The 57,211-nt window shown below is 69.0% G+C and carries 46 protein-coding genes, 2 tRNA genes, 1 pseudogene and 1 riboswitch (1 of these 50 only partly in view); of the genes and pseudogenes, 33 read left to right on the plus strand and 16 right to left on the minus strand.

Annotation, left to right across the window (positions count from 1 at the left end):
* Positions 1-29: 29 nt before the first annotated feature.
* Positions 30-1,511: an MBL fold metallo-hydrolase gene (locus O9Y01_RS03995; RefSeq protein WP_269630188.1), complete on the minus strand. Its 1,482-nt coding sequence runs from the start codon at positions 1,509-1,511 to the stop codon at positions 30-32.
* A 328-nt stretch (positions 1,512-1,839) separates the two neighbouring features.
* Between O9Y01_RS03995 and O9Y01_RS04000 the strand changes: the two genes are divergently transcribed.
* From O9Y01_RS04000 to O9Y01_RS04025, 6 genes are all read left to right on the plus strand, one after another.
* The gene (locus tag O9Y01_RS04000) at positions 1,840-2,850 is read left to right on the plus strand and encodes a sulfate ABC transporter substrate-binding protein (RefSeq protein WP_269630189.1); all 1,011 of its coding nucleotides are present in this window, start codon (positions 1,840-1,842) and stop codon (positions 2,848-2,850) included.
* A 23-nt stretch (positions 2,851-2,873) separates the two neighbouring features.
* On the plus strand, positions 2,874-3,680 hold the full coding sequence (locus O9Y01_RS04005) for a MotA/TolQ/ExbB proton channel family protein (protein ID WP_269630190.1): 807 nt from the start codon (positions 2,874-2,876) through the stop codon (positions 3,678-3,680).
* A 16-nt stretch (positions 3,681-3,696) separates the two neighbouring features.
* On the plus strand, positions 3,697-4,122 hold the full coding sequence (locus O9Y01_RS04010; RefSeq protein WP_269630191.1) for an ExbD/TolR family protein: 426 nt from the start codon (positions 3,697-3,699) through the stop codon (positions 4,120-4,122).
* Positions 4,123-4,167: 45 nt separating this feature from the next.
* Positions 4,168-4,605, plus strand: a complete 438-nt coding sequence (locus tag O9Y01_RS04015) for an ExbD/TolR family protein (RefSeq protein ID WP_269630192.1) — start codon at positions 4,168-4,170, stop codon at positions 4,603-4,605.
* A 12-nt stretch (positions 4,606-4,617) separates the two neighbouring features.
* Entirely contained in the window at positions 4,618-5,304 is a 687-nt protein-coding gene (locus O9Y01_RS04020; RefSeq protein ID WP_269630193.1) for an energy transducer TonB, read from the plus strand.
* Between the two features lie 262 nt (positions 5,305-5,566).
* On the plus strand, positions 5,567-6,838 hold the full coding sequence (locus O9Y01_RS04025) for a sulfatase family protein (RefSeq protein WP_442952715.1): 1,272 nt from the start codon (positions 5,567-5,569) through the stop codon (positions 6,836-6,838).
* A 160-nt stretch (positions 6,839-6,998) separates the two neighbouring features.
* On the opposite strand, the gene O9Y01_RS04030 is transcribed toward O9Y01_RS04025, so the two are convergent.
* The gene (locus O9Y01_RS04030; protein ID WP_269630195.1) at positions 6,999-9,677 is read right to left on the minus strand and encodes a TonB-dependent receptor; all 2,679 of its coding nucleotides are present in this window, start codon (positions 9,675-9,677) and stop codon (positions 6,999-7,001) included.
* A gap of 460 nt (positions 9,678-10,137) precedes the next feature.
* Between O9Y01_RS04030 and O9Y01_RS04035 the strand changes: the two genes are divergently transcribed.
* Entirely contained in the window at positions 10,138-10,671 is a 534-nt protein-coding gene (locus O9Y01_RS04035; protein ID WP_269630196.1) for a rhodanese-like domain-containing protein, read from the plus strand.
* 10 nt (positions 10,672-10,681) lie between these two features.
* Positions 10,682-11,479 carry a cytochrome b/b6 domain-containing protein gene (locus O9Y01_RS04040; RefSeq protein ID WP_269630197.1) on the plus strand — a complete coding sequence of 266 codons (798 nt, stop codon included), beginning with the start codon at positions 10,682-10,684 and terminating at the stop codon, positions 11,477-11,479.
* Positions 11,480-11,498: 19 nt separating this feature from the next.
* Here the strand turns inward: O9Y01_RS04040 and O9Y01_RS04045 are convergent, their stop codons facing one another.
* Positions 11,499-14,219 carry a TonB-dependent receptor plug domain-containing protein gene (locus O9Y01_RS04045; RefSeq protein ID WP_269630198.1) on the minus strand — a complete coding sequence of 907 codons (2,721 nt, stop codon included), beginning with the start codon at positions 14,217-14,219 and terminating at the stop codon, positions 11,499-11,501.
* Positions 14,220-14,491: 272 nt separating this feature from the next.
* Complete coding sequence (locus O9Y01_RS04050; protein ID WP_269630199.1) at positions 14,492-15,409, minus strand: helix-turn-helix domain-containing protein; 918 nt, start codon at positions 15,407-15,409, stop codon at positions 14,492-14,494.
* Positions 15,410-15,492: 83 nt separating this feature from the next.
* Between O9Y01_RS04050 and O9Y01_RS04055 the strand changes: the two genes are divergently transcribed.
* The gene (locus tag O9Y01_RS04055; RefSeq protein ID WP_269630200.1) at positions 15,493-16,782 is read left to right on the plus strand and encodes a hypothetical protein; all 1,290 of its coding nucleotides are present in this window, start codon (positions 15,493-15,495) and stop codon (positions 16,780-16,782) included.
* Positions 16,783-17,235: 453 nt separating this feature from the next.
* Entirely contained in the window at positions 17,236-18,120 is an 885-nt protein-coding gene (locus tag O9Y01_RS04060) for a hypothetical protein (RefSeq protein ID WP_269630201.1), read from the plus strand.
* A gap of 94 nt (positions 18,121-18,214) precedes the next feature.
* Here the strand turns inward: O9Y01_RS04060 and O9Y01_RS04065 are convergent, their stop codons facing one another.
* The 9 genes from O9Y01_RS04065 to hrcA all read right to left on the minus strand — a co-directional run bounded on the left by O9Y01_RS04065 (position 18,215) and on the right by hrcA (position 29,238).
* Positions 18,215-18,892: a M48 family metallopeptidase gene (locus tag O9Y01_RS04065; RefSeq protein WP_269630202.1), complete on the minus strand. Its 678-nt coding sequence runs from the start codon at positions 18,890-18,892 to the stop codon at positions 18,215-18,217.
* 42 nt (positions 18,893-18,934) lie between these two features.
* Positions 18,935-22,051, minus strand: coding sequence for a type I restriction endonuclease subunit R (locus O9Y01_RS04070; protein ID WP_269630203.1), 3,117 nt, complete (start codon positions 22,049-22,051; stop codon positions 18,935-18,937).
* Between the two features lie 41 nt (positions 22,052-22,092).
* On the minus strand, positions 22,093-22,872 hold the full coding sequence (locus O9Y01_RS04075; RefSeq protein ID WP_269630204.1) for a zeta toxin family protein: 780 nt from the start codon (positions 22,870-22,872) through the stop codon (positions 22,093-22,095).
* A 25-nt stretch (positions 22,873-22,897) separates the two neighbouring features.
* Complete coding sequence (locus O9Y01_RS04080; protein WP_269630205.1) at positions 22,898-23,173, minus strand: hypothetical protein; 276 nt, start codon at positions 23,171-23,173, stop codon at positions 22,898-22,900.
* 94 nt (positions 23,174-23,267) lie between these two features.
* Positions 23,268-24,221, minus strand: a complete 954-nt coding sequence (locus O9Y01_RS04085) for an endonuclease NucS domain-containing protein (RefSeq protein ID WP_269630206.1) — start codon at positions 24,219-24,221, stop codon at positions 23,268-23,270.
* Positions 24,218-25,504 (minus strand): restriction endonuclease subunit S, encoded by a 1,287-nt coding sequence (locus O9Y01_RS04090; RefSeq protein WP_269630207.1) that lies wholly within the window; start codon positions 25,502-25,504, stop codon positions 24,218-24,220. Before O9Y01_RS04090 ends, O9Y01_RS04085 begins: the two co-directional genes overlap by 4 nt.
* Positions 25,495-27,930: an N-6 DNA methylase gene (locus tag O9Y01_RS04095; protein WP_269630208.1), complete on the minus strand. Its 2,436-nt coding sequence runs from the start codon at positions 27,928-27,930 to the stop codon at positions 25,495-25,497. Before O9Y01_RS04095 ends, O9Y01_RS04090 begins: the two co-directional genes overlap by 10 nt.
* A gap of 125 nt (positions 27,931-28,055) precedes the next feature.
* A tRNA-Ile gene (locus O9Y01_RS04100) sits at positions 28,056-28,132 on the minus strand.
* An 89-nt stretch (positions 28,133-28,221) separates the two neighbouring features.
* Positions 28,222-29,238, minus strand: a complete 1,017-nt coding sequence (gene hrcA, locus O9Y01_RS04105; protein WP_269630209.1) for a heat-inducible transcriptional repressor HrcA — start codon at positions 29,236-29,238, stop codon at positions 28,222-28,224.
* 68 nt (positions 29,239-29,306) lie between these two features.
* Between hrcA and O9Y01_RS04110 the strand changes: the two genes are divergently transcribed.
* The 4 genes from O9Y01_RS04110 to O9Y01_RS04125 are packed head-to-tail and all read left to right on the plus strand — an operon-like array spanning position 29,307 to position 33,245.
* Positions 29,307-30,182 carry an NAD kinase gene (locus O9Y01_RS04110; RefSeq protein WP_183103798.1) on the plus strand — a complete coding sequence of 292 codons (876 nt, stop codon included), beginning with the start codon at positions 29,307-29,309 and terminating at the stop codon, positions 30,180-30,182.
* Between the two features lie 57 nt (positions 30,183-30,239).
* Positions 30,240-31,943, plus strand: a complete 1,704-nt coding sequence (gene recN, locus O9Y01_RS04115; protein ID WP_269630210.1) for a DNA repair protein RecN — start codon at positions 30,240-30,242, stop codon at positions 31,941-31,943.
* Complete coding sequence (gene rapZ / locus O9Y01_RS04120) at positions 31,940-32,857, plus strand: RNase adapter RapZ (protein WP_269630211.1); 918 nt, start codon at positions 31,940-31,942, stop codon at positions 32,855-32,857. Before recN ends, rapZ begins: the two co-directional genes overlap by 4 nt.
* A gap of 34 nt (positions 32,858-32,891) precedes the next feature.
* Positions 32,892-33,245, plus strand: coding sequence for a DUF3147 family protein (locus O9Y01_RS04125; RefSeq protein WP_269630542.1), 354 nt, complete (start codon positions 32,892-32,894; stop codon positions 33,243-33,245).
* Between the two features lie 63 nt (positions 33,246-33,308).
* On the opposite strand, the gene O9Y01_RS04130 is transcribed toward O9Y01_RS04125, so the two are convergent.
* The 3 genes from O9Y01_RS04130 to mutM all read right to left on the minus strand — a co-directional run bounded on the left by O9Y01_RS04130 (position 33,309) and on the right by mutM (position 35,607).
* Positions 33,309-33,608 carry a hypothetical protein gene (locus O9Y01_RS04130; protein ID WP_269630212.1) on the minus strand — a complete coding sequence of 100 codons (300 nt, stop codon included), beginning with the start codon at positions 33,606-33,608 and terminating at the stop codon, positions 33,309-33,311.
* A 102-nt stretch (positions 33,609-33,710) separates the two neighbouring features.
* A complete protein-coding gene (mutY, locus tag O9Y01_RS04135) occupies positions 33,711-34,781 on the minus strand; it encodes an A/G-specific adenine glycosylase (protein WP_442952705.1) in 1,071 nt (356 codons plus the stop codon).
* 7 nt (positions 34,782-34,788) lie between these two features.
* Positions 34,789-35,607, minus strand: a complete 819-nt coding sequence (mutM, locus tag O9Y01_RS04140) for a bifunctional DNA-formamidopyrimidine glycosylase/DNA-(apurinic or apyrimidinic site) lyase (RefSeq protein ID WP_269630213.1) — start codon at positions 35,605-35,607, stop codon at positions 34,789-34,791.
* Between the two features lie 160 nt (positions 35,608-35,767).
* Here mutM and O9Y01_RS04145 point away from each other — a divergent pair, with 160 nt between their 5' ends.
* From O9Y01_RS04145 to O9Y01_RS04235, 19 genes and pseudogenes are all read left to right on the plus strand, one after another.
* Positions 35,768-37,552, plus strand: a complete 1,785-nt coding sequence (locus tag O9Y01_RS04145) for a tetratricopeptide repeat protein (protein ID WP_269630215.1) — start codon at positions 35,768-35,770, stop codon at positions 37,550-37,552.
* 35 nt (positions 37,553-37,587) lie between these two features.
* The gene (locus O9Y01_RS04150; protein WP_269630216.1) at positions 37,588-38,181 is read left to right on the plus strand and encodes a lipoprotein insertase outer membrane protein LolB; all 594 of its coding nucleotides are present in this window, start codon (positions 37,588-37,590) and stop codon (positions 38,179-38,181) included.
* 70 nt (positions 38,182-38,251) lie between these two features.
* A complete protein-coding gene (ispE, locus tag O9Y01_RS04155) occupies positions 38,252-39,271 on the plus strand; it encodes a 4-(cytidine 5'-diphospho)-2-C-methyl-D-erythritol kinase (protein WP_269630217.1) in 1,020 nt (339 codons plus the stop codon).
* 38 nt (positions 39,272-39,309) lie between these two features.
* Positions 39,310-39,386, plus strand: a tRNA-Gln gene (locus O9Y01_RS04160).
* 66 nt (positions 39,387-39,452) lie between these two features.
* Entirely contained in the window at positions 39,453-40,415 is a 963-nt protein-coding gene (locus O9Y01_RS04165) for a ribose-phosphate pyrophosphokinase (protein WP_269630218.1), read from the plus strand.
* Positions 40,416-40,551: 136 nt separating this feature from the next.
* Positions 40,552-41,175, plus strand: a complete 624-nt coding sequence (locus O9Y01_RS04170; RefSeq protein WP_269630219.1) for a 50S ribosomal protein L25/general stress protein Ctc — start codon at positions 40,552-40,554, stop codon at positions 41,173-41,175.
* A 328-nt stretch (positions 41,176-41,503) separates the two neighbouring features.
* Positions 41,504-41,881, plus strand: a complete 378-nt coding sequence (locus O9Y01_RS04175; protein WP_269630220.1) for a carboxymuconolactone decarboxylase family protein — start codon at positions 41,504-41,506, stop codon at positions 41,879-41,881.
* Between the two features lie 49 nt (positions 41,882-41,930).
* Positions 41,931-42,575: pseudogene (gene pth, locus O9Y01_RS04180) on the plus strand (aminoacyl-tRNA hydrolase); the annotation flags it as partial.
* 330 nt (positions 42,576-42,905) lie between these two features.
* Complete coding sequence (locus O9Y01_RS04185) at positions 42,906-43,448, plus strand: hypothetical protein (RefSeq protein WP_269630221.1); 543 nt, start codon at positions 42,906-42,908, stop codon at positions 43,446-43,448.
* A 385-nt stretch (positions 43,449-43,833) separates the two neighbouring features.
* A riboswitch (cobalamin riboswitch) is annotated at positions 43,834-44,069 on the plus strand.
* Positions 44,070-44,145: 76 nt separating this feature from the next.
* Positions 44,146-46,089, plus strand: coding sequence for a TonB-dependent receptor domain-containing protein (locus tag O9Y01_RS04190; RefSeq protein ID WP_269630222.1), 1,944 nt, complete (start codon positions 44,146-44,148; stop codon positions 46,087-46,089).
* 161 nt (positions 46,090-46,250) lie between these two features.
* Positions 46,251-46,814: a bifunctional adenosylcobinamide kinase/adenosylcobinamide-phosphate guanylyltransferase gene (cobU, locus tag O9Y01_RS04195; RefSeq protein WP_269630223.1), complete on the plus strand. Its 564-nt coding sequence runs from the start codon at positions 46,251-46,253 to the stop codon at positions 46,812-46,814.
* A 1-nt stretch (position 46,815) separates the two neighbouring features.
* A complete protein-coding gene (locus O9Y01_RS04200; RefSeq protein ID WP_269630224.1) occupies positions 46,816-47,763 on the plus strand; it encodes an ABC transporter substrate-binding protein in 948 nt (315 codons plus the stop codon).
* A 14-nt stretch (positions 47,764-47,777) separates the two neighbouring features.
* On the plus strand, positions 47,778-48,770 hold the full coding sequence (locus O9Y01_RS04205) for a FecCD family ABC transporter permease (RefSeq protein WP_269630225.1): 993 nt from the start codon (positions 47,778-47,780) through the stop codon (positions 48,768-48,770).
* Complete coding sequence (locus O9Y01_RS04210; protein ID WP_269630226.1) at positions 48,767-49,618, plus strand: ABC transporter ATP-binding protein; 852 nt, start codon at positions 48,767-48,769, stop codon at positions 49,616-49,618. The genes O9Y01_RS04205 and O9Y01_RS04210 overlap by 4 nt, the downstream gene beginning before the upstream one ends.
* Positions 49,619-49,644: 26 nt before the next feature.
* The gene (locus O9Y01_RS04215; protein ID WP_269630227.1) at positions 49,645-50,946 is read left to right on the plus strand and encodes a cobyrinate a,c-diamide synthase; all 1,302 of its coding nucleotides are present in this window, start codon (positions 49,645-49,647) and stop codon (positions 50,944-50,946) included.
* A 17-nt stretch (positions 50,947-50,963) separates the two neighbouring features.
* Positions 50,964-51,422: a hypothetical protein gene (locus O9Y01_RS04220; RefSeq protein WP_269630228.1), complete on the plus strand. Its 459-nt coding sequence runs from the start codon at positions 50,964-50,966 to the stop codon at positions 51,420-51,422.
* Positions 51,419-51,748, plus strand: coding sequence for a DUF2149 domain-containing protein (locus tag O9Y01_RS04225; RefSeq protein ID WP_269630229.1), 330 nt, complete (start codon positions 51,419-51,421; stop codon positions 51,746-51,748). The genes O9Y01_RS04220 and O9Y01_RS04225 overlap by 4 nt, the downstream gene beginning before the upstream one ends.
* Positions 51,738-55,739 (plus strand): cobaltochelatase subunit CobN, encoded by a 4,002-nt coding sequence (gene cobN, locus O9Y01_RS04230; RefSeq protein WP_269630230.1) that lies wholly within the window; start codon positions 51,738-51,740, stop codon positions 55,737-55,739. Before O9Y01_RS04225 ends, cobN begins: the two co-directional genes overlap by 11 nt.
* Positions 55,736-57,211, plus strand: the 5' portion of a protein-coding gene (locus O9Y01_RS04235; RefSeq protein ID WP_269630231.1) for a TonB-dependent receptor. It continues 621 nt past the right edge of the window; the window shows 1,476 of its 2,097 coding nt (coding positions 1-1,476); its start codon is at positions 55,736-55,738; its stop codon lies off the right edge, out of view. The genes cobN and O9Y01_RS04235 overlap by 4 nt, the downstream gene beginning before the upstream one ends.

Raw genomic sequence — 57,211 nt, forward strand, 5'->3', positions numbered from 1 at the left:
GGCAGGCCCCTGGCAGGCGATGCGCTCCCTCAGCGCTGCGCCACCGACTTCTCCCCCGTGACCGTGCGCAGCTCCGCCACCGTGACCGTGCGCGGCCCGTGCAGCGGCGCGATCTGCTCGACCTGCAGGCCCAGGCGCTCGATGTTCTGCAGCAGGTTCACGGTGTAGGGGTTGGGCGCGCCCGTGGGCGGCGTGGCCGTGGGGCCGGGGTTGTAGGCATCGGCCTGGATGGCGATCTTCTCGGCGGGCAGGTAGATCAGCGCGAAGGCGTCGTTGTGGCCGTTGCCGGCCAGCTCGTGCAGCTCGATGCGGCGCTGGCCGTCACTGATCACGTGGCGGCCCTGGAACGTCTCGAACTGCGCCCGGCGGCCGGAGCGGGACAGGGCGTCCGGATTGAGCGTGTGTGGCTGCGCCCAGGCCTGCTCGAAGAAGGGCTTGTTGGCCGCGACCGTCACCACCGTGGCGCCGGCATCGACCAGGGTGCGCAGGCCGCCGGCGTGGTCGAAGTGGGCATGGGTGTTGATCACGTAGCGGACCGGCTTGGCGGGCAGGCGCTCGCGGATGGCGGCCAGCAGGGCCAGGGAGCGCTCCTCGCTCTGCGGCGCCTCGACCAGCACCAGGTGGTCGCGCTGCTCGACGAGCACGCTGTGGTGCGTGCCCCCCGTCAGGTAGTGCACGCCGCTGGCCAGGGCCTTCCATTCGACCTTGGGCGCGGGCGACTGCGTCTGGCGGGCCTCCGCCGGGGCCTCGATGCCACCCGCACGCCCGGGCCGCACCTGGCTCACCTGCAGATCCAGCACCGGGTGCCCGCCCTGCAGGCGCAGCACGCGTGCGGGGAAGCGCAGGCCGCCGAAGTCGCGGTACTGCTCGAAGCGCGTCTCCAGCGGGGTGTCGCCCAGCACAGGGCTGTCGACGAGGGTACGCACGCGCTCGAGATCGCCCTGCGCATTGATCCAGCCCTCGTAGGGCACGCCCGTCTTGGTCTTGAAGCTGACGCGCGTGAGGGCGCCGTCACGGCTGATGCTGGCGCCGGCTTCGCGCGCGGCGCGCACAAAGCCCTGGGGCGTGGACCACAGCTCGGCCTGGCGCTCGGCCACCGCGGCGGGCTGGGCGCTCACGGCGCCGGGCTGGCCGTTGGCCGCCACCGCGCGGTTCCAGGCCCAGGCGCCCAGCACGGCCTGGTCCACCTGCTGGTCCACGGGCGTGGGCCGGGCGCGGCCGGGCTCGACGATCTGCCGGCGGGTCTGCTGCACTTGCGCGGCCTGGGCGGGGAAGTCCAGCTCGGCGTGGTAGCGCAGCAGCTCGAAGGCCGGCCAGGCCTGGCCCGGCGCGGGCGCCTGGCCGAACTGGTACCAGCGGCCCTGGGCGTCGATGCTCAGCCGGGTCGCGGCCTCACCGCCCAGCGAGCGCTCGACGGCGGCCAGGTCCAGGGGCGGCGTGCTGGCACAGCCGGCCAGGGCCAGGGTCGCGGCCAGGGCCAGCGGAGCGAAGGGGTGAAGGGAAGCGCGCATGCAATGTCCTTGATGAAGAGCGGCGGATGGGCGCAGTGACGCAAGTTGCATACCTGCCGCTGCGGGCCGCCCCGCGCCGTACTCGTCGCCTTTGCAGCAAGGCCTGACCCCGGCCTGCGTCATTTCCAGCACCCCGGCGCCGGCCTGCTGGCTTGCGTGCAGCCCCGATGCCATCGGGCCCGCCGCTGCATATGCATCTGCAATTTGCTTTGTTCCTGCACTGCGCCCGGGCCACCAGACTGCGAGGCCTGGCAGCAACAAGCCGCAGACGAAGCGCCGACTGCCAACTCACACGATCCGCAGCCCCCGACATCACCCAGAGACCACCATGACGACCCTGCTCCAAAAGACCCTCCTCGCCGCCGCCCTGGCCGCCAGCAGCGCCGTGGCCTTCGCCAAGGACATCACCCTGCTCAACGTTTCCTACGACCCGACGCGTGAGCTCTACCAGGAGTACAACGCCGCCTTCGCCAAGTACTGGAAGGCCAGGACGGGGGACACCGTCAGCGTCAAGGCCTCGCACGGTGGCTCGGGCAAGCAGGCGCGCTCGGTGATCGATGGCCTGGAGGCCGACGTCGTGACCCTGGCCCTGGCCTATGACATCGACGCCATCGCCAACGAAGGCGGCAAGCTGGTCAATCCCGACTGGCAGGGCAAGTTCAAGCACAACAGCACGCCCTACTCCTCCACCATCATCTTCCTGGTGCGCAAGGGCAATCCCAAGGGCATCAAGAGCTTTGCCGACCTGGCCAAGCCCGGCGTGGGCGTGATCACCGCCAATCCCAAGACCTCGGGCGGCGCGCGCTGGGCCTATCTGGCCGCCTATGGCGATGCGCTGCTGCAGCCTGGCGGCAATGACGCCAAGGCCAAGGACTACATCGGCAAGGTCTTCGCCAACGTGCCGGTGCTGGACTCCGGCGCCCGCGGCGCCACGGTGACCTTTGCCGAGCGCGGCATCGGCGACGTGCTGCTGTCCTGGGAGAACGAGGCCGGCCTGGTGCTGAAGGAATTCGGCCCCGAGAAGTTCGAGGTGGTCTACCCGCCCAGCAGCATCCTGGCCGAGCCCCCGGTGGCCGTGGTCGACAAGGTCGTGGACAAGCGCGGCACCCGCGAGGTCGCCCAGGCCTACCTGGACTACCTCTACTCCGACGAGGGCCAGGACATCGCCGGCAAGAACTTCTACCGCCCCAGCAGCCCCAAGGCGGCCGCCAAGTACGCCAAGCAGTTCCCGGCCCTCAAGCTCTTCACCATCAACGACGTCTTCGGCGGCTGGACCAAGGCGCAGAAGACCCACTTCGCCGATGGTGGCGTGTTCGACCAGGTCTACACCAAGAAGTAAGCAAGACAGCAAGCGAGGCCCCCATGCGTTCCAAGCACTTCTCCCTCCGATCCAGCCGCGCCCTGCTCGTGGCCACGGGCCTGCTGGCCCTGGCCTGGGCTGCACAGGCCCAGGACCCCGCAGCGGCGGCCAGCGCCGTGAAGGCGGCCACCAGTGCCGCCACCGCTGCGGCCCCCGGCGAAGACCCCTACAGCGTCGGCGCGCTGTGGGCCCAGAGCAGCGGCGTGCAGCGCACGGTGCTGGCCCTGCTGGCCGTCATGAGCGTGGGCAGCTGGTTCATCCTGATCACCAAGACCATCGAGCAGCTGCGCATAGTCCGCCAGGGCAAGGCGGCGCAGGAGCAGTTCTGGGGCAGCAACACCGTGCGCGAAGGCGCCGAGGTGCTGGCCCAGGACAGCCCCTTCCGCTTCATCGCCGAGGCCGGGCTGGACGCCACCGCCAAGCACCAGCGCCTGGCCCGCCACATCGGCCTCAACGAGTGGGTGAGCCTGGCCATCGAGCGTGCCGTGGAGAAGGTGCAGGGCTCGCAGCAGAAGGGCCTGGCCTTTCTGGCTGCCGTCAGCTCGACCGCGCCCTTCGTGGGCCTCTTCGGCACGGTCTGGGGCATCTACCACGCGCTGACGGCCATCGGCGCCGCCGGCCAGGCCTCCATCGACAAGGTGGCCGGCCCGGTGGGCGAGGCGCTCATCATGACCGCCATCGGCCTGGCCGTGGCCGTGCCCGCCCTGCTGGGCTACAACTGGCTGGCCCGCCGCAACAAGGCCACGCTGGACAGCGTGCAGCACTTCGGCGACGAGCTGCACACGGCCCTGCTGGCCCAGTCCGCCTGAGCCCGGGAGCCCTGCCATGGCCCGCAAGAAGTCACGCCGCCTCGAAGACGACGAGATCGTCTCCGCCATCAACACCACGCCGCTCGTGGACGTGATGCTGGTGCTGCTCATCATCTTCCTGATCACCATCCCGGTCGTGAACTTCTCGGTGCCGGTGAGCCTGCCCAAGGAGCGCAACGAGGTGCGCGAGAGCCGGCCCGAGAACATCGTGATCAGCGTCGACGCCCAGGGCGAGACCTACTGGTTCGACGCCCATTTGAGCGGCAGCGAGGCCCTGGTGGAGCGGCTCAAGGCGGTGGCGCAGCAGTCGCCCCAGCCCGAGGTGCACATCCGCGGCGACCTCGATGCCAACTACGACTCCGTGGGCCGCATCGTCTACGCCTGCCAGCGCGCCGGCATCGCCAAGGTGGGCTTCATCACCGAACCGCCGTCGCGCAGCTGAAGCCGCGGCCCCAGCCATCCACTCATCCACGCACAAGGAGTTGCCATGGGCATGAACATCCCGAGCGCCAAGCGGCGCGGCGAGCCCGACATCATCATCGACATCAACACCACGCCCCTGATCGACGTGATGCTGGTGCTGCTGGTGATGCTGATCATCACCATCCCCATCCAGCTGCATGCAGTGAACCTGAACCTGCCCCTGGGCCAGCCGCCGGTGAGCCTGGTGAAGCCCGAGGTGCTGAAGATCGACGTGGACGCGCACAACGTGATCTACCTGAACGGCACGCCCGTGGCCGGCGGCAAGCCCGAGCTGCTGAGCCGCCTGCACGAGGCCGCGGCGCAGCCGGTGCAGCCCGAAGTCCATCTGCGTGCAGACCGGCAGGCCAAGTACAACACCTTCGCCGAGGTGATGGTGGCGGTGAACCAGGTCGGCCTGTCCAAGGTCGGCGTGGTGGGCAGCGAGCAGTTCATCACCCAGTGAGGAGTCCTTCCCATGAGCGCCATCCTGCCGCCCGGCGGCTTCCATCCCCTGCGTGAATCCACCCCGCGACTGCAGACGCCCGGCGGCAAGCCCGGCACCGGCCTGGCCATCGTCGTGGGCCTGCATGTGCTGCTGGGCTATGCCATTGCCAGCGGACTGGCCCGCGAGGTGATCGACGTGGTCAAGAAGCCGCTGGAGGCGGCCGTGATCGTCGAGCTGCCACCGCCGCCGCCGCCCCGGGTCGAGAAGATCAAGGAGATCGTCAAGAGCGAGGTCCCGCCGCCGCCCGCCTTTGTGCCGCCCCCCGAGGTCGCCGTGCCGCCCTCGCCCGCGCCGGTGATCACGCAGACGCAGGCGGAGCCGCCCCGGGCGCCGGTGGAGATCGCGCCGCCGGCCCCGCCCGCCCCGCCGCCGGTGGTGGCCAAGCCGGAGCCGGTCAAGCAGGACATCACCCTGGCCTGCCCCGGCTACCAGGCCACCATCGCCCAGGCGCTGGAGGATGCCTTCGACCGCGTGGGCATCACCGGGACGGTCCGCACCCTGATCAAGCTGCGCGGCAGCCAGATCGTGGAGGTGGTCCCGCAGTCCGGCCCGCAGGCCTATTTCAAGTACCTGGCGCCGGCCATCAAGCGCATCAAGTGCGCCTCGCAGGGCGCTGACGAGGTGCATGTGGTGCTGGACGTGAACTTCGCCAAGTAAGCCCCTCCTCCCGACACCCCCGCCGGACTGCGTGCCGCGGGGGTGTTTTGTTTTCCAAACCCCTCAGGCAAGACCTGACGCAAGACCTGACCCCGGAGATCCATCCATGTCTCGACACCGTCCCCCGCCCTCTCAAGGCCCCTCTCAACGCCGCCGCCTGTTGCAGGGCCTCGGCGGCCTGGCCCTGGGCTCGGCCCTGCCAAGCGCCAGCGAGGCTCAAGCTGAGGCACCGCCCAACATCGTCTTCATCCTGGCCGACGACATGGGCTACGCCGACCTGGGCGTCTACGGCCAGCGCGACTTCGCCACGCCCCACCTGGACCGCCTGGCCAGCCAGGGCATCCGCTTCACCCAGGGCTACGCCAACTCGGCCGTGTGCTCGGCCACGCGCTTCGGCCTGATCACCGGCCGCTACCAGTACCGCCTGCGCGGCGGCCTGGAGGAACCCATCGGCGGGGTCGGCGAGCAGCTGGGCCTGCCGCCCGAGCACCCCACCCTGCCCTCGCTGCTCAAGCGCCAGGGCTACCGCACGGCCCTGATCGGCAAATGGCACCTGGGCTCGCTGCCCAAGTTCGGGCCCCTGAAGAGCGGCTACGACGAGTTCTTCGGCAATGTGGGCGGCGCGGTGGACTACTTCACCCACAAGGCCGGCGTGGGCGCGGACCTGCCGCCGGGGCTCTACGAAGGTGAGACGCCGGTCGAGGCCGTGGGCTACTACACCGACCTCATCGCCGAGAAGGCGCAGGGCTTCCTGAAGCGGCAGAGCGCGCGGCAGCCCTTCTTCCTCTCCCTGCACTTCACGGCGCCGCACTGGCCCTGGGAAGGCCCGGGGGACGAGGCCGTCTCGCGCAAGCTCAAGAACCTCAGCCACACGGACGGCGGCAGCCTGCAGAAGTACGGCGAGATCGTCGGCGCACTGGACGCCGCGGTGGGCCGCGTGCTGGAGACGCTGGAGCAGCAGGGCCTGGCCCGCAACACCCTCGTCGTCTTCACCAGCGACAACGGCGGCGAGCGCTTTAGCAACACCTGGCCCTTCTCCGGCCAGAAGTCCGAGCTGCTGGAAGGCGGCATCCGCGTGCCCACCCTGCTGCGCTGGCCCGCGCGCGTGAAGCCTGGCCAGGTGAGCGAGCAGGTGCTGATCAGCATGGACTGGCTGCCTACCCTGCTGTCCGCCGCGGGCACGGCGCCCGATGCGGCCTATCCCAGCGACGGCCGCAACCTGCTGCCGCAGGTCCTGGGCCAGGCCGCCCCCGTCGAGCGCACACTGTTCTGGCGCTACAAGGCCGGCGGCCAGCGCGCGCTGCGCAGCGGGGACTGGAAGTACCTGCGCATCCGCGGCAACGAGTTCCTCTTCCGCCTGGACCAGGACGCCCGCGAGCGTGCCAACCTCGCCCAGCGCGAGCCGGCGCGCCTGGCGGCCCTGCGCCAGGCCTGGGAAGCCTGGGACGCGCAGATGCTGCCCATCACGCCCGAGGTGCGCACCTACCAGGTGACGGGCAAGGTGCAGGCGGACCGCCACGGCGTCGTCGACTGATCACGCCACGGCGGGCCCAGAAAGAACAAGGGAGCGGTCCCCACCGCTCCCTTTTTTGTTGGCCCTGCAGATCGGCCGCACCTCCTTGTCGTGTTTCAGTCCTCCGGTCCAAGCGCCGCGAAGCCCGGCCCCCAGGCCGGAGCAGCCGCGGCGCCCCTCCTCACACCTTGCCCGTGAAGACCAGGCTCACCGTGCGCGGGATGGCCGGCGCATAGCTGTTCCAGGTCTTGGACAACGGTGTCTTGTCGTTGAAGAGGTTCTTCACGACCAGGCTCACATCGAAGCTCTTGTCGCGGCGGCCCAGGCCGATGGCGTAGTCCGCCACCCAGGCCTTCGGGATCACCGAGTAGCTGGACAGCGCGTTGTCCGAGTAGAAGCTGCTCGTGAAGGCCACGTTGGCGCTGGTGTGGAACTCCTTGTCGCCCCAGACCGGGCGGCGGTAGTCCGCGCCGATGTTGAAGCTCAGCTTGGGCGCGCCGGCCAGGGGCTGGCCGCTGAGGTCGCGGTAGGGCGAGGCGCCCGCGTAGCCGTTCTCCACCGGCTGTGCGGCATTGGGGAAGCTGCGGTACTTGGCCAGGTTGTAGGCGCCGGCCACGCGGATCTGCGTGAAGGGCAGGCCCGCGTAGACCGCGTCCACCTCGATGCCGCTGACCCGCACCTTGGGCACATTGCCGGTGGCGCTGGTGTAGGCGAACTGGCCGTTGTTGTTCAGCGCCGTCGTGTACTCATCGACGATGCGCACCGACTGCTGGTAGTTCCTGATGTTGCTGACGAAGACGTCGGCATTGACGATCAGCGTGCGCTTCAGCCAGGCGGACTTCAGGCCCAGCTCGAAGCTGTCGGTCTTCTCGGGCTCGACCTTGAAGGACACGCCGTTGACCACCTGCGAGATGCCTGCCTTCTCGCCATGCTGCCAGCTGAGATAGCCCGTGGCATCGGCGTTGAACTTGTAGCTGGGGCTGATGACCAGCGCCGGCTGCGTGGCCTTGTAAGGCTCGGCCTCGACCGGGTTGAAGATCACGCCCACCTGTGAGGCGCGGATGGCCTTGGCATAGGCGACCTGCTGCTTCTGGGCGGCGCTGAGACTCGCATAGGCCGCACCCGGCGTGGCCGTGACAGCCTTGCCGAAGTAGAGCTGGGCCACGCGGTCCGCGGTGCCCAGCTGGGTCGCCGTGTTCGTGGCATCCAGCTCACCCTTGGCGCTGTTGAGGAAGCCGCCCAGCGCGATGCCGTTGACGGCCGCCGGGTTCAGGTCGGTGCCCGAGCCATTGGACTTGATCAGCGAGAAGGCCGTGTTGCGCCGGCTCTCCTGCGTGATGCGCAGGCCCGTGGTCACCGTGAGCTCAGGGCTCAGGTGCCAGTTGCCCTGGCCGAAGACGGCCGTGCTGGTGTTGCGGATGTACTGCTGGCCGGCCGGCGAGTTGAAGGCCATGTTGAGGTTGGCCAGCGAGTCCGCCAGCAGCTGGCGGCCCGAGGTGTCGGCGTCCAGGGCCTTGTACTGCGCATCGTTGGCATACCAGGCACCGGCGTCCGTGCCCCAGATCTTCTGGTACTCGGCGTCGTTCTTCACCTTGATCAGGTAGAGACCGGCCTGGTAGTCCAGCAGGCCGCCCAGCGGCGAGCTGACGCGCAGCTCCTGGCTCCACTGCTTGTAGTCGTTCCAGAAGCCGCCGGAGTTGCGGTGGATGTCGAAGGGCGTGCCCTCGTCGTTGACGGCGTTGAAGTGGTAGTCCTTGTACGCGCTGATGGAGGTGAGCTGGTGGCCGCTCTCCAGGCGGTAGTTCAGGTCCACCGTGGCGCCATGGCTGCCCGTGACCAGCGGGCGGGCGGCGTCGTTGTTGACCAGATTGCCGGTCTTGCCGCCGTAGTAGAAGTCGTCCTGCGTGAAGCCGGTGTTCTGCGTGAACCAGCGACGGCCGAGCTTGGTGCCGCTGTCGGTCTGCAGATTGGTGGCCGTGCCATTGCTGTAGGTCCGCGGCGTGGGCGTGTTGATGGTGCGGCCATTGGTGGCCTCGGCCGCGCGGGGCTGGGCGTCCAGTGCCAGGCGCGCGCTGAAGTCGCTGCTGGGCTTGAACAGGAACTGCACGCGGCCGGAGACGCGGTCGGTGTTGGTGTAGGTGTTGTCGCGGTTGAAGGCGTTGACGAGATCGCCCTTCTGGCGATTGACCGAGACCACGCCGCGCCAGGCCAGCACCTCGTCCACCACGGGCCCGCCCGCGGCCACCCAGCCGGCCACGCCGTCGCGCTGGCTGAAGCTGACGTTGTAGTCCGCGGTGGGCGTGAAGCTGGGGCGGCGCGTGGTGATGTTGATCACGCCCAGGCTGGTGTTCTTGCCCAGCAGCGTGCCCTGGGGGCCGCGGGCGACCTCGACGGTGTCCACGTCAATGAAGTCGAAGCTGGAGCTCAGTGCGTTGTAGGCGTAGTTGACGCCATCGACGATCAGCCCGACCGACGGATCCTGCGCCTCCGTCTGCCCCACCTTGCCCACGCCACGGATGGAGATGCTGCTGGTGCGCTGGTTGCCCAGGTTCCAGGCGACGTTGGCGGCGCGCTTGGTGATGCTGTTGATGTCCGTCGCATTGAGGCGCTCCAGCTCATTGCCCTGGACCACGGAGACGGACAGCGGCACGTCCTGCAGCTTCTCGATGCGGTTGCGGCTGCGCACCGTCACGCCTTCGAGCTGGCGTTGCTCGACGGCGGGGGCCTCGGCGTTGGCTGCCGTCGCCGGAGCCTGCTGGGCCAGCGCCGGCAGGGCCACGAGGCTCAACAGCAGGGCAAGGGGCGTCGGTGCGAAGGGAGCGGAGCGGGAAGCCGCGTATCGTTGTTGTCGTGCTTTCATTTCTGGATTTCCTGCGTACGGATGGACAGTGACGCCCTCTCGTCGCAAGCGCTGTACCCGGATGGAAAGCCGAGCAAGCTCATGCCCGCAGCGCAGAAGCCGGCCTCGCCAGGGCGATCGCTGCGGGGGAGCGGTGTCCGTGCCGCCCCGCAACGAGCACCGCACCGGGCGGCCCCGGCAGAGTGCGCGCTGCAAATGCAGCCGGCCGGTGCTGCATTTCAAGCACCCGGATCCACCCTGCTGGATTGGCAGCACCCTCGCCGCGGGCCAGGACGTCTCGCGTGCTTCGCGGGGTCAGGTCTTGCCAGCGATGGGAGCTCGCGCCCATCCATGCAGCGAAGGGAAGGCGGGCATCCGGCCTCACATCTGCGGGACGCATGAGCTTCCTCGCCCGGCACATGGCGCGTGGCATGGGCCCTGCTTGCGGGCCTGGCGTTCACATCACAGAAAGGTCACGACCATGCAACACGCCCCCCATCGCTCCCCCGCGCCCGCACGCCGCCGGCATGCCCCTGCAGCCGCGCTGCTGGCGGGCCTGTGGCTGGGCCTGCCCCTGGCCGGTCATGCGCAAGGCAGCGCCCCTGCGCCTGCCGCGGCGGCCTCCGCGCCCGCGTGGAAGTACCAGACCCAGCGCCTCAGCCGCGCCCAGGTGGACGCCCTGCTGGCGCGCCCCGAGCAGCTGCTGGTGCTGGACATCCGCCGCCCGGACGAGCTGATCAAGTACGGCTCCTTCCCCGCCTTCCTGAACATCCAGCACAAGGACCTGGAGAAGCAGCTGGCCTACCTGCCGCGCGACCGCGTCATCCTGACCGTCTCCAACCACGCCCAGCGCGCCGGGGCTGCCGGCGACCTGCTGACGTCCAAGGGCTTCAAGGTGGCCGGCGCCACGGGCTCCGAGGACTACGAGCAGGAAGGCGGGCAGCAGGTGCAGCACATCCAGGCGCCGCCACCGCGGGCGGCCGGGACCACGGGCGCGCAGCCGGCGCAGCCCTGAGGGAGGCGGCATGAGCACGGTACTCGGCCCCCCTGGATCCGTGGCGACGCAGGCGCCTCCCGCGCAGGCCGCCACCGCAACACCCGAGCGCCTGCCGGCCGCTCAGGCCCCGCCGACCGTCTGGGACCTGCCCCTGCGCCTCTTCCACCTGGCCCTGTTGCTGAGCGTCGGCACCGCGCTGGCCACGGCCTGGATCGGCGGCAACGCCATGGTGTGGCATGGCCGCGCCGGCGCCGTCGTGGCGGGGCTGCTGGGCTTCCGCCTGGCCTGGGGCGTCCTCGGCTCGCCGACCTCGCGCTTCCGGCAGTTCCTGCCCTCGCCGCGTTCGCTGCGGGACTATCTGCAGGGGCGCTGGCAGGGCGTGGGGCACAACCCGCTGGGCGCGATGGCCGTCTTCGCCATCCTCGCCGTGCTCGGGGGTCAGGTCTTGACTGGGCTGTTCAGCAATGACGAGATCGCGTTCACGGGGCCGTATGCGGAGGCGGTGTCGGAGGCGCTGTCACTGAAGCTCACCGCCTGGCACCACCGCCTGGCCTGGGCGGTCTACGGGCTGCTGGCGCTGCACCTGCTGGCGATCGCGGTGCACGAGGGCCTGCGCCGGCACCGGCTGATCCGGCCCATGTTCCGGCTGCGTCCGTTCCGGGGCCGCCTCGACGCGGCCTCCCCCGGCGTGGCCCGCAAGACCGGCGAGGCCACCCACCGCCTGGCCCGGGTGCTGCCTCTGGTGCTGGCCCTGGCCCTGGGCACGGCCGCCGGCCTGTACAGCTGGGAGCGCCCGCCGCCGGCCTCCACCGGCGTGGCCGAGTGAGGCGCGGCAGCGGCCTGCCTCACCAGAAGCGGTACTTCGCCGCCAGCTGGAAGAAGCGCCCCAGCTGGTTGTGATAGGCCGGGTTGAAGCCCTGGAGGTAGGCGATGCGGTCGGCGTCGAAGGGCGCGGCCCGGTCCTCCAGGTTGCGCACCGACAGGCTCAGCTCCAGGTCCTTGAAGCCGCGGTAGGACACATAGGCATCGGCGGTCGTCCAGGCGCTGATGCGGCAGTAGTCCGGGCGCGGCGTGCCCTGCGAGGCATAGCTGCAGTTCACGGTGGCGTCCGCGACCTGCGCATAGGCCCCCGTGTAGTTCCAGTTGAGGTTCAGCTGCCAGGGGCCGCGGCTCCAGCCCAGGCCGAAGCGCATGCGCTCCTTGGGCATCAGGTAGAAGCCCGCGTTGTCCCGCAGCTCGGCGCCCGGCGCCTGGGCCTGCTCGTAGCTGGACAGGCGGTTGTAGGTCCCGCTGAAGGTGATGCGACCGCTGTCGGCGGGCAGGTCCCACTGGATGCGGCCCTCCACGTCCAGGCCCCGCACGCGGGTCTCGGCAAGGTTGGTGGCCGTCAGGAAGATCTTGTCGATCTGACCCGAGGCCGCGCCGCGGACGACCTTGTCGGCGAACTCGGCCTCGTGTTCCAGCAGGTAGTCGGTGCTCATGGACGTAACCTCCCCCTTGCGCCGGATGTCGAAGGCATCGATGGCCAGGCTGCTGTTGCGCGTGGGCTGCAGCACCAGGCCCAGCGAGTGGCTCTTGGAGGTCTCCGCGCGCAGGTCACCCGAGGTGCCGTAGACACCGACGACGTAGCGGACGCAATCGGGGTTCTCGGCGTCGTAGCTGGGGCACCGCTTGGGATCACGCACCTTGATGTAGTAGGTCTGCGTGCCCATGTGCTGCTCGGGCAGCGTGGGCGCGCGGAAGCCCTCGGCGTAGGTCCCGCGCAGCAGCAGCTGGGGCAGCACCTGCCACTTCAGGCCGAGCTTGGGCGTGCTGGAGCGGCCGAAGTCGCTGTTGTCGTCCATGCGCGTGGCCAGGGACAGCTCCAGGGTCTTCAGCAACGGCGCCACGGCCTCCGCGTAGACCGCACTCACCCGGCGCGAACCGGTCGCGCCCTGCGAGTTGTAGAGGGAGATGGCCCCGGAGGACAGCAGCGCGTCCGGCACCGCGTCCACCTTCTCGCGGCGGTATTCCGCGCCAACGGACACCCCCAGCTTGCCGCCCGGCAGCGCCCACAGCTCGCGGCTGGCGCGCAGGTCCAGGGTGTCGGTGCTGCTCGTGCCCTTGTTGACCATCTGCGGATACAGGCGGGCCATCAGCGCCGGATCGTTGGCGGCCGCATTGCCCAGGATGAAGCTGTTGCGGACCTTGCCCTTGGCGTCCAGCACCTCGCTGGTCAGCACCGCGTCCTGCAGGAAGCCCACCAGGGTCGTGTTCGTGCGGGCGCGTGACAGCATCAGCGCGGCCTCGACGTCCCAGCCCGCGTACTCGCCGCGGATGCCGGCGGTGTAGCGCTGGTTGAGGGTGTCGCTGGCCATGGTCGAGGGCACGTCGTTGAACAGGTAGTGCACGCCCACGTCACCGCTGCTGAGCGGGTTCTGCGGATGGCCCGCCGGCAGGATCAGGTAGTTCACCTGGGCCCCCGGTGCATTGCCGTACTCGCCCAGCTTGTCCACCAGGTCGTAGGTGTAGTAGCCATAGGCATTGGAGCCGTAGCTGAAGCTGCGGGTGTGGTAGCGGCTGCGGGTCAGCGAGAGGTCCCCGAAGAGCTCGAAGCCCTTGGGCAGGGCCAGCACGCCGGCGCCGTAGAGGCTGTCGGAGCGCCAGCCGGCCACGAGGTTCACGGCCTCGGTGTTGTCGTTGAGGCAGCGGCCGTTGAGGCTGGGCTTGCTGCTGACGGCCGGGGTGCAAGGGGTGTCGAGCCCGGTGAGCGGCGCGATGAAGTTGGCGCTGCTGTTGTAGGGGCCCGAAGTGGGCGTCAGGCGATAGACGTTGCGGTAGTAGGGCGAGCGCGCGTCGTACAGGTCGAAGCGGGTGAAGTCGCCGTCGCGGGTGCGTTGGCGGTCCGTGGCGCGGACGGGGTCCTGCTGCCGGTGCGACAGCGTGGCGAAGACGTTGTAGCCGTCCTGGCTCAGCTGGCCCCGGCCGTAGGTGAAGGCGAAGCTCCTGCTGCCGCCGTCGCCATGGCTGGAGACGCCCGCGTCGACACTGCCCGTCAGGCCTTCGAAGTTCTTGCGCAGGATGATGTTGACCACGCCGCCGATGGCATCCGCCCCGTAGATGGCGGAGGCGCCGTCCAGCAGCACGTCGATGCGCTCGATGGCGTCGACGGGGATGGAATTGGTGTCAACGAAGGAGGCGGTGCCGAAGCCAAAGGGCGCCACGCGCCGGCCGTTGATCAGCACCAGGGTCGAGCCCACGCCCAGGCCGCGCAGGGAGATGCCGGCGGCACCGAAGGTGGTGTCAATGGGCCCGTCACTCGAGATGCCGCCCATATTGCCGGCGGCCACGTTGCGCAGCACGTCGGACACCGTCAGGGCGCCGGATTTGGCGATGTCTTCACGCGTGAGCGTCTGGATGGCCGAGGCCGTCTCCGCCTCCAGGCGTTTGATGCGGGAGCCTGTCACCTCGACGCGTTCCAGTTTCTGCGACGCCTCGGGCGGCGCCTCCTGGGCCAGCAGCGGCAAGGCGGCGGTCGCGGCGCAGGCCACGGCGGCGGCTCGGACAATCGGGCGGATAGGGGGCATGAGGATCTCTCTCGGTGTTGGCATGGGCATCGCCGGGCGGCCTTCTTGTGCCTCGGCGGCGGGGCGCAGCCGCCGGATGGGCGGCTGCGGCGGCGCCGCCCCGGTCGGGCGGCGGCCAGCGCGCATCGAGACGCGCCCGGGGTGCCGGGCCGTCGCCATCAATGGCGCTCACGGCGCGATTCTTGGAAATCGGCCGCGGCGCGGCGCCTCAATTCCTGCGCAACTTGCACCGTCCTGCTGCTTCCCAGCAGCTTTGAGGGAAAGTCCCAGGGTCAGGTCTTGCTTCGATGCAACTGCCGGTAGCGTGCCGGGGGCATGCCGTAGCGCTGGGCAAAGGCCCGGGAGAAGTGGCTGGGGCTGCTGAAGCCCAGCTCCAGGGCGATGTCCACCATGCGGTCCTCACTGCCGGTCAGCGCCTCGCAGGCGCGCTCCAGGCGCAGCTTCATCGCGTACTGGTGGGGCGGAAGGCCGGCGGCCGCATGGAAGGCCCGCGAGAAGTGCGCCTCGCTCATGCCGCAGTGCCGGGCCATTTCGGTGATGGGGATCTCGCGGGTGACGTTGTCCGCGATGAAGGCCAGCACCCGGCGCAGACGCGCGCCGTCCAGCGCGCCCTTGCCGGCCGGCGCCTGGCGCGAGCCGCCATGGCGCTCCAGCAGATAGCACAGCAGGGCCGTCGCCAGGCCGTCGCAGTACTGCGCAGCCAGCGCGCCGGCCGAGGCCTTGGCGTCCAGCATCTTCCAGGTGAGGTCCAGCACCTGGCGGTCCGCCGAGAAGGGGGTGTCACACAGGCCCATGCCTTCGGGCAGACCGGCCGCCTGGCTGAGCCGCTCGACCGTCTGGACCGGCACGAAGAGGTTGACGATGTCGCAGCCACTCAGCTGCCGCCAGCGGCCCGGCGAGCCCGGCGCGCAGATGCGGAAGCGATTGGCCCCGATCACCCCACCCCAGATGGCCTGGTCCCCCACCCAGATCTGCGACTCCAGCGGCTCCAGCATCACCGCGATCCGGTAGCTGCCCGGATGCGGGCTGACCGGCTTCACGCCCCCGTCCGCCTGCCGGCGGGACCACCGCGCCAGCGACACCCCCGTCGCCGGAAACGGCCCCTCGCAGGCATCCAGCGGCCCGGTCACGCCGCTGCGGCGGAACCAGTCCAGGAGGGCGGCGCTGCTGTCGATGGCGGGGGAACTCATGACGGGGCGGGAGCTGGGGAATGGCGAGGGATGCTAACCCAAGCCGGCAGGCGCGGATTCAGCGGGGCAGTTCGGCGGAGCGGGTGACACTGCTGGATGCGCGCCCCGGGCGGCGCTACGCTCGCACCACCATTCACTGCACAAGGGAGTCAGCGCCTATGGATGAATCGTCCCCCCAGGCGAGCCCGCCAGCCGGGCAGACGCCGGAGCTGCGGAGCCTTCGCCTGGCCCAGCAGCTGCTCGAAGCGCATGGGCAGGCGGCGGCCAAGGCCGGCACCTTTCTGGGCCTGCTCATCACCGCCCTGTACTTCATCAACGCGGGCGCCATCCCCCTGGACAGCCTGTCGAGCCTGGGGGCCCTGGCCGTCGTCGTCGCCCTGATCGCCCTGTTTTTTGCGCTGGCCTTTCTGGTGCTGTGGGTCATGCCGCTGGCCGTGGCGCTGACATTCCAGGCGGAAGACCCCCACGGCTACCTCAAGCACTGGTTCCATCGGAGTGCCGAGGGTCAGGTGTTGCCGAAGGCCCGGCAGTGGCGCAGGGTGTTCCTCTTCTCCTTCGTGATGGGAGCCGTTGCCTGGGTGTGGTTTGCCACCAGGGCCCTGCCTCGACTGTTCATCGGCGAGTGGCTGCGCTGGGGCTCGCTCTCGGTGAGCGCTGCCGCGGCAGGGATCCTGTGCTGGAAGTTCACCACCCATCCCCTGCCGCAATCGAACGCACAGCCCCCGGCGGGAAGCCGGCTTGGGGCCTTCTTCAATCGGCTGCTCTTCGTCCTCACCTACGCCGGCATGTGCGTAGGCCCACTGCTGCTGTTCCTGGCGCTGCTGACGGCGTCGGACCTTCCCCAGCACGCCCCGGCGCCCGCCTTGTGGGGCTTGCTCGCAGCCGGCTTCGTGCTCGCTTCCCTTGCCAATGGCGTGGGCCTGGGTGCGTTTCAGCAGCTCAGCCGACCCCGCGCCTTCGTCGTGCTCGCCTGGGTGGGCATCCTCACCCTGGCGGGCATCGCCGTGCCGCTGGGCTCATCGCATCAGCTGCTGAACGGGGTGATGCAGATGTCCACGATCCGGATGGCGAATGTGACCCTCGCCCTGGACGACAAGAACTGCGCCACCGCGCGGATGCTGGGCGTGCTCACCAGCCCGGCCCCCGCAGCCAGCAGCCCCGCAGACGGCCACTGCCTGCTGGAAAACGTGACCGTCATCTCACGCGTGGGCGAGCGGTGGGTGATCGCCTGCGACCGCGACGACTCCGCGACGGACCCGGCCCGCTCGCCCAAGCGCCGGAACTTCCGGATCGAGGCCAAGGGAGTGGTGGGCGAGGTGGACGCGAGTGAGGCGGTGAGGGAGCGCACGGGGAAGGTGGGGGTGTGCGGGTGAGGCGTCCGGAGCTCGGGGGCGAAGATGGAACCAGCAAGACACAGGGGGAGCCCTGAATTTCAGGGCGCCTGGCGTGACCCTGTTGCCTGGCGGGCTGCTCGACGCGAGGGTCAGGTCTTGCGTGACGGACGCGAGGGTCAGGTTTGAACTTAACGTTTAAGGCCTGACCCTGGGGATGCTTGGCCGAGTCGGCTACGCGCGAGGAGGCGCTCTGGCTCGCGCATGCAAAGTCCGTCATGACCATGACCCAGATCGGACGCGAACTAGGACTGACGACGGCGAGGGTGAGCCCGCTGATCAAAAGGCATCAGGGTGGGATGAGGCCTTGAAATCTAAGGCCTGACCCTGGTGCCTGGTGCCTCAGCGGGCGTGGTGAGGCGCTCTGTCGTTCAGACATCCCGACATCCCGGCGAGAGGCTATAAAGCAGCGTCTTGTGGCACCGGGAGAGCGGGATGGAGTCTGTGAATCGCCGAGAGGGCCTGGCCTTGCGCCTGGGCGGCCGACTGCGCCGGGGCCTGACGGCCGGCTCCCTGCTGGTGGCGAGTGCGGCGCCCGTCCTGGCACAGGTCGCTCCTGCAGCGCCCTCCTCCGCCCCCGCGGCTGTGGCAGCGGCTGACGAGTCCCCGCCGCCCCCGTATCTCCAGCTCGCCCGCGACTTCGTGGCCCACACCAGGCCGGAGAACAACGCGTACTCCAACCGCAATCCCTACACCCGCATGCCGGGCGATTTCTTGAGCCGCGAGTATGTGGTGGCCTCGGACTGCAGCCGCTTCGTGGAGGACATGTTCCGGCGCAGCAAGTCCGGCGTGGTCGAGCAGCTGCGCACCCGGCACGCGAAGATCGGGCACAGCGTCCGCGACTGGCATCCCAGCATCGCTCACGAGGAGGCTTTCGTCCGCATCCGCAAGGTCGGCGACATCAAGCCCGGTGACGTCGCCGCCTGGCTCTACCTGAACATGGCCGAGCACACCCAGCCCGGCCACATCCTCTTCATCGACTCAACGCCCGTGAAGCTGGCCCGCCCGCGCAAGCCCGTCGTCGAGGGGCTGGACCAGTACGAGCTGGCCATCATCGACACCTCCCAGGAAGCCAAGAGTCGTGACGACACCCGCTACGTCAGCGACGCCTCCCTGCGCGACGCCAACGAGGCCAAGGGCAAGGAACGCGGCAGCATGGCCAGCCCGAACCAGAAGGGCGTGGGGCGCGGGCATATCCGGTTCTATGCCGATGGCTCGGGGGAAATCAGGGGCGTGGCCTTCAGCTTCGAGCGGGCGAAGTTTCATGGGTTGGGGGAGTGGGATGTGATGGTGGGGAGGCCGAGGGTGGGGGGTGAGTGACTGGGGAATCGGGGGATTCGCGGCCGGAAGGGCTGCAAATTTCGTATGCGGGTCAGCAGCATTGATGCAGGCGTTGAGCACCGCCGCCAGTCAATCAATAGTCCCAGGTCTCGTGCCGCACCGGCAGCCGATTGAGCTGCCTTTTCAAGTGCCGCCAATTCGGCAAATACAGGTCCATCAAAGCCACGAAGCGCTCGTTATGCGTCGGCTCCAACAAGTGCACCAGTTCATGCACCAGGATGTACTCCAAGCACTCGGGAGGCTTCTTGGCCAGGTCGGTATTGAGCCTGACGTAAGCTGAGCCCGGCGTGCAACTGCCCCACTTGGTTTTCATCCGCTGCACGAAGACCCGATTGGCCCTCACCTGCAGCAGCGGTTCCCACTTGGCCAGCAGCGCAGGCAGCGCGTCCCTGACTTGCTGCCGATACCAGCCGTTAATCACTTCTTCACAACGCTGCGGGTCAGCGCCTGGCCTCACCTGCAGCATTAGCTTCCGAGGCGTCAGGCCAACGGCCGGCGCGGCGTCAGCGTAGGTGATCTCCAGCAAATGGCGCTTGCCCCAGAGGTAGTGACTCTCCTTGCCCAAGAATTCACGAGGGGTCTCCCGCTCCTGAGTCTGGAACTTGCGCTGTTGAGACCGGATCCAGCCGAGCTTCGAGACCAGGAATAGGCGGATCGTATCTAGCGGCATGCCCTGCGGTGCAGCGACGCGCACTTTCCCTGCAGGCGGCAACACGCTCAGGTGTACATGCTTGACGGGCTTGCGCGTCACCTCAGCCTGCAGCCCACCTAGGTCGAGACAGTCCCGCACGGCTCAGTACTCACTCTGGGCAAAGACGATGGGGAACAAGCGGTTCACTTCTTTGACGTCCTGAAGCACTTCGAGCATTGCTTGCTTGATCATTTGTTCCTTGGCCACTACGCCACGCCATCCGTCCGGCCGCGTTGTCTTTATGGCCGCATCCAACTTCAATGCCACATTCAGCGCAGCTGTCGTGCCTGCATAGGAGGCCTTGGGTTCTTGTGTAACGCCCGCTAAGACATGGTCCCTGAGGTTGTTGTAGAGGGCCAGTTGTCCGGCCGTCGCCAACTGAGGCGGCGTGTCAGCGGTTCTGCCGGCGCTGACCTTCCTAGCCACATCAGCGATGCGAGCCAGGTAGTCCTCGTACTCAATCGCCCTTTGCTTGCGCAGGCGGATGACCTCGTCCAGCAATGCCGACATCTTGGCGAAGTAGGCGGGGTCGGTCAGTTCCCCTTTCATAATCTTGCTGCGCACATTGTTTTCGATGGTCTCGGCGATGGCCTCCTGGTTCCCCTTCATGTCGGCCAAGCCTTTGGCGATTGCTTCGGCAATGCCGGTCTTGACAATCAGGTCCAGCAGACCGATGCCGTCAAAGGGTGAGATCTTGCGCGGCGACTGAGCCTCGATGTAGGAATCGATGAGATGGCGCATGTCCGCCTCGTAGGGCTTCAGATCCAAGGTTTCGCCTGCCGCCTTGCGGATGATCTCGCGGAGGCTGAGGTAGTGCTTCTGTTGCGCTTTCAGGTGTTCGATCTGCGCCTGCGTATAGCCGGCTGTTTCCAGTTCGTCCGCGATGTTGGCGTAAGCACGCACCAAGGCGACGACCCCCTTGTAGAGCGCAACCCGGAATGGCTCGCGCAGCTTCAGATCGCTGGCGATCTCGGTGTTGCCGCAGAAGTACTGGATGTGCTGGAGATCCCCTTTAGGCGGAGCAACAGGCTCGCACAGCATGGCCAGGGCTTCCAATGCGTCATCAAGGCGCTCACGTCCGGTGGCGATGCGGTTCTTCATCACGACATCCGGCGCAGCGCCTTCGGCGCTGCGGTCAAGCTCGGCCGTGTAGACAGCGATGGCCTTCTCCACGTTCTTGAACAAATCCTTGTAGTCGACGATGTAGCCGAAATCCTTGTCCTCGCCATCCAGCCGATTCGTGCGGCAGATGGCCTGGAAAAGCCCATGGTCCTGCATCTTCTTGTCCAGATACAGGTAGGTGCAGGACGGCGCGTCAAAGCCCGTCAACAGCTTGTCGACCACGATCAGCAGCCTCATCCGTGCAGGTGTCTTGATGAAACGTTCCTTGACGTCTTGCTCGTAAGTCTCCGCCTTGCTCATCCCGGGTCGGGCCACCACGTCTTTCAGCAACTCGGTGTAGGTCTCGTATATGAACTGCTTGTCGGTGTCGGTGTTAGCGCCCGTTTCCTCTTTGCTGATGTCCGCGGCGTTGGGGTTGTACGAGGTGACCACGGCGCACCGGCCGGCGAAGCCGGTGTCGCGACCGTTGAACAGCTCGAAATAGCGGCAGGCCTCATAGATGCTCGAGGCAACCAGGATTGCATTGCCGCGCTCATTCATCAGGCGCGTCTTGGTGGCGAAGTCCATCATGATGTCCGCCACGATGCGGCCCATGCGCGCCTTGGAGCTGAGCACGCGCTGCAGGGTGCCCCAGTAGGCCTTCAATTCGTTGCGCTGCCACTCATTGAGCGCGCGCGTCTTGGCTTCGAACCAGCGGTCCACGGGCTCCGTGCCCACCAACTTCTGGTCCACGTCCCGGGCCTCGTAGACCAGATCAAGGACGACCTTGTCCTCGACCGCTTCCGAAAACTTGTAGGTATGGATGTAGCTGCCAAACACCTCCAGGCTGGTAGCCACATCGGACGTGAGCAGCGGCGTGCCGGTGAAACCGATGAACACCGCGCTGGGCATCATGGCCTTCATCAGGCGATGCAGCTTACCGCCATGCGTGCGGTGGCATTCATCCACGAAGACGTAGATCTCACCCTGCGTCGCACTGGGCTGTGCGGCCAGGTCGCGCAAGAAGGCCTCGAAATCATCCACGTCGCGCCGGCCAAACTTGTGGACCAACGAGCACAGCAGGCGCGGGTTGGGCTGGGCCAGCTGCGCCATCAGGTCCCGGCCGCTCTGGCTGCGATGGATGGTCTGCCCGGCTTCCTTAAACACCCGTTCGATCTGCCGGTCCAACTCATCACGATCGGTGATGATGGCGACACGGGCCGCTGGCTTGTTCTCCAGGATCCAGCGGGCTAGCAGCACCATCAGGATGCTCTTGCCTGCGCCCTGGGTGTGCCAGATGATGCCGCCACGCCTCTCGTTGACATGCTTCTGCGCTTCCTTGATGCCGAAGTACTGGTGCACGCGCGGCAGCTTCTTGATGCCACCATCAAACAAGACAAAGTCACGGATCAGCTCCAGCAGCCGCACCTTGCTGCACAGCTTGCTGATGTACTTGTCGAGCTTGTAGCCCGTGTTGTCGGCTTCATCTTCCTTCCAGGTCAGGAAGTACTTTTCCTGCGTTTCGATGGTGCCGTAGCGCAGACCTTCGGAATCGTTGCCTGCCATCACCAGCTGCACCGAACTGAAGAACCAGTCGTTGAATTCGGGCCGCTGGTTGGACAGGCACTGGCGAATGCCCTCCCCCAGGCCCACCCGGCTGTTCTTCAGCTCCAGCACCCCCACGGCGATGCCGTTGAGATACAGCACGAGGTCCGGCCGCCGCTCATGGCCACCCTTGAGCGTCACCTCCTCGGCGATCGCGAAATCGTTCTGGGTGGGAGCCCCCCAGTTCACGAGATGCACCGTCTCGTTCACCTGATCGGCGGCCACCTTTACCGAGATGCCGTAGCGCAAGAGCTGGTACACCGCCTTGTTGGCGGCATAGAGCGAGCGCCCATGCAGCGAGGCTTCCGATCGCAGCTTGTGCAGTGCGGCACTGATGTGGGCCGAGCTGTACCCACTGCGGGCCAGAAAGGCCGTCAGCAGCCCTTCTTCAATGCAATGGTTGCCCGCCCGACTGGACCAGTCGCCGAGGAACTCGTAGCCCAGTTGCTGAACAAACAGCTGAATCACGCGCTCCTGGGTGGCGCGCTCCGGTTTGGTAATGCTCGCGGTCATGCAGCCCTCCCTGGGCCTCTTTCGAATGTTGATAAAGGGTTCTAGGCGGCCCCCGGGGGCGCATGGAAGGACTGCCACAGCGTGGTCCCAGTGAACCAGGCCGGCAGCTCCGGGGCGTGAACATGCAACTCCTCGCCATCCACGACCTCTGCCAGCAACTCATGGGCCTCACCCGAGTTGTCGAACACATAGGCGCGATCGGCCGCCGAGCAGGCCTCGTCCAGCAGTCCGATGGAGCGTTCATAGCGCTTGCGTACCCGATCCTCGGGCACGTCATGCCCGCCTTGCGCCACCCGCTGGGCCACGCGCGCCAGGTTGATGGCTGGATCGTCGGTGGCCACGAAGTAAAGGTAGGTCCGGTAGCCGCGCTGCTGGGCCTCGCGCATGAAGGCGATCTTGTCAGGCGAGGACATCACCGTTTCAAAGGTAAAGGTGCTGCCCTGATCCAGCAGCTCGCGCCGGATGGCGTCGGCCAGCACCGCGGCCACATAGGAATTGACCTGTGCCGGAGGAAGCTGCAGCTGGTGTTGCTCGCTCACGAGCAAGTCGTTCGCCACGGCGGCAAGGCCGTGCTGAAGCAAGAGCGGGGAGCCCGCCAGATGGGCGCGCATGTCGTTCTGCAGGGCCTCGCGCCCTGGCTGCAGCCCAAAGTCGTTCAGATCCAGCGTGCCGGTGCTCTTCAGCTGCCGCTCGATGTCATCCGCGTTGACGTAAGCGCCGATCCACTCCGGTCGAAGCAGGGCGAGGATGGTGCTCTTGCCCGAGCCATTGGGGCCGGCAAACACCCGCATCCGGGCCTGGGCGGCTTTGGCCGAGTTCAAGGACGAGGCTGGCGTCAAGGCGCGCTCAGCGCACGGTGCCCGTCTTGCGTGCCGGGCTTTTGGTCCGCTTGAGGACCGTCCCCGTTGGCGTCGGCGTCGTAGCCGGCAGCCGCTTGATCACCACCACCTGGCCGCTGGCCTGACGCTCCACCAGCATCCCGCCGGCGGTCTTCATCACCACCCGCCCCGTCTCCGCCAGCGCGCGCTGATGCGCGGCCCGGCCGGCTTGGGCGGCCAGTTCGGGAATGCGTGCTTCGGCATTCAGCATGGAAGCTTCGCTGAGCGGCGCGGGACGGCGCATGAGGGGCTCCTTGCAGGCGGTGAGCTGCTATTGTGCAACGGAAGCCCCTGCGTCGCACCCGCGGCCCTTGCACCCAGCTGCGCCAGCGCAGACTTCAGGCAGTTCTCTGCAACTTGAAGCTCAGTTGATAGCGGTAAAAGCTGATGGCAGGCACAGCGGCCAGGGCCCAACGCAGCTTCTGGTCGTCGTCCAGCGCAATGATCGCGCCTTCCACGGCCTGATGCGGCTCGGCGATCTGCTCCTTCACATAGCCCATGTAGCGCAAGATCTGCCCCACCACAACATCCGAGGCACGCCCGCGCTTGAGCTCCACCACCAGCAGGCGCTTGCCGTCACGGCTGACCGCCAGGATGTCGATGGGGCCGGCGTCGGTGTGGTACTGCTGGCCCACCAGCTCACCGTCTTCCTCGTAGATCTTGAACTGCTGCGCGAGTTCGGTCTGCGCCCAGTTCTGCACCAGGAAGTCCTCCAGGTGCTTCTCCATCGCGAAGGCCACCGGGTCTTCCACCACCGGATCGGTGGCCACGATGCCGGGCGACGCCTGGCCGGGCAGCGCGGCTAGGAACTGGTCGATCTCCTGGTGGTAGTCGCTGATCGTGCTCACCGTGCCGATGGAGCCCGTGGAGTTGCGCAGCGCCTCGCTCATGGCCGTGCGGGCGATGGTGACGGGCAGCCAGTTCACCGAGCGGCGATGCGGGAGCACCTGGCCCGGGGCGTAGCGGTACTCGCCCTCCACCAGGCCGACGTGGTAGACGCCCGTGCCATCCGGGCAGAGCACCACGTCACCTGGGCGTATGCCTTTGCTGACCGTCCACAGCGCACCGCAGGCCAGGCCGGCGGAGATCTTGCTCTTGTGAGGAAAGCGGGCCATCAGCACCGGGATGAACTTGGCGTTGAACTGCCGCATGGCGTCGGGCAGTTGGCCGCTGAGGTCCTGGTCGATGTCGAAGTCCGCGCCGATGAAGCCACCGGCCCGGCATTCGGCGGCGTGGGCGCTTTGGCGGCCCAGCATCACGCGGTAGTAGTTCCTGGCAGGCTTGTGGTTCATGCGGTGGGGGGCACGAGGCGGATGCGGCCGGTCAGCAGGGACTGGGCCATGGCTTGTTTGAGGGAGCGGGCTTTGGTGAGGCGGGCTTCGACAGCGGCGACTTCAGTGTCCATGTCGGAGAGAGCTTGAGAGATGGCCTGCTGTTCCTGCATCGAGGGTTTTGGAACGGTGATTGATCGGATCAATGTCAAATTGAGACCTCCTCGACCGCCATCTCCCGCAGACAGCTCACGCAGCTCTTCATATCGCCAGTCAAGGTTGTGATAAAGAAATTCTGTGTCGTAGCTCTCGCAAGGAAAGATCGCAGCAATCGACTGATTCGTGCACAGCGGGATCAAGTTCATGGCAGCGGTGCCGCGTGTTTTCCCTTGACCAGCGAGGCCGATCAACACGCATCTTTCAGGAACCCACTTGGTGCTGGAGTTATTCAGGCCTTCAACTGTGATCCGCCCGTCCACCTCATGAACCCGTTTCAAGTGGAGATCGCCTGAACTCATCCAAGGGATCGACCCGCCCCAAAACCGATCTTCCCGAGTGCTTGGCGTCCCGCCTGCAGTGCAATCAGTAAAGTCGCCGATCCGGCATTCCTCCCAGGCATCAGTGAACCCCGGCAACCGCCGCTTGCCGGTGAGCAGTTCCTGCATGGCGCCTTGCTTGATCTGGCGCTTTTTGGTCAGCAGTTGCTCCAGTGAGTCGATCAGGGCGTCGGCGTCGTTGAGTACCTCTGCGATCGAACGCTCTTCCTCGATGGTTGGTGGGAAGGGTATGGCGACTCGGGAAAGCACGCCTTGGTTCATCGACGCCATGGTCGTGCCAGTGGAGTTAGAAGCCAACCATTGGCGCACCCTGAAGCTCTGAAATTGAGCTGCGACGTACTCCGGGCAGTGTTCCCCTGACGGGCGAACGGCGATTCCATCCGAGCCAAGAAACCAGCCAGCCTGGGGCTGCCGAACAAGAGCCGAACGGTCGACGGCTCCCTTCCGGCCAAAGACAACATCGCCTGCTTTCAGAAGGTACTGCGGCAACCTTCTTTGCACGCTTTCAGGAACGAGCGGCGTGTGCTCAGTCAGGCGAAAGTAGCCCTCGCGAATCTCGCCAACCGAAATGACAGGCACGCCATCAACTTCTGAGTATTCGCTTGCCTTCAGCAGCGTACCGAAGGGGCCCGTTTTCACGGTGCAAAACTGCCCAATGGCTTGCTCTGTCCAGTCAGTAGGCAAGGCACCGACCGCTGCAGCAGCTCGTCCTGAGGCAGGGGCTACATTTGATGAGGTTAGTTCCATGCAAACCCCATCCTCGCCAAATGCCCCGCCACTCGCGCCTCCAAGTCATCCAGCTTCTGCGTCAGCTCCGGCATCGTGCGCCCATAGCGCTCGGCCAGTTCCTTCACCCGCCCCGTCAGCGCCTGACTCACGCGGTCCAGTTCCCCATGCACGGCCGCCTCCAGTGCCGCCAGCCATTTGTGGTCCACCACCAGCGCCTTCACTTCATCGGGCGTTAGCGAGGGATAGCGTGCCAGCGCCTTGGCATCCAGCTCCGCCTCCAGGGTCTTGATACGCTTCTTCAGCTCGCTGACCTGCATGGAGAGCTTCCGCCACTGCTTCAAGATGGCCAGCTCCTCTCCATCTTCTTCCAGCAGTAAATGGGTGAGCTCCCAGATCCGCGACTTCACTTCCTTGTCGTTGATCTTGTCAAAGCCGCCGAACACGGCGTCGTCGCCGCTGTGCTCTTCTTCCAGCTCGGTCTGCGCGGCCTGCGTGCTCTCCAGCTCGGCAGCCAGCCGGTCCAACTCGGCCTGCTCGGCGGCGAAGTAGTGCTTCACCAGCAGGGCCTTGGGCACCAGGTCGCAGGCCCAGCCCTTGTCCACGGTCTTGCCGGGTGAGCCGTCCTTGTTCTTCCGGGTCTCCAGCACGCGGTAGGGCTCGGCCTTCCAGCCGTCTTCGGCGATCAGGTAGGCGTCGTCCTGCATGGTTTCGGCCCAGTAGTCCATCAGGTGCTGGTAGACGGCATAGGGGTCGATCAGGGCCTGCGCCGTGGGCTGATGCTCGTAATGGGCCAGCAAGCCCTCGGCCCCCTTGATCAGGTCCTTGGGATGGAAGGCGCCCTTCTCCAAGGACTTGAGGCTGCTCACCGCCGCCTCGCGCCAGGCCTCGAAGTGGCGGTTCATGGCCTTTGTGAAGGCCTGAAACTCAGGGTGTGCGTGGATGACGCCCTTGATGGCTGGGGGTGTGACTGTCAAGTCCACATAGCCCGGCCGGCGCGGCTTGAACAAGGCCTCGCGCAACTGCGGGCACACGGCCCAGTAACGACTGAGCGCCTGCACATCGGCTTCGGGGATGCCGCCGTTCAGGTGGGCATCGATGTCCTGCGGGTCTTCGGGCGTGCTGCTGTCGATGTAGCGCGGCAGGTTGAGGTTGAAGTCGTTCTTCTCGATCTCGTCCAGGCCCACCAGGCGGGCGTAGCGCGGGTCGCTGCCGTCCAGCTGATTGAAGGTGTCGACGATGCGGTGGATGTCGCGCTCGCGCAGGCGGTTCTTGGGGCCGTCCTTCATGAAGCCCTGCGAGGCGTCGATCATGAAGATGCCCTTGCGCGCCACCGCGCCCGCCTTGTCGATGACGACGATGCAAGCCGGGATGCCGGTGCCATAGAACAGATTGGCCGGCAGGCCGATGATGGCCTGGATGAGGCCGCGCCGCACCAGGCTCTTGCGGATCTCGGCCTCGGCATTGCCGCGGAACAGCACGCCGTGCGGCAGGATGCAGGCGGCCCGGCCGGTGCTCTTGAGCGAGCGAATGATGTGCAGCAGGTAGGCATAGTCGCCCTGCTTGGCCGGTGGCACGCCGAAGCCCTCGAAACGACCGTAGACATCGGCCTCGGGGATCAGGCCGGTGCTCCAGCGCTTGTCCGAGAAGGGCGGATTGGCCACCACATAGTCGAAGGTCTTGAGCTGGCGCCCCACCAGGAACTTCGGGTCGACCAGGGTGTTGCCTTGCTCGATCTCTGCCACCGGGTTGTGGTGCAGGATCATGTTCATGCGGGCCAGGCCGCTGGTGACCTCGTCCTTTTCCTGGCCGTAGACGCTCACCTTGGTGCGCGCCGCCTCGGCCACCTTCAACAGCAGCGAGCCCGAGCCGCAAGTGGGGTCGTACACGGTGGTTTCAGGGCTGGTCTCGGCCTTTGCGATACCTAGCACCTGGGCTATCACGCGGCTCACCTCCGCCGGCGTGTAGAACTGCCCCTTGCTCTTGCCACTCTCGGTGGCGAAGTGGCGCATCAGGTACTCGTAGGCGTCGCCCAGGATGTCATCGCCATCGGCACGGTGGCGGCTGAAGTCCAGGTCCTTCGATTCAAAGATGCCGATCAGGTTGCTCAGCTTCTGAACCTTCTCGTTGCCTTGGCCCAGCAGCGCATCGTCGTTGAAGTCGGCCTTGATGCGCAGGTGGTTGGCGTCTTCCAGCGGGCGGATGATCTTCTTGTTGATCTGATCACCGATGTCGCTCCTGCCTTTGAGCGCCACCATGTCGGCGAAGCTGGCGCCGGGCGGGACTTGGATGGGTGTGAAGTGTTCGCCCGCGTATTTGTCGCTGATGTACTTGATGAACAGAAGGACCAGCACGTAGTCCTTGTACTGGCTGGCGTCCATGCCGCCGCGCAGTTCATCACAGGAGGCCCAGAGCTTGGCGTAGAGGTCGGACTTCTTGATGGGCATGGTTTGTCGGGTTCAATACTGCTGAGTGCGCCCGGCGCGTCACCCGCCTTGTGCCTGCTCAGCATGCCGACCGCCCGGTGCGTGAATCGCCGGCAGCGATTGACCACGCCCCATTTGGCAAGTACTGGTAGGCCGTACAGGACTTGAACCTGTGACCAAAGGATTATGAGTCCTCTGCTCTAACCAACTGAGCTAACGGCCCCCGTATTTCCAGCGCCGGGGAGGCGCCGCAAGACAACCCGGCGGGGAGCCGGGAGCGCGGATTGTACGGGGTGGATTTCGAACGCCCGGCTACTTCTGCGACAGGGCGTTGGACACCATGCGCGAGGTGATGTCCACGATCTGGATCATGCGGTCGTAGGCCATGCGGGTGGGGCCGATCACGCCGAGGGTGCCGACGACCTGGCCGTCCACCTCGTAAGGGGCGGAGACGATGGAGAGCTCCTCGTAAGGCACGACCTGGCTCTCGCCGCCGATGAAGATGCGCACGCCCTCGGCGCGGCTGGAACCATCCAGCAGGCGCATCAGCTGGGTCTTCTGCTCGAAGAGGTCGAAGAGGCGGCGCAGGCTGTTCATGTCCTGGCTGAAATCCTGCACGGTCAGCAGGTTGCGCTCGCCGCTGATGATGACCTGCTCCTCCTGGGCGCTGGCCTCGGTGCCGACCTGCACGGCCGCGTTCATCAGGAGGGCGATCTCGCCGCGCAAGGCGTCGACCTCGGTCTTGAGCTTCTCGCGCACCGCCTCCAGGCTGAGGCCGGCGTACTGGGCGTTGAGGCGGTTGCTGGCCTCGGCCAGCTCACCCTGGTTGTGGTCCTGGGCGGTGAAGATCACGCGGTTCTGCACGTCGCCGTCCGGGGAAACCATGATGACCAGCACGCGGCGCTCGCCCAGGCGCAGGAACTCGATGTGGTGGAAGACGCTGGGCTTGCGCGGCGCGGTCACCACGCCCACGAAGCTGGACAGATTGGACAGCAGCTGCGCCGCGCTGGTGATCACGCGCTGGGGCTGGTCGGGTTGCAGGTGGGCGTCCAGGGCGATGGGCTCGGCGCCCAGCAGGCCGGGGTTGGCCGTGAGCATGGTGTCCACGAACAGGCGGTAGCCGCGCGGCGTGGGAATGCGCCCGGCGCTGGTGTGGGGGCTGGCGATGAGGCCCAGCTCTTCCAGGTCCGCCATCACATTGCGGATGGTGGCCGGAGACAGCTCCAGCCCCGAAGCCTTGGACAGGGTGCGGGAGCCCACGGGCTGGCCGTCCGCGATATAGCGTTCGACCAGGGTTTTCAGCAGGGATTTGGATCGCTCGTCGAGCATGGTTTTCATTGTACGGACATGGGCGAACCCGTCATTCGGCCCGGGAGCCCTGTGGTGTAATTCTGCGCATGGCCAAACGATTCCAACATGTGGCGATTGTGGGCAAGCACCAGGCGCGCGGCATCCGGCCGGTCCTGGAGGAGATTGCCCAATTTGTGGCCAGTCAAGGCCTGGAGGTTTCCCTGGAGCGCGACACGGCGCTCAACACGGGGATCACCGCCTATGACGCGCTGGACAACGACGAACTCGGCCAGCGCTGCGACCTGGCCATCGTGGTCGGGGGCGATGGCACCATGCTGGGCTTCGCCCGCGAGATGGCCCGCCACGGCACGCCGCTGGTGGGCATCAACCAGGGCCGCCTGGGCTTCATCACCGACATCTCCATCGAGCACTTCCGCGAGGCGCTCTCCCCCATCCTGGCTGGCGACTACGACGCCGAACAGCGCGCCATGCTGGAAGGCGAGGTCTGGCGGGACAACGCCATCATCTTCGAAGGCGTGGCCCTCAACGACGTGGTGGTGAGCCGCGGCGCCACGGCCTCCATGGTCGAGCTGCGGGTGGACGTGGGCGACGAGTTCGTGGCCAATATGCGGGCGGACGGCGTCATCGTGGCCTCGCCCACGGGCTCCACGGCCTACTCGCTCTCTGCCGGCGGCCCCATCCTGCACCCCAGCATCGCCGGCTGGGTGCTGGTGCCCATCGCCTCGCACACGCTCTCCAACCGGCCCATCGTGCTGCCGGACCTGGGCGAGGTGAGCCTGGAGATCGTGGCCGGCCGCGACGCCAGCGTGAACTTCGACATGCAAAGCCTCGCCAGCCTGCTGCACGGCGACCGCATCACGGTGCGGCGCTCGGCGCACAAGGTGTCCTTCCTCCATCCCAAGGGCTGGAGCTACTACGCCACGCTGCGCCGCAAGCTGCGCTGGTACGAGGGCGTGAGCTGAACGCCCTCCCCCTCATTGACTGACACCCCGACTGACACCACCGACTGAGCCCGCCCGATGCTGCGCCGCCTGAGCCTTCGAGATTTCGTGATCGTGCCCGCGCTGGAGCTGGACTTCGGCACCGGCTTCGCCGCCCTGACCGGGGAGACCGGCGCCGGCAAGTCCATCCTGATTGATGCGCTGCAGCTGGCCCTGGGCCAGCGCGGTGATGCCGGCGTGGTGCGCGAAGGCGCCGCACGCGCCGAGATCAGCGCCGAGTTCGACCGCCCCGCCACGCTGCTGGCCTGGCTGGAGGAGGGCGGCTTCGAGCCGGAGTCCGACACCCTGCTGCTGCGCCGCGTGATCGACGCCCAAGGCAAGAGCCGCGCCTGGATCAACGGCAGCAGCGCCACCGTGGCGCAGCTGCGCGAGCTGGCCGACCACCTGCTGGACATCCACGGCCAGCACGCCTGGCAAGGCCTGACCCGTGCGGCGTCCGTGCGCGAGCTGCTGGACGGCTACGCCCAGGCCGACACCCGCGCCGTGGCACAGGCCTACGCCGCCTGGCGCCAGGCCCACGAGGCCCTGGAGACTGCCCGCAGCCAGCAGGCCCAGCTTTCCAGCGAGCACGAGCGCCTGAGCTGGCAGCTGGGCGAGATCGAGCGCCTGGCGCCCGGCGAGGACGAATGGGACGGCCTCAACGGCGAGCACCAGCGACTGTCGCATTCACAGTCGCTGATGGACGCCGCCCGCCAGGCCCTGGAGGCCCTGGGCGAGGCGGAGATCAATGCAGAGTCCCTCACGCAGCAGGCCCTGGACGGCCTGCAGGACGTGCTGAGCTATGACGCCAGCCTGGCCCCGGCCGTCGAAGCCCTGCAGGGCGCACAGGCCCAGCTGCAGGACGCCGTCCATACCCTCAGCACCTATCTGCACGGCGCCGAGCTGGAGCCCGAACGCCTGCAGCAGCTGGACGAGCGCCTCTCGGCCTGGGTGCAGCTGGCGCGCCGCTACCGCCGCCAGCCCGCCGAGCTGCCCGCCCTGCAGCGGGAATGGAAGGACGAGCTGGCCCGCCTGGACGCCGCGACCGACCTCGATGCCCTGGAGCGCCAGCTGGCCGCCGCCCGCAAGGCCTACGACGCCCAGGCCGCCGCGCTGAGCAAGACACGCAAGGCCGCTGCGCCCAAGCTGGCCGCGGCCGTCACCCAGGCCATGCAGCAGCTGGGCATGGCCGGCGGCGCCTTCGAGATCGCCCTGCTGCCGCAGGCCGATCCGCAGAGCTTCGGCCTGGAGTCCGCCGAGTTCCTCGTGGCGGGCCATGCCGGCAGCACGCCACGCCCGCTGGCCAAGGTGGCCTCCGGCGGCGAGCTCTCGCGCATCGCCCTGGCCATTGCCGTGACCACCTGCCAGCACAGCGGCGGCGCGGGCACGCTGATCTTTGACGAGATCGATGCCGGCGTGGGCGGCGCCGTGGCCGAGACCGTGGGCCGCCTGATGAAGCAGCTGGGGCGCGACCGCCAGGTGCTGGCGGTCACCCACCTGCCCCAGGTGGCCGCCTGCGCGGACCAGCATTTCGTGGTGTCCAAGGCCCTGAAGGACGGCGCCACCTGCTCGGACGTCCGCCCCGTGGCCGGCGAGCAGCGCGTGGCCGAGATCGCCCGCATGCTGGGCGGCGAGCGTCTCTCGTCCACCAGCCTGGCCCATGCGCAGGAGATGCTGGAGCTCTCCGCCCAGGCCGCCCGGCCCGGCCCCGCCACCGCCAGCCCCCGAAAGACCAAGCCATGAAGAAAGCCAAGCCCGAGGCCCGCGAGCAGAGCGATGTGGTGCTGGTCACCGGCGTGTCCGGCGGCGGCAAGTCCATCGCCATGCATGCGCTGGAGGACGCCGGTTTCTTCTGCGTGGACAACCTCCCGCCCGAGCTGCTGCTGGACTTCCTGAAGCTGGAGCAGCAGCGCGGCAAGCGCCGTGTGGCCATCGCCGTGGACGTGCGCAGCGCGGGCTCCCTGCCCCATCTGCTGCCGCTGATCAAGCAGCTGCGCAGCGAGGGCGTGGCCCTGCGCTCCATCTTCCTGGACGCCAACACCGAGACACTGATGCGGCGCTTCTCCGAGACGCGCCGCCCGCACCCGCTGCGCCAGCACCCGGCCGTGCCCGGTCCGGCCGGCGAGAGCGGGGAGGACGAGCACCGCGCCCTGCTGGACGCCATCCATCTGGAGCGCGAGCTGCTGGCGGCGCTGCGGGTCGAGTCCACCGTGATCGACACCAGCCAGCTGCGCCCCGCCCAGCTGCGCGCCTGGGTGCGGGACCTTGTCGTGGTCTCGGGCGATTCGCTGACCCTGGTCTTCGAGTCCTTCGCCTTCAAGCACGGCGTGCCCAGCGACGCCGACTTCGTCTTCGATGTCCGGGTCCTGCCCAACCCCTACTACGACCGCGAGCTGCGCCCGCTCAGCGGCCGCGACGAGCCCGTGGCCCGCTTCCTCGAAGCACAGCCCGAGGTCCGGCTGATGCTCAGCCAGATCAGCGCCTTCATCGCCCAGTGGCTGCCCAACTTCTCGGCGGACCAGCGCAGCTACCTCACCGTGGCCATCGGCTGCACGGGCGGGCAGCACCGCTCGGTCTACCTCGTCGAGACCCTGTGCAAGCAGTTCGCCTACCACGGCCAGGTGCTCAAGCGGCACCGCGAGCTGGACGCCAAGTGAGCCCGCGCGAAGGGACGCCAGCGCCATGGGCAGCCTGAGCTGGCTGATCACCAAGTACCTGATCACCGCGGGTCTGGTGGTGGGCATCTCCGAGCTGGCCAAGCGCAGCGACCGCCTGGGCGGCCTGGTGGCGGCCCTGCCCCTGGTGACGCTGCTGACCCTGGTCTGGCTCTATGTGGAGCGCCAGCCGGCCGAGCGCATCGCCAACCACGCCTGGTACACCTTCTGGTACGTGCTGCCCACCTTGCCCATGTTCCTGGCCTTCCCCTGGATGCTCTCGCGCTGGGGCTTCTGGGGCGCACTGGCCGGCTCTGCCGTGCTCACCGTGCTGTGCTTCGTGCTGACGGCCTGGGCGGTGCGCCCGCTGGGCATTCTTCTGCTGGACTGAGCCCCCGGGCCGGCGCCAGGCCGCAACTCACCTGGCGCGTGGCGGCTGGCCGGCGTCAGGCCCTCAGGGCGATTCCGGCGCTTCGCCCGCGGCGCTGCTGAGCAGCACCATCGCCACCACCGACACCCCCGGAAGCAGCACCATCGCCACGGTCCAGGGCCAGACCGAACGGCCGGCGCGGTGAAGGCCCACGCCCACGTAGGCGATATGGGCGATGTAGCCCACGCCCATGCCCATGCCGCCGAAGATGGCGCGCACCGCGCTGCCCGAATCCTCGGCGGACAGCACCAGCCACAGGCACACCGCAAAGACCAGCGCGGCCAGCAGGGCGGACTCAAGGGCGTTCTTGACCTGGGCGTTCATGGTGGGGGGCGTTTCCTGCGAATCGGGCGGGGCGCAAGCATACGCGCATTCGCCGGGCGCAATCAAAGGTTTGGGCGCGCCGGGCCCTAGGGAAAGGCCTGATCAGCCCAGCAGCTTCTTCAGCGGCGCGGGCAGGGCATAGCGCGGCAGCTCCTCGCGCGCCACCCAGGCGCCCTCGCCCGGCCGGGCCGCCTGCTGCAGGGGCAGGCGGCGCGGGTGCAGCACCCAGTCGAAATGCGTCAGCGCGTGCTCGATGCGGGGCAGCGGCTCCGGCGCCTGTGCCGACAGCAGCCGGGCCTGGCTCAGCAGCTGAGCCTCGTCCTCGAACAGGGGCAGGGTCCACAGCCCGGCCCAGACGCCGCGCGCCGGGCGCTGCTCCAGCCAGATCCGGCCCTCGTGCTCCAGCCACAGCCACCAGTGCTCGCGGCGGCTGCGCTTGAGCTTGCGGGTCCGCACCGGGAACTGCTCGGCCGTGCCGCGCCGCCGGGCCTCGCACAGGTCCTGCACGGGGCACAGCAGGCACTGCGGCGAGCGCGTGCTGCACAGGCTGGCGCCCAGGTCCATCAACCCCTGGGTGTAGGCCGCCATGTCAGCTTCCGCGGCGGGCAGCAGGGTCTCGGCATGACGCCAGAGCCGCTTTTCCTGGGCGCTGGAGGCCAGGTCGCCGTCGAAGGCCAGCAGGCGGCCCAGCACCCGCTTCACATTGCCGTCGAGGATGGCCGCGCGCTCGTCAAAGCAGAAGGAGGCGATGGCCGCCGCCGTGGAGCGGCCGATGCCGGGCAGCCCGGCCAGCTGCGCCGCCGATGGCGGGAAGGCGCCGCCGTGCTGGTCTCGCACGGCCTGGGCGCAGCGGTGCAGATTGCGCGCACGGCTGTAGTAGCCCAGGCCCTGCCACATCGCCAGCACCTCGTCGAGATGCGCGTCAGCCAGCTCGCGCACGGTCGGGAAGCGCTCCAGGAAGCGCTGGTAGTAGCCCAGCACCGTCGTCACCTGGGTCTGCTGCAGCATGATCTCTGAGAGCCACACGCGGTAAGGGTCGCGGGTCTGCTGCCAGGGCAGGGCATGGCGGCCGTGCTGGCGCTGCCAGGCCACGAGGCGCGGGGCGAAGTCGGGCGCCAGGGCGGTGGCGGTGGCGGCTGAGGTGTCGGCTGAGGAGTCGGGGGTGGGCGTCAAGATCGGCTCAGGAACGGGTCTGGCAACGGGGGCAGAAGAAGGTCGAGCGCTGGCCCTGGACCAGGCGGCGGATGGCCGTGCCACAGTGCCGGCAGTCCTGGCCTTCGCGGCCGTAGACCTGCGCCTGCATCTGGAAGCTGCCGGCCACGCCGTGGGCGTCCTTGAAGTCGCGCAGCGTAGTGCCGCCCGCCTCCAGGGCCTGGGCCAGCACCTGGCGAATGCTGGCGGCCAGGCGCTCCGCACGGGGCCGGCTGACGCGGCCGGCCGGGCTCGCCGGGTGGATGCCGGCCAGGAACAAGGCCTCGCAGGCGTAGATGTTGCCGGCGCCGACGACGATGTCCCCGGCCAGCAGCGCCTGCTTGATCGCCACCCGCCGGCCCCGCAGGCGCTCGTGCAGGTAGGTGCCGGTGAAGCGCGCATCGAAGGGCTCCAGGCCGAGGCCTGCCAGCAGCGTGGACACGGGCGGCGCGTCCAGCCCCGTGGACCAGACCACCGCACCGAAGCGGCGCGGGTCATGCAGGCGCAGCAGGCCGCGGTCGGTCTGCAGCTCGAAATGGTCATGCGGCCCGGCGGGCCCGAGGTCGCGACCGAAGGCCAGCGAGCCGGACATGCCCAGGTGCAGCAGCAGGCCCTCCTCGCCCACGGGCAGCCAGAGGTACTTGCCGCGGCGCTGGGCCAGGCCGGCGCGCTGCCCGACCAGGTGATCCACGGCGCAGCCCAGAGGCCAGCGCAGGGGCTTGCCCAGGCGCAGGGCCAGCACCGTCGCCCCGTGGATGGCGTCGGCAAAACTGCGGCGTGTGACTTCGACTTCGGGCAGCTCGGGCATGGCCGGCATGATACGCAGCCGCCTCGACGCCTGCCGGCGCAGGCACCGGACGGGGCCGGGCGGCAGGGCCGCTCAGGGTGCCCTAAGGGATGGGCCCCCCGCCATGCCTAGAATGGGCCGGCAGCCCTTCCCGGAGCGGCCTGCGTCCTCTGGAGATTTCATGCCTCGTTCCCTGTTCCCGCTGCTTCGCCCCTCTCGGCTGGCCCTGGCTTGTGCCTTGAGCCTGGGCGCCCTCGCCCTGTCGACGCATGCCGACGAAGCCGCGGCCACGGACCCCGCAGCCCCTGCCCTGCCGGTCCAGAACTCCACCATGGACGCCCCCATGTTCTACCAGCTGCTGGTGGGCGAGATGGAGCTGCGCTCGGGCGAGGTCGGCGTGGCCTACCAGGTGCTGCTGGATGCGGCCCGGCGCTCACAGGACGAGACCCTCTACAAGCGCGTCGTGCAGATCGCCGTGCAGGGACGCGCCGGCGAGCAGGCGCTGGTCGCCGCCAAGGCCTGGCGGGACGGCGTGCCTGGCTCTCTCGAAGCCCACCAGACCACGCTGCAGCTGCTGGCTCTGCTGAACAAGCCCCAGGAGCTGGCCGGCCCCGTGCAGAGCCTGCTGAAGCTGGGCAGCGAGTCGCAGTCGCAGCATCTGCTGCGCACGCTGCCGGGGCTCTTTGCCCGCGCGCCCGAGCCGCAGCGCGTGCTGGACGCCCTGCAGCCGACGCTGCAGACCGCCGCCCGCAACCCGGCCCTGCGCCAGGGCGCGCAGCTCTGCGAGGCCCGCCTGCAGCTGGCCGCCGGCCATGCGGCACCGGCCTGGACGCTCACCGAGCAGGTGCTGCAGCAGGAGCCGGCCCAGGAAGAGGCCCTGAGCCTGGCCCTGGACCTGATGGACCGTCAGCCCGCGGCCGAAGCGCCGGTGCGGGCCGCCCTGACTGCCCGGCCTGATCACCACGGCCTGCGCCAGGCCTACGCCCGCGCCCTGGCGCGCTCGCAGCGCCTGGTCGAGGCCGCGGCCGAGTTCCGCCGCCTGACCGTCGATCAGCCGGATCAGCCCACGCCCTGGTATGCCCTGGGGTCGCTGGAGCTGGAGCTGCGCCACCCCGAACGCGCCGAACCCGCGCTGCTGACCTTCCTGAAGCGCCTGGAAGAGTCCGCCAGCAGCGGCGAGCTCACCGAGTCCGGCCGCGAGGCCCGCCAGCAGGCCTGGCTGCTGCTGTCGCGCGTGGCGGAGCAGCGCAAGGACTGGAAGGCCGCGCAGGCCTGGCTGGACCGCATCGAGGTGGCCACGCCGCGTGCCGACCTCAGCTACCGCAAGGCCCTGCTGCTGGCCCGGCAGGGTCGCCTGGACCAGGCCCGCCAGCTGATCCACGAGCTGCCCGGCGAGACCGACGAGCAGCTGCGCACCCGCTTCATGGCCGAGTCCCAGCTGCTGCGCGACCTGCAGCAGTGGCCCGCCGCCTACGAGCTGCTGGGCCAGGCCACCGCCCGCCTGCCGGCCGACGCCGACCTGCTGTACGAGCAGGCCATGATGGCCGAGAAGCTCAACCGGCTGGACGAGATGGAGCAGCAGCTGCGCAAGGCCATCGAGATCAGCCCCAAGCATTTCCATGCCTACAACGCGCTGGGCTATTCCCTGGCCGATCGCAAGCTGCGCCTGGACGAAGCCCGTGAACTCATCGTCAAGGCCCTTAGCCTGGCCCCCAAGGAGCCGGCCATCGTCGACAGCATGGGCTGGGTGGAATACCGCCTGGGCCGCCTGCAGGAGGCCGCGCGCTGGCTGGCCGAGGCCTATGCCAGCCGCCCCGACGGCGACATCGCCGCCCACCTGGGCGAGGTCCTGTGGCAGGCCGGCCAGAAGGACAAGGCACGGCAGGTGTGGGCCGAGGGCCTCAAGCGTGAGCCGGGCAATGAGGCCATACAGGAGGCCCGCCAGCGGCTGCAGGCGGCACCCTGATGCGTGGTCGCCTGCGTGATCAGTCGCATGCCCTGATGCGTGCCTTGATGCGTGCCCTGCCCCCGGCGGCCTTCGCCGCCGTGCTGGTGTCGGCGCTGGGCGCCTGTGCTCACGGTCCGCGCCGCGCGGACATTGCACCGGCCCAGGCAAGACCTGACCCTGGCGCCGTACCGGCGCGCAGCTTCAGCGGCAAGCTCAGCGTGCAGGTGCCGGCGCAGCCGGGCCAGCGCGTCGCCCAGGGCGGCAGCGGCAGCTTCGAGCTGCTGGGCGATGCCGGCGAGGGGCAGCTGGAGTTGTCGACCCCCACCGGCTCGCTGCTGGCCCGCGTGCGCTGGAGCCCCACCAGCGTCAGCCTGGAGCAGCCCAGGGAGCAGCGCAGCTTTGACAGCCTGGATGCGCTGACCCTGGAGCTGCTGGGCGAAGCGGTGCCCGTGGCCGCCCTCTTCGACTGGCTGCGCGGCCGCCCCTGGGCCGGCGCCGCCACGGCGACGCTGCCGGCGCCTGCGCAGGGCTTCGAGCAACTGGGCTGGCGGGTAGAGACCGACCGCCTGGCCGAGGGCCTGCTCGTCGCCCAGCAGCAGGGCGGACGCGCCGCCACGTTGCGGGTGAGACTGGCTCGCGAAGACTGATCGCTGATCGGCGAGCCGGCATACTGCTCGCCTGGCGGCCTCCTTGTCCGCCCCTTCTGCTCCCGACCCCATGCAAGCGCTCTACGACGTCCCGGCCCCGGCCAAGCTCAACCTCTTCCTCCATGTGGTGGGCAAGCGGCCGGATGGCTATCACCTGCTGGAATCGGTCTTCGCCCTGGTGGACTGGGCCGACACCCTGCATTTCGAGCGGCGCGGCGATGGCCTGCTGCAACGCCACGACCGCGGTGACGCCCTGCCCGCAGACGATCTGTGCCTGCGCGCCGCCCGCCTGCTGCAGGCCGAGAGCGGCTGCACGCTGGGCGCGGACATCCACATCGAGAAGCGCCTGCCCAGCGGCGCCGGCATGGGCGGCGGCTCCTCAGATGCCGCATCCACCCTGCTGGCGCTGAACCGGCTGTGGGGCCTGCACTGGCCGCTGTCGCGCCTGCTGCCCCTGGGACTGAAGCTGGGCGCCGACGTGCCCTTCTTCCTGGGCGGACGCAACGCCTTCGTGCAGGGCATCGGTGAAGACCTGACCCCCATCGAACTGCCGGAGCAGACCTTCGCCATCGTCAAGCCCGACGTCAGCATCCCGACCAAGGATATTTTTTCGAGCCCCCTCTTGCAGCGCTCCGAAAGTCTGGCTATAGTTGCGGTCTTTCCTGAGCACGGCAGCAAAATTAGCACCGAGCCAAGTGAGAGCAGCAGAACAGATGTTGCCGACACTTCGCAAAATGCAAAAAATTCTGCTTCGCGAGTGGAACTGAACGCTGAAAGTTGTGCTAGAATCGCAGGCTTTCTGGAAATCGAAAAAAATTCCTCGCAGGAAACAAATTCCTCGCGGAATGATTTGCAGAAACCCGCTGAGCAGTACAGCAGTCAAGTGACGCAGGCCCTCGCTCTGCTCGAATCGAGATTCGGCAACAGCCGGATGACAGGTTCAGGCAGCGCAGTGTTCGCTACTGTTCAAGGGAAAGATGGCATGTCGAACCAGCCCATGGCGACATTACCGGAGCTGCCTCCGGGATGGGTTGGCAAGGTGTGCCGCAGTCTGGTCCAGCACCCGCTTCGCGGATGGGCTGAAGACTGAAGAGTACAAGGGTGCTGCAGCTCTGCAGTGTCCTGTGTAGGGGAGTCGCCAAGTTGGTTAAGGCATCGGATTTTGATTCCGACATGCGAGGGTTCGAGTCCTTCCTCCCCTGCCAAATTTCATTGCTTACCTCCCGGACCCGCTGGGTAGGCCACGGGGCCATTGACTCAAAGGATGGCCTGTGCTGCTGAATACCGTCCTCTTCACCGGCAACGCAAACCCGGTGCTCTCCCAAGAAATCGCCACCCATCTGGGTCTGGAACTCGGCAAGGCTTCGGTCGGCCGTTTCTCTGATGGCGAAGTCGCGGTCGAGATCCAGCAAAACGTCCGCGCCCGCGACGTCTTCGTGGTCCAGCCCACCTGCGCCCCCACGAACGACAACCTGATGGAACTGCTGGTGATGGTCGACGCGCTCAAGCGCGCCAGCGCCCGCCGCATCACCGCCGTCATTCCCTACTTCGGCTATGCCCGCCAGGACCGCCGTCCGCGTTCCACCCGCGTGCCCATCTCGGCCAAGGTCGTGGCCAATCTGCTGGAGACCGTGGGCGTCGAGCGCGTGCTGACCATGGACCTGCACGCCGACCAGATCCAGGGCTTCTTCGACATCCCCGTCGACAACATCTACGCCAGCCCCGTGCTGCTGTCGGACCTCAAGGCCCGCAACTACAGCAACCTGGTGGTGGTGAGCCCGGACGTCGGCGGCGTGGTCCGCGCCCGCGCCCTGGCCAAGCAGCTGGGCTGCGACCTGGCCATCATCGACAAGCGCCGCCCCGCCGCCAACGTCTCCGAGGTGATGCACGTCATCGGTGACATCGACGGCCGCAACTGCGTGATCATGGACGACATGATCGACACCGCAGGCACCCTGGTGAAGGCCGCCGAGGTGCTGAAGGACCGTGGCGCCAAGCGCGTGTTCGCCTACTGCACCCACCCCATCCTGTCCGGCCCGGCCATCGATCGCATCACGACCTCGGCCCTGGACGAAGTGATCATCACCAACACCATCCCGCTGTCGGAAGCCGCCAAGGCCTGCGGCAAGATCCGCCAGCTGTCGGTCGCCTTCCTGTTCGCCGAGACCATCCGTCGCATCTCCGACGGCGAATCGGTGACCTCGCTGTTCTCCGAGCAGAACAACAATTTCTGATCTGAAGCCGGGCGCTCCTCGCAAGGGAGCGCCCGCTTGTTTGTGACCGGCCCGTCGGGCCGGTTTTTGTCAGCGACCTTCGGGTCGCATCCACGGGTGCCTGGTCGCGGGCATCCATCCATTCTTGGAGAAACCTATGAAATTCGTCGCTTTTGAGCGCAAGCTGCAGGGGACCGGAGCGAGCCGCCGCCTGCGTATCGCTGGCAAGGTGCCTGGCATCGTCTACGGCGCTGGCGAACCCGCCACCATCGAGCTGGACCACAACGCCCTGTATCACGCCCTGAAGAAGGAAGCGTTCCACAGCTCCATCCTCGAGATGGAACTGAACGGCACCGTGACCAAGGTCCTGCTGCGTGACTTCCAGATGCACCCCTACAAGCCGCAAGTCCAGCACATCGACTTCCAGCGCGTGGATGCCACCACCAAGATCTCCAAGAAGGTGCCCCTGCACTTCGTGGGCGAAGCCGAGTCCCCGGCCGTCAAGACCGACAAGTGCACGGTCAACCACGTGATCACCCAGCTGGAGATCAACTGCCTGGCCGAACAGCTGCCCGAGTTCATCGAAGTGGACCTGAGCAAGCTGACCCTGGGCCACTCGGTGCACGTGAACGACCTGGTCGTGGCTTCCCACGTCAAGATCGTGACCCACGGCAAGCCGAACCCCGTGGTCGCCACCGCCGTGCCCCCGGTCGTGGAAGAGATCGTCGTGGCTGCCGCTCCGGCCGCCGACGACAAGAAGGGCAAGAAGGGCAAGAAGTAATTCTTCGCCGCCTTGCGCAAGAAGCCCCGCCCTGGCGGGGCTTTTTTTCGTCTGTACGGCCCGGCTGCGCTGGGTGGTGTGCCGCCCATCGCACGGCCGCCCTGACATCCTGAATCCTTGGTGGCCCCGGCAGGCCTCTGGCGTCTGAGCGCCGGCATGTCGCCGGCGTCCAAGCCAAGGAGCTTTCCATGTTCTTCCTTCCGGCGCTGGGCCCCCAGCATGCCCGTGTCAATGACCCGTTCGGTACACGGGGTCAGGTCTTGTCCTGCAGTGGCGGCATCGCCGAACATCGGCGTCAGCACACGCATTCGCAACAGGGAGACCTCCGATGAGCTCGAGCTACCAGACCCCCGAAGACCTGCTGCTGGCCCGCCAGCTCGCCGAGAAGGTGCCCCTGGAGTCGCAGGCCTGGCTGGCCTTCGACCATGCCGTCTTCCGCGAGGGCGGCCGCATCGGCGCGAAGGAGCGCGAATGGATCGCCCTGGGCGTGGCCCTCGCCACGCAGTGCGCCTACTGCATCGACGTGCACGTGCGCGGCGCGCGGCGCCAGGGCAGCACGGCCGAGGAGCTGGCCGAGGTGGCCGCCGTGGCCGCGGCCGTCAAGGGAGGGGCCACCCTCGCACACGGCCTCATGGCGCTGCGCCTGCACGAGTCCCTCGGCGCGCCTGCCGCTGCCGCTGCCGCAGGCGCGGCACCGCAGGCCTGAGCAGCTCTGCGGATGCGGGGCGGACATCGGGGCTGGGATAATCAGCCCCATGATTCGACTCTTTGTCGGCCTGGGCAACCCAGGCCCTGAATACGAGGACACCCGCCACAACGCCGGCTTCTGGTGGATAGACCAGCTGGCCCGGCGCCTGGGTGGCAGCCTGCAGCTCGACAAGAGCTACTACGGCATGGTGGCCCGCATCAACAACGCCCCCGGTGCCAGCGGCCCCATCTGGCTGCTGCAGCCGCTCACCTACATGAACCTCTCGGGCAAGTCGGTGGCGGCGCTGGCGCGCTTCTTCAAGATCACGCCCGAGGAGATCCTGGCCATCCACGACGAGCTGGACCTTCCCCCCGGCGAGATGAAGATGAAGCAGGGCGGCGGCACCGGCGGCCACAACGGCCTCAAGGACATGCAGGCCCAGCTGGGCTCGGGCAATTTCTGGCGCCTGCGCCTGGGCATCGGCCATCCAGGCCACAAGGGCGAGGTGGCCGCCTATGTGCTGCGCAAGCCGCCGGTCGATGAGCGCATCGGCGTCGAGCAATGCATTGCCAAGAGCCTGGACGCCGTGGAGCTCATGCTCAAGGGCGACATGGCCAAGGCCCTGGCCCAGATCCATGCCAAGCCGCCCCGGCCCAAGCCACCGCGCCCCGCCCCCGCCGAGGGCGCTCCCGCTGGGGCCGGCGCACCGACGGTGCCGGGCGGCCCGGTGCCAAGGGCCGCGGCGTCATCGGCAGCCGTGGCAGGCCCGCAGTCAAGCCCGCAGCCAGGCCCACAGCCGAGTTCCCCCACCGCTTCGGCGGCACCTTCGCTGGCCACAGCACTGCCAGCTTCGCCCGCAACGTCTTCCCAGGCCGCGCCGGCTGGCACGCAGGCGCCAGCCGCAGGAGCCGCCCCCCGCACCGCCCCGTCACCGGCCAAGGCGGCGGGGGCGTTGTCCTCCGCCTTGTCCTCCGCCCTGGCTTCGGCCCTGGGCAGGAACAAGACCTGACCCCGCTGGCCGGGGCCGCGCACCATGCCGACGATGCCGCCCCGCGCGATCCAGGCCCTGCTGCTCGGCGCACTGGCTTTGGCCCCCCTCGCAGCGCTGAGCCAGGCTGGCCCCGGGCAGCTCACCCTCTACCGGTGCGGCACGCAGGGGCGCGAGCTGCGCAACACGCCCTGCCCTCAGGAGCCCGGCGCCAGCCAGGTGCTGCACTACGACCCTGACGATGCGCAGGCCGCGGCGGCCGCGCAGGAGCGGATCCGCCGGGAAGGCCTGCTGATCGAGCGGCAGGCCCGCGAACGCGAAGCACGCGACCGTGCCGAGCGCCGCGCCGTGGAGCGGGCAGACCCAGGAGTGTCGATGGGGCCCAAGGCCCAGCCCCTGAGCGCAGCCACAGCGGCTCCGGCACCGCCAGCCCCGCAGCGCCGGGCCGGGGCCCGCCACGGCAGGCCGCCAGGCAAGACGGCCAACAAGGCGCCCAACCAGACGCAGCACAAGCCGCAGCACAAGCCGGAGCCGCCGCCACCACCGCAAAAGGGCGTCGAGCCGGCACCGCAAGGCCCTGCCGCGCAAACGCCCTAGCGTCCTGCGCGGCCCGAGGCCACTGCGGCGGGCGGGCGGGCGGGCGGGCGGGCGGGCAGGCAGGCAGGCAGGCGGGCAGGCGGGCAGGCGGGCAGGCGGGCAGGCAGACCGGCGGGCGTGCGGGCCCATGCCTAGGCCCATCGCCCGGGCGCTGCCCACGCGCATGCCCACGGCATGCGCCATGCACCCCCTTCACCGCGCTTCGTCACCCCTGCCCGGGTCACATGCCGGCCCCTGCGCCTCTACCGTCGCCGGCGCTCCCGAGTGCTCCCGGGGCCGCCCGCCGCGAAGGTCCCACCCAAGGCTTGACGGCGCCCGGCCCGTGGCGCCGGGGCGGCTTGAGCCCGGTCAAGCCACGCTGTCAGCGATCACTCGGCCAGCCTGGACTAGAATGCGCGCTGTTGGTGCTCGCCCCGACCCATCGGTCAGGGCAGTTAAACGGGAATCAGAAAGGAACGCCTCCACGAGGCCGCCCCAACCTGAGCTGTCCCCGCAACGGTAAGCGGACAAGGCTGCAAGGCCTTCAGTCGCTGCACATGAATCCACTGGTGCCCCGGCACTGGGAAGGATGCAGCGACGCGATCCGCCAGCCCGGATACCGGCCAACGGGTGAGGTGACTGCGCAAGCAGCGCCTCGTTTTCACAGGAGCCTGCGGGGAAGCTGGCACCTGGACCGCCTCGTAGTCCCGTTTTTCTCATGTCCGCTTCCTTCTTGCGTGCTGCACGCCAGCCTTCGCCTGCGCGCCTGCCTGCCTCCGTCCGTCCCTCCTCCACCTTGAGCATGATCGCGCTGGGCTTGCTGGCCCTGTCGGCACAAGCCCAGGCACAGGAAACGCCCAACAAGCTGGGCCAGGTCCAGGTCACCGCCACCCGCTCCAAGCTGGACTTGAGCCAGGTGCTGGCCGACGTCACCGTGCTGACCCGCGCCGACATCGAGCGCCAGGGCTTCGGCAATCTGGTGGACCTGCTGGGTCGCCAGTCTTGCGTCGAGCTCGTGCGCAACGGCAACCCCGGTACCAACACCAGCCTCTTCCTGCGCGGCGCCAACACCCAGCACACCCTGCTGCTGGTGGACGGCGTGCGCATGGACACGCAGTCCGGCTCCGGCGGCGCTGCCTGGGAAGCCATTCCCCTGGCCCAGATCGAGCGCGTGGAGATCGTCCGCGGCGCGGCCAGCAGCGTCTATGGCTCCGATGCCGTGGCGGGCGTGATCCAGGTCTTCACCCGCAAGGGCAAGCGCACGCCCACCGTCGAGATCGGCGCCGGCGTGGGCAGCCTGGGACTGGTCAAGGGCGACCTCAGCGTCAGCGGTGCCGCGGGCGCCCTGGACTACGCCCTGAGCCTGGCCCAGGAAGTGGCCGACGGCTTCAACATCCGCAAGGTCACCAACGATCCCGCCTACAGCCCCGACATCGACGGCTGGCGCACCCACAGCGTCAACGCCCGCCTGGGCTACCAGCTGGACGCCGGCCAGCGCCTGGAGCTGGTCAACACCTACAGCAGCCTGGACAGCGACTACGACGCCTCGGCCAAGCCCAAGGTCGGCGTGCGCGACCGCAATCTGCATGACACCCATGCCAGCCGCGCCCTGTGGAGCGCCCAGTGGAATGCGGACTGGCAGACCGAAGCCAGCATCGGCGACTCGCGCGAACGCTACGAGACGCTCAGCAACAACGCCTCCACCTACCTGACCGAGACCCAGGTCCGCCAGTACACCCTGGGCGGCACCGTCAAGCTCCCCGTGGGCCAGCTCAATGCCGTGCTGGAACGCCGCGAGGACAAGCTGATCAACTCCGGCCTGCTGCCCGCCACCGGCGGCCAGGTCAAGCGCCACCAGAATGCCGTGGCGGCCAGCTACCTCTACAGCAACAGCAGCATCGACGCTCAGCTGCACCTGCGCCATGACCAGGACAGCGCCTTCGGCGGCATCAACACCGGCACCGTGGCCGCGGGCTGGCGCTTCCTGCCGGGCCTGCGCGCCTGGGCCAGCGCCGGCACCGCCTTCCGCGCCCCCACGCTCTACCAGAGCTTCAGCGAGTACGGCCCCAAGCCCGGCGTGGCCGCCCTCAACCCCGAGCGCGGCCGCAACACCGAGCTGGGCCTCAACTGGAGCCAGGGCGACAGCGAGCTGGGCCTGACGGTCTACAACAACCGCATCCGCGAACTGATCTCCTGGGACAGCAGCTTCGCGGCGAACTGCGTCTCCACCTACGGCGGCTGCTACGGCAACCTGGCCAAGGTGCGCCTGCAGGGCGTGAGCCTGCAGGGCGAGACGATGGTCGCCGGCCTGCGCTTGCAGGGCTCCGTGGACTTCCAGAACCCGCGTGACCTGACCACCGACAAGCTGCTGGGCCGCCGCGCCAAGAAGCACGCCAGCCTGCGCCTGGAGAAGACGCTCAACCAGTGGTCCGGCGGCCTGCAGATCCAGGCCCACGGCAGCCGCTTCGACGACAACGCCAACACCAAGCCCCTGGGCGGCTACAGCCTGGTCAATCTGGACCTGAGCTATCGCGTGAACTCGCAAGTGCGCCTGCAGGCCAACATCGACAACGCCTTCAACAAGGACTACGAGACGGCCAAGGGCTATGCGCAGGCTCCGCGAACCTTCTTCATCGGCGTGCGCTTCACCCCCACGCTGTAAGGACTCTCCCTGGGCGCTTCGTGCGCCCACGAGGAGCCCGAGCCCGGCCGGAGGGCGCCCAGCGGGCCTCTTCCGCCTGGCGAAGAGCCGGGCCTCAGGGCCCACCGCGGGCGTCGCTCGGTGAACGGTGAAGGCAGATTGATGCGGAAAGGTCCACGAGCATGAGCACGCAGTCACACACACTCATCGTTGGCGGGCAGCGCAGCGGCAAGTCGCGGCAGGCCGAGCGCCTGGCGCTGGACTGGGCCCGCGAGCCGGGTCACAGCGTCTGCGTGATCGCCACGGCCGAGGCCCATGACGAGGAGATGCGCCAGCGCATCGCCCGCCACCAGGCCGAGCGTCCGGCGGGCTTTGCGACGGTGGAAGCCCCCCTGCATCTGGCCGAGGCCCTGCGCTCGGCGGCGGCACCGGGGCGGCTGCTGATCGTGGACTGCCTGACCCTGTGGCTCACCAACTGGCTGATGCCCATGGACGGCCAGCCCCGGCGCGAGGCCTGGCAGGCCGCCTGCGATGCGCTGCTGGCCACGCTGCCCACGCTGGCCTCGCCCGTGGTCTTCGTCTCCAACGAGGTGGGCTGGGGCGTGATGCCCCTGGGCCGCGAGGTGCGCGAGTACGCCGACGAGCTGGGCCGCCTGAACCAGGCCGTGGCACGCCGCTGCAAGCAGCTGACGATGATGGTGGCGGGCCAGCCCTGGACGCGCCCCGTCGAGAACCTGGAGTCCTGAGATGAGCAAGCCCATGGGCAAGACCCGACCCTTTGCTGCCGCGCTGCTGTGCCTGGCCGCGGCCCTGAACGGGCACGCCGCCGGCGCAGCGCCAGTGCAGATCAAGGATGACCGCGGCGTGGGCGTCACGCTGGCGGACGTGCCGCGGCGCATCGTCAGCCTGCTGCCTTCGCTGACCGAGTCCGTCTGCACGCTGGGCGAATGCGCGCGTCTGGTGGGGGTGGACCGCTACTCCAACCACCCCGCCTCCATCCAGTCCCTGCCCAAGCTGGGCGGCATAGATGACACCAGCATCGAGAGCATCGTCACCCTCAAGCCCGATGTGGTGCTGGTGGCCATCTCCTCGCGGCTGACCGACCGGCTGGAGGCGCTGGGCCTCAAGGTCATCGCGCTGGAGCCCAAGACCCATGCCGATGTGCAGCGCGTGCTGGGCAAGGTGGCCCTGCTGCTGGGCAAGCCGCAGGCCGGTGCCCAGGTCTGGCAGCGCATCGACGAAGGCATCAAGGAAGCCGCCGCCAGCCTGCCGTCGGCGGCCCGGCAGCTGAACGTCTATTACGAGGTGGACAGCGCGCCCTACGGCGCCGGCACCAGCTCCTTCATCGGCGAGACGCTCACCCGCCTGGGCGCCCGCAACATCATCCCCGCCGAGCTGGGCCCCTTCCCCAAGCTCAACCCGGAGTACGTGGTGCGCGCCAACCCGCAGGTGATCATGGTGGGCCAGCGCAGTGCGCCGGGGCTGCCACAGCGCCCCGGCTGGAACAGCATCCTGGCGGTGAAGAACCAGCGCATCTGCGTCTGGACGCCGGACGAGTCCGATGTGCTGGTGCGCCCCGGCCCCCGCATGGCCGAGGCCGCCGCGCTGATGGCCCGCTGCCTGCGCCAGGCCGCCGCCGGCCCGGTGCCGCTGCCCACCACGCCCTTCAACGCCCCGCCCGGCGGCATGCGCTGAGAGGGCTCCGCACCATGAAACCCTGGACCCTGCTGCTGCTGCTGGCAATGATCGCCACGGGCCTGTGCCTGGCCGGCGTGGCCGTGGGCAGCACCGGCTTCACCTTCGACATCCTCGCCAGCCAGGACGCCATGCAGGAGCAGATCCTGTGGCAGATCCGCTTCCCGCGCTCCATCGGCTCCCTGCTGGCCGGCGCGCTGCTGGGCCTGGGCGGCGCCATCGCGCAGGGCCTGTTCCGCAATCCGCTGGCCGACCCCTACCTGCTGGGCGCCTCGGCCGGCGCCTCGCTGGGCGTGGCCGCGCTGCTGGTGGCCATCGGCGTGAGCCCGGCGGCCGTGGCGCTGATGCTGCGCATCGGCCTCACCGGCACCGCCTTCATCGGCGCCCTGGCCGGCGTGAGCCTGACCCTGCTGCTGGCGCGCGGCGTCGAGCAGTCCATCCGCCTGCTGCTGGCCGGCGTGATCGTGGGCGTGGTGCTGTTCGCCCTCACCTCCCTGCTGACCCTGATGACGCCGGACATCATGCGCCCCATGCAGGCCTTCATGCTGGGCACCAGCGGCTTCCTGAGCTGGGCCTCGGTGTGGGTGCTGGCCCCGGCCCTGCTGCTGTGCCTGATGGGCGCCGTAGGGGCCAGCCGCGCACTGGACGCGCTGACCCTGGGCGAAGCCACCGCCCGCTCGCTGGGCGTGCGCCTGTCCCTGGTGCGCCTCTTCCTGATCGCGCTGCTGGCCCTGGCCACCGGCGCGGCCGTGGCCCAGGCCGGGCTGATCGCCTTCGTGGGCCTGGTGGCGCCGCACCTGGTGCGCAGCCGCGTGCTGTGCACCCATGGCTGGCTGCTGCTGCTCTCGGCCCTGGCCGGCGGCTGCCTGCTGCTGTCCGCCGACATCGTCGCCCGCTGGGTCATCGCCCCGCAGGAGCTGCCGGTGGGCGTCGTCACCTCCCTGCTGGGCGGAGCCTACCTGCTGGTGCTGATGCACCGCGGGCCCTTGTCGGAGAAAAGATCATGAGCCGAGGCCTTCACCTGCCCATGGCCTTCGAGGTCGACCTGGCGGGCCTGCAACTGCAGGGCCTGCCCGTGCTCAAGACCCTCTACACCGCGCTGCCGCGCCAGCGCTGGACGGCCATCGTGGGGCCCAACGGTGCCGGCAAGTCCACCCTGCTGCGCGCCATGGCGGCCCTGCTGCCCGCCCAGGGCCGCATCGACTTCCTGGATCGGCCCCTGGGTGACTGGGGACCCAAGGCCCGCGCCCGCAGCCTCTCCTGGCTGGGCCAGAACGAAAGCGGGGGCGATGATCTCAGCGCCTACGAGGTCGTGATGCTGGGCCGCCTGCCCCATCAGGCCTGGCTCTCCCCGCCCAGTGCCGAGGACCACGAGGCCGTGGCCCAGGCCATGCGCCAGACCCAGTGCTGGGACTGGCGCGAGCGCCGCCTGCAGCGCCTCTCCGGTGGCGAGCGCCAGCGCGTGCTGCTGGCCCGCGCCCTGGCCGTGCAGGCCGAGGTGCTGCTGATGGACGAGCCCCTGGCCCACCTGGACCCGCCCCACCAGGCCGACTGGCTGGACTGCGTGCGCCACCTCACCGCCCAGGGCCGCACCGTGATCAGCGTGCTGCACGAGCTCAACATCGCCCTGCAGGCCGACGAGCTGGTGGTGATGGCCGCCGGCCAGGTCCACCACCAGGGCGCCCCGGCCGATCCGGCCACGCACCGCGCCCTGCAGGCCGTCTTCGACGACCGTCTGCAGATCCTGCAGGTGCAGGGCCAGTGGCTGGCCCTGCCCTTCAGCCCCACGCCTGCCGCCCCGCCGCCGGCCGCGGGCGATCTCGCGCCCGTGCTGCCCCTGCGACGTCCTGCCTGACGCCTTCCTCGACACCGGGTCCGACCATGCCCTCCTGCCCCGCCCTCATGATCAGCGCCCCGGCCTCCGGCCAGGGCAAGACCAGCCTCACCGCCGCCATCGCCACCCAGGCCCGTCGCCGGGGCCGGCGGGTGCGCGTCTTCAAGACCGGCCCGGACTATCTGGACCCCATGATCCTGGAGCGCGCCAGTGGCGCGCCCGTCTATCAGCTGGACCTCTTCATGGGCGGCCTGGCGCATTGCCAGACCCTGCTGGCCCAGGCCGCCGCCGAGGCCGACCTGATCCTGGTGGAAGGCGTGATGGGGCTCTTCGACGGCGACCCGAGCAGCGCCGACCTCGCCGCCGCCTTCGGCCTGCCGGTGCTGGCGGTGCTCGATGCCTCGGCCATGGCCCAGACCTTTGCCGCCCTGGCCACCGGCCTGGCGCGCTACCGCAGCGACATCCGCGTGGCCGGCGTGGTGGCCAACCGCGTGGGCAGCGAATCGCATGCCCGCATGGTGGCCCAGGGCCTGCCGCAAGACCTGCCCCTCGTGGCCGCCCTGCGCCGCCAGCCCGAGCTGAGCCTGCCCGAGCGCCACCTGGGCCTGGTGCAGGCGCTGGAGCTGCCCGGGCTCGAAGCCCAGCTGCAGGCCTGGGCCGATGCCTGGGAAGCCGGCTGCGCGCTGGGCCAGGGCCTGGAGGCCGCGCTGGCGCCCGTCGATTTCCAGGCACCCGCCCGGGTCGACCATGGCCAGCCCCTGGCCGGCCGCCGCATCGCCATCGCCCGCGACGCCTGCTTCAGCTTCATCTACCCCGCCAACCTCGACTGCCTGCGCGAACTCGGTGCAGCGCTGTGTTTCTTCTCGCCCCTGGCCGGCGAGGACCTGCCCGACTGCGACGCCCTCTGGCTGCCCGGCGGCTATCCCGAGCTGCATGCCCAGGCCCTGGCCGCCCACCCCCGCTTCTTCGCTGACCTGCGCCGCCACCAGGCCGCGGGCAAGCCCCTGCTGGCCGAATGTGGCGGCCTGCTCGTGCTGCTGGAGCAGCTGGTCGATGCCGATGGCAAGACCTGGCCCCTGGCCGGCCTGCTGCCCGGCAGCGGCCACATGCAGGCCCGCCTCTCGGCCCTGGGCCTGCAGTCCATCACCTGGCCCGAGGGTGAGCTGCGCGGCCACAGCTTCCATTACTCCACGATGGAAACGCCGCTGCCCGCCATCGCCCAGGCCGCCAATCCCAATGGCGGCAAGACCCGCGAGCCGCTCTACCAGCAGGGCGCGATCCGGGCCAGCTACATACACCACTACTTCCATTCCAACCCGGCCGCCGTGGCGCAGTTCTTCCGCGCCTGAACCTTGAAGCTTCCACCATGTTGATCGAATCCGGATTCGCCCAGATCACCCAGGCCCTGCTGTGGCCGGTGCTGATCCTCGTCGCCCTGGGCTTTGCCTACGCCCTCTGGACTGCCGGTGTCACGCTGATGGACGCCCTGCTGCGCCGCCGCGGCCGCCGCCTGCTGCAGGCCACGCCGGAATGCCGGCTCGAGCAGCTGGAGCTGCAGGTCCTGCGCCAGCTGGAGCCCGCACGCCTGCTGGGCCGTGTGAGCCCGCTGCTGGGCCTGATCGCCACCATGGTGCCCCTGGGCCCGGCCTTGCAGCAGGTCGCCGCCGGCCAGGGGCACCAGGCCCTGGCCGTGTTCGGCTCCGCCTTCTCGGGCGTGGTGCTGGCCATGACCGCCGCGGCCATTGCCCTGGTCGTGTATTCCGTGCGCCGCCGCTGGCTGCTGGCCGAGCTGCTGGACATCAAGAAGGAACGGGGATGGGCATGAGTGGACATCGCGTGCACATCCTCGCCGAGGAGGACGACGATCCCATGCTCTCGGCCGTCAACCTCGTGGACGTGTTCCTGGTCCTGGTCGTCGCGCTGCTGACGGCCGTGGCCCTGCAGCAGCAGTCGCAGGCGGACGAGACCGTGATCCGCCGCGCCGGCGAGCCGGACATGGAGATCGTGGTGCGCAAGAACGGCCATGAGATCAAGTACCGCGGCAATGGCGGCAGCAGCGAAGGCCAGGGCGTGAAGGCCGGGGTGGCCTACAAGCTCAAGGACGGGAGTGTCATCTACGTCCCTGAAGAAGGTGCACCGGATGCGCCTTGACCGGCGGCTGCGGCACGTCCTCCTGCTGCTGGGCCTGCTGACGCTCGCCAGCCTGGCCCAGGCCCAGCTGCTGTGGATCTCCACCGACGTGACGCCCGCGGCCCGCGAGGCGCTGCTGGTGCGCGAGGCCCAGGCCGCCGGCATCTCGCTGCAGCGCTGGCAGGTGCCGCTGCAGGCCGAGGCCCTGGGCGACAGGGAGCGCCAGGCCCGCCAGCGCCAGCTGCAAGGCCTGGTGCAGGCCGCGCGCTGGGTGTGGATCGACGCGCCCCATGCCGTGGCCGAGACCCGCCTGCGCGGCCTGCTGGCGGACCAGCCCGGCCTGGATGCGCGCCAGCCGCTGTGGATCCCCGGCGGCGAGCCGCCCGCCAGCGAGCGCAGCCTGCACGCGCTGCTGCAAGCCGGTGGCGCGGCCAATACGCGGGCCGCCCTGCAGGTCCTGAAGGCCCAGGCCGACGGCCGCAAGATGGACATGCCCCTGGCCCAGCGCCTGCCGCTGCGCGGCTTCTACCACCCGGACGCCCCAGCCCTGCTGCCGGATGCCGGCGCCGCCCGCCGCTGGGCCGACCAGCACGCACAAGGCGGCGTGCGCAAGCGGGTCGTGATCCTGCTGCACCGCTACCACTTCGTCCAGGGTCAGACGGCCTGGCTGGACGCCTGGCTGCGTCAGTTCGAGGCCCAGGGCCTGCAGGCCCTCGCGGCCTTCGCCAGCCCCCTGGACGAGACCCAGCTGCAGGCCCTGCTGGCGCCTGAAGCTCAGCCTCTGCACGATGTGCTGGTCACGCACACGCTGATGCCCAAGGCCAGCTCGCTGCAGACCCTGTTCGAGCGCTGGGGCAGGCCGGCGCTGGCCACGCTGCCCTTCCGCCAGGGCGACAGCGCGCAATGGGACGCCGGCAGCACCGGCCTCGCACAGAGCGACATCCCCTTCTACCTGGCGCAGCCGGAGAGCGCCGGACTGATCGACCCCGTGCTGGTCGTGGCCCATCCCGCGGGCGGCGCCGAGCCGCAGCTCATCGAGCGCCAGTCCGCCGCCGTGGTGGCCAAGGCCCGCCGCCTGATCGCCCTGCAGGCCAAGCCCGCGGCGGACAAGCGCCTGAGCCTCTTCGTCTACAACTACCCCGCCGGGGCCAGCAACTTCGGCGCCAGCTTCCTCAACGTGCCCCGCAGCCTGGAGCAGCTGAGCCGGGGCCTGCAGGCCGCGGGCTATGCCGTCGAGCCGCGTGACGAGGCCCAGTGGCTGCAAGGGCTGCAGGGCCTGCTGGCCGCCTACTACCCGGGCGCCGATCTCGACGCCCTGCTGCGCAGCGGCCAGGCCGCCGCCCTGCCCGTGGCGGACTACCAGCGCTGGTTCGACACCCTGCCCGCCGCCGTGCGCCAGCCCATGCTGCAGCGCTGGGGCCCGCCCGCGCAGAGCCGCTACGTGCGCCCGCATCAGGGCAAGCCCGTCTTCGTGATCCCGCGCCTGCAGCTCGGGCACCTGGCCGTGCTGCCCCAGCCCCCGCGCGAAGAGGACCAGCACCTCGGCCGAGATGCGATGCAGCATCGCAGCAAGACCCCGCTGTCCCACCACTACCTGGCCGTCTACCTTTGGGCCCGGCAGGCCGATGCCTTGATCCACTTCGGCACCCACGGCACGCAGGAATGGGCCCATGGCAAGCTGCGCGGCCTGGACGTGCACGACGACGCCCTGCTCCCCCTGGGCGACGTGCCGGTGATCTACCCCTACATCGTCGACAACCTCGGCGAGGCCCTGACCGCCAAGCGCCGCGGCCGGGCGCTGATGGTGAGCCACCGCACGCCCAGCTTCGCGCCGGCCGGCTTCAATGCCCGCATGGCCCGCATGCACGAGCTGATGCATGAATGGGAGACCGTGGACCCCGGCCCCACGCGCCAGGGCCTGGAGCGGCAGATGGTGGAGCAGTTCGTCGAGCACCAGCTGCACCGCGACCTGGGCTGGACGGCCGCACAGATCAGCGCCAATTTCTCCGGCTTCCTGGAGCTGCTGCACCCCTACCTGGACCGGCTCGCGCAGAGCGCCCAGCCCCAGGGCCTGGCCGTCTTCGGCCGCGTGCCAGACGAGGCCCAGCGCCGCGGCACCCTGCTGCAGATGCTGCGCGCGCCCCTGATCGAGGCCCTGGGCGAGGACATCGACGAAGCCTTCCTGATCGACTACGACCGCGTAGCCACCGCACGACCCGCGCGCTGGCTGGACCTCGCGCTGCAGGATGCCCGGGCCGCCAGCGAGCTGGACCTGCGCCCCGCCCAGCCCGACGGCCCGGTGCCCAACCACGCCGCCCGCAAGCCCATCGACACGCCCGCCCTCTACCAGCTGGCCCTGCGCGCCCAGGAGATGGAGCGCCGGCTGAAGCACGAGGGCGAGCTGCCCGGCCTGCTGGCCGCGCTGGAGGGCCGCTTCGTGCCCGCGGCCTATGGCGGCGACCCGCTGCGCAACCCCGACAGCCTGCCCACCGGCCGCAACCTCAGCGGCCTGGACCCGGCCCGCCTGCCCACCCCCCAGGCCTACGAGGCCGCCCAGCGCCTCTTCAGGCAGTGGTGGGCCGAGCAGGCCAGGGACCCGAAGCCGCCGCAGCGCCTGGCCCTGTCCCTGTGGGCCGGCGAGACCCTGCGTCATCAGGGCCTGATGGAAGCCCAGGCCCTGGCCGCGCTGGGCGTCGAACCTGTGTGGGACGAGAACGGCCGGCCGACGAAGCTGCGCCTCATCCCGCTGGCAGCGCTGGGCCATGCCCGCATCGACGTGCTGCTGTCCATCACCGGCTCCTACCGCGACCAGTTCCCCGGCCTGATGAAGCTGCTGGATGAGGCCGTGGCCCTGGCCGCGTCGGCCTCAGAGCAGGAAGGCGACAACGCCATCACCCGCCACAGCCGCGAGGTCGAGCAGGAGCTGCGCAAGCAGGGCATGAGGCCTGCGCAGGCCCGCCAGCTGGCCCAGGCCCGGATGTTCGGCAACAGCGTCGGCGCCTACGGCACGGGCGTGGCCGAAGCCATGCAGGCCGACGGCCTCAAGCGCGAGGACCCGCGCCTGGGCGGGCTGTTCCTGCAGAGCATGAGCCAGCCCTATGTGCAGGGCGAGCCGCTGGCCGTCGACGAGCGCACGGCGCGCAGCGCCTTCGCGTCCCAGCTCAAGCGCACGGACGCCGCGCTGATGTCCCGCAGCTCCCACCTCTACGCCATGCTCAGCTCGGACGACCCCTTCCAGTACCTGGGCGGCCTGGCCGCAGCGGCCAAGGCGGCCGGCCGGAAGGAGGCGCTGCAGCTGCATGTGAGCCAGCTGCAGGACGCCGCCGAGCCGCAGACCGAAAGCGCCAGCCGCGCCATCGCCCTGGAGATGCAGGGCCGCTACCTGCACCCCGGCTGGCTAAAGGCCCAGCGCGACGAGGGCTACGCCGGCGCGCTGCAGGTCCTCAAGACCGTGCAGTTCACCCTGGGCTGGCAAAACATGGCCCCCGAGACCGTGCGCCCCGACCACTGGCAAAGCCTCTTCGACGTGCTGGTGCGCGACAAGCACCAGCTGCAGCTCCCGCAGTGGCTGGCCGAGCACAGGGAGAGCTATGCCCAGACGCTGGCCGGCCTGGTCCGCGCCGCCGCGCAGGGCCATTGGCAGCCGGATGCCGCCACCCGCCGCGAGCTGGCCCAGCGCTACGCCGAGCTGCGCAGCACCCGCAGCCGGCCCGACGAGCTGGCCGGCGTGCAGCGCTGGGTGCAGGGCCAGCTGCCCAAGCCCGCCGCGCCGCGCCCTGCCGCGCCCAAGCCTCCTCCGACGAGCGACGTCACCCAGCCCCCCCTGGTGCGCGGCCTGCAGCTGCAGCCCGTGCCTCAGGCCCCGCCGCCGCGCTTCACAAACGCCTCGCCGCTGTCCACCGCCCTGGCCTGGGTGCTGATGGGCCTGCTGATGGCCTGCGGCGCCAGCTGGCGCTGGTTCCGCGCGGCGCCTTCTCTCAACTCCACGGGCGCTGCTGCGCTGCCTGCATGAAACTGAACCGAGTCCCTTCCCGCAGTCCCGTCCGCCCGCTGCCCTGGCTGCTGGCGCTCTGCTACCCCTGGGTGCAACCCTTGCATGCGGAGGAGCTGGAGAAAGTGGAGCTGCAAGGCCGGGCCGTGCTGGGCAGCGCGGAGAGCGCCTCGCAGGGCGAGGTCGGCGCCGAGCGCCTGGCCTACAAGCCCCTGCTGCGCCCGGCCGAGCTGCTGGAGGCCATGCCCGGCATGATCGTCACCCAGCACAGCGGGGACGGCAAGGCCAACCAGTACTTCCTGCGCGGCTTCAACCTGGACCATGGCAGTGACTTCGCCACGATGCTGTCGGGCATGCCCGTCAACATGGCCAGCCACGCGCATGGCCAGGGCTATATGGACCTGAACTTCCTGATGCCCGAGCTGGTGGACAGCCTGCGCTACCGCAAGGGCGCCTTCGCCGCCGAGGACGGGGACTTCGCCACCACCGGCGCCTCGCGCATCGCCTATGTGCGCGAGCTGGCCCAGCCCTTTGCCGAGCTGGGCCTGGGCCCGCACAACTTCCGCCGCGCCCTGCTGGCAGGCAGCCGCCCGCTCGGCGGCGGCCAGGCCCTCGCGGCGCTGGAAGCCAGCCGCAACGACGGCCCCTGGGACCAGCCCGAAGGCCTGCAGCGGCGCAATGCCGTGCTGCGCTGGTCAACGGGGGACGAGCGCGAGGGGCTGTCGGTCAGCCTCATGGGCTACACGGCGCACTGGAAGGCCAGCGAGCACGTGCCGCTGCGCGCCATCGAGTCCGGCGAGATCGGCCGCTACGGCACGCTCTCGCCCGATGACGGCGGCATCACCCACCGCCACAGCCTCAGCCTGGACTGGGCCACGCGCTGGGGAAGCTGGCAGCAGCAGGCCACGGCCTATCTGATCGACTACGGCCTGCAGCTCTACTCCGCCCCTTCCGGCTTCATCAACGGCCCGGACGGCGACCAACACGAGCAGCTCGACAAACGCAAGGTACTGGGCTTCGCCTGGCAGGCCCAGCAGCCGCGTCTGGCCCTGTGGCAAGACCTGGCCCCCGCGCAGTTCAGCTGGGGCCTGCAGTGGCGCCAGGACCGCATCGCCACCCTGGGCCTCTACGACACCGTCGATCGCGTGCGCCAGCGCACCGTGCGCGAGGACCGCGTGCGCCAGGACGCCCTGGGCGCCTTCGCCGAACTGCAGCAGGCCCTGACGCCGGACTGGCGCGCCGTGCTGGGCGCGCGCTGGGACCGCGTCCAGGCCAAGGTCCAGGCCCTGGGCGGCGAGTTCAATGCCGGCAACGGCGGCACGGCCAGCGACAACCGCCTGAGCCCCCGCCTGGGACTGGTGCACCGCTGGAATGCCGAGACCGAGCTCTACGCCCACTGGGGCCGCGGCTTCCGCTCCAACGACGCCCGCGGCGCCACCAGCCGCTTCAATCCGCAGGACGGCAGCGCGCAGGATCCCCTGCCCCTGCTGGCC

This window comes from Pelomonas sp. BJYL3 (genome assembly GCF_027257975.1).
In the GTDB taxonomy this organism is placed as follows: Bacteria; Pseudomonadota; Gammaproteobacteria; order Burkholderiales; family Burkholderiaceae_C; genus Roseateles_B; species Roseateles_B flavus.

Excerpts from the sequence above, each read along its gene's own strand:
- O9Y01_RS04215 (WP_269630227.1), top strand. The coding sequence starts at position 49,645 with ATGCCCTCCTGCCCCGCCCTCATGATCAGCGCCCCGGCCTCCGGCCAG.
- O9Y01_RS04225 (WP_269630229.1), top strand. The coding sequence starts at position 51,419 with ATGAGTGGACATCGCGTGCACATCCTCGCCGAGGAGGACGACGATCCC.
- O9Y01_RS04130 (WP_269630212.1), bottom strand. The coding sequence starts at position 33,608 with ATGAACGCCCAGGTCAAGAACGCCCTTGAGTCCGCCCTGCTGGCCGCG.
- O9Y01_RS04200 (WP_269630224.1), top strand. The coding sequence starts at position 46,816 with ATGAGCAAGCCCATGGGCAAGACCCGACCCTTTGCTGCCGCGCTGCTG.
- O9Y01_RS04190 (WP_269630222.1), top strand. The coding sequence starts at position 44,146 with ATGTCCGCTTCCTTCTTGCGTGCTGCACGCCAGCCTTCGCCTGCGCGC.
- O9Y01_RS04015 (WP_269630192.1), top strand. The coding sequence starts at position 4,168 with ATGGGCATGAACATCCCGAGCGCCAAGCGGCGCGGCGAGCCCGACATC.
- O9Y01_RS03995 (WP_269630188.1), bottom strand. The coding sequence starts at position 1,511 with ATGCGCGCTTCCCTTCACCCCTTCGCTCCGCTGGCCCTGGCCGCGACC.
- rapZ (WP_269630211.1), top strand. The coding sequence starts at position 31,940 with ATGAAGAAAGCCAAGCCCGAGGCCCGCGAGCAGAGCGATGTGGTGCTG.
- hrcA (WP_269630209.1), bottom strand. The coding sequence starts at position 29,238 with ATGCTCGACGAGCGATCCAAATCCCTGCTGAAAACCCTGGTCGAACGC.
- O9Y01_RS04090 (WP_269630207.1), bottom strand. The coding sequence starts at position 25,504 with ATGGAACTAACCTCATCAAATGTAGCCCCTGCCTCAGGACGAGCTGCT.
- O9Y01_RS04070 (WP_269630203.1), bottom strand. The coding sequence starts at position 22,051 with ATGACCGCGAGCATTACCAAACCGGAGCGCGCCACCCAGGAGCGCGTG.
- cobN (WP_269630230.1), top strand. The coding sequence starts at position 51,738 with ATGCGCCTTGACCGGCGGCTGCGGCACGTCCTCCTGCTGCTGGGCCTG.
- O9Y01_RS04170 (WP_269630219.1), top strand. The coding sequence starts at position 40,552 with ATGAAATTCGTCGCTTTTGAGCGCAAGCTGCAGGGGACCGGAGCGAGC.
- O9Y01_RS04205 (WP_269630225.1), top strand. The coding sequence starts at position 47,778 with ATGAAACCCTGGACCCTGCTGCTGCTGCTGGCAATGATCGCCACGGGC.
- O9Y01_RS04010 (WP_269630191.1), top strand. The coding sequence starts at position 3,697 with ATGGCCCGCAAGAAGTCACGCCGCCTCGAAGACGACGAGATCGTCTCC.
- O9Y01_RS04025 (WP_442952715.1), top strand. The coding sequence starts at position 5,567 with ATGGGCTACGCCGACCTGGGCGTCTACGGCCAGCGCGACTTCGCCACG.
- O9Y01_RS04045 (WP_269630198.1), bottom strand. The coding sequence starts at position 14,219 with ATGCCCCCTATCCGCCCGATTGTCCGAGCCGCCGCCGTGGCCTGCGCC.
- O9Y01_RS04085 (WP_269630206.1), bottom strand. The coding sequence starts at position 24,221 with ATGAACCACAAGCCTGCCAGGAACTACTACCGCGTGATGCTGGGCCGC.
- O9Y01_RS04040 (WP_269630197.1), top strand. The coding sequence starts at position 10,682 with ATGAGCACGGTACTCGGCCCCCCTGGATCCGTGGCGACGCAGGCGCCT.
- O9Y01_RS04110 (WP_183103798.1), top strand. The coding sequence starts at position 29,307 with ATGGCCAAACGATTCCAACATGTGGCGATTGTGGGCAAGCACCAGGCG.
- O9Y01_RS04000 (WP_269630189.1), top strand. The coding sequence starts at position 1,840 with ATGACGACCCTGCTCCAAAAGACCCTCCTCGCCGCCGCCCTGGCCGCC.
- O9Y01_RS04060 (WP_269630201.1), top strand. The coding sequence starts at position 17,236 with ATGGAGTCTGTGAATCGCCGAGAGGGCCTGGCCTTGCGCCTGGGCGGC.
- O9Y01_RS04020 (WP_269630193.1), top strand. The coding sequence starts at position 4,618 with ATGAGCGCCATCCTGCCGCCCGGCGGCTTCCATCCCCTGCGTGAATCC.
- O9Y01_RS04210 (WP_269630226.1), top strand. The coding sequence starts at position 48,767 with ATGAGCCGAGGCCTTCACCTGCCCATGGCCTTCGAGGTCGACCTGGCG.
- O9Y01_RS04095 (WP_269630208.1), bottom strand. The coding sequence starts at position 27,930 with ATGCCCATCAAGAAGTCCGACCTCTACGCCAAGCTCTGGGCCTCCTGT.
- O9Y01_RS04150 (WP_269630216.1), top strand. The coding sequence starts at position 37,588 with ATGCGTGCCTTGATGCGTGCCCTGCCCCCGGCGGCCTTCGCCGCCGTG.
- recN (WP_269630210.1), top strand. The coding sequence starts at position 30,240 with ATGCTGCGCCGCCTGAGCCTTCGAGATTTCGTGATCGTGCCCGCGCTG.
- O9Y01_RS04185 (WP_269630221.1), top strand. The coding sequence starts at position 42,906 with ATGCCGCCCCGCGCGATCCAGGCCCTGCTGCTCGGCGCACTGGCTTTG.
- O9Y01_RS04030 (WP_269630195.1), bottom strand. The coding sequence starts at position 9,677 with ATGAAAGCACGACAACAACGATACGCGGCTTCCCGCTCCGCTCCCTTC.
- O9Y01_RS04005 (WP_269630190.1), top strand. The coding sequence starts at position 2,874 with ATGCGTTCCAAGCACTTCTCCCTCCGATCCAGCCGCGCCCTGCTCGTG.
- cobU (WP_269630223.1), top strand. The coding sequence starts at position 46,251 with ATGAGCACGCAGTCACACACACTCATCGTTGGCGGGCAGCGCAGCGGC.
- O9Y01_RS04080 (WP_269630205.1), bottom strand. The coding sequence starts at position 23,173 with ATGCGCCGTCCCGCGCCGCTCAGCGAAGCTTCCATGCTGAATGCCGAA.
- O9Y01_RS04035 (WP_269630196.1), top strand. The coding sequence starts at position 10,138 with ATGCAACACGCCCCCCATCGCTCCCCCGCGCCCGCACGCCGCCGGCAT.
- O9Y01_RS04145 (WP_269630215.1), top strand. The coding sequence starts at position 35,768 with ATGCCTCGTTCCCTGTTCCCGCTGCTTCGCCCCTCTCGGCTGGCCCTG.
- O9Y01_RS04050 (WP_269630199.1), bottom strand. The coding sequence starts at position 15,409 with ATGAGTTCCCCCGCCATCGACAGCAGCGCCGCCCTCCTGGACTGGTTC.
- O9Y01_RS04220 (WP_269630228.1), top strand. The coding sequence starts at position 50,964 with ATGTTGATCGAATCCGGATTCGCCCAGATCACCCAGGCCCTGCTGTGG.
- O9Y01_RS04175 (WP_269630220.1), top strand. The coding sequence starts at position 41,504 with ATGAGCTCGAGCTACCAGACCCCCGAAGACCTGCTGCTGGCCCGCCAG.
- mutM (WP_269630213.1), bottom strand. The coding sequence starts at position 35,607 with ATGCCCGAGCTGCCCGAAGTCGAAGTCACACGCCGCAGTTTTGCCGAC.
- ispE (WP_269630217.1), top strand. The coding sequence starts at position 38,252 with ATGCAAGCGCTCTACGACGTCCCGGCCCCGGCCAAGCTCAACCTCTTC.